Annotated in this window: 51 protein-coding genes, 1 tRNA gene and 3 rRNA genes (2 of these 55 only partly in view); 32 read left to right on the top strand and 23 right to left on the bottom strand. The window is 52.8% G+C overall.

Going from position 1 to position 57,671, the window contains the following annotated elements; all coding sequences use genetic code 11:
• The 3 genes from glnL to ACJ9Y9_RS23695 all read left to right on the top strand — a co-directional run.
• Positions 1-160, top strand: the final stretch of a protein-coding gene (gene glnL, locus ACJ9Y9_RS23685) for a nitrogen regulation protein NR(II) (protein ID WP_028018152.1). It extends 890 nt beyond the left edge of the window; 160 of the gene's 1,050 nt are visible here — the last part of the coding sequence; its start codon lies off the left edge, out of view; the stop codon is at positions 158-160.
• A gap of 11 nt (positions 161-171) precedes the next feature.
• The gene (gene glnG, locus ACJ9Y9_RS23690; protein ID WP_020883985.1) at positions 172-1,584 is read left to right on the top strand and encodes a nitrogen regulation protein NR(I); all 1,413 of its coding nucleotides are present in this window, start codon (positions 172-174) and stop codon (positions 1,582-1,584) included.
• A 109-nt stretch (positions 1,585-1,693) separates the two neighbouring features.
• Entirely contained in the window at positions 1,694-1,804 is a 111-nt protein-coding gene (locus ACJ9Y9_RS23695; protein ID WP_032666882.1) for a YshB family small membrane protein, read from the top strand.
• Positions 1,805-1,877: 73 nt separating this feature from the next.
• Here ACJ9Y9_RS23695 and hemN read toward each other — a convergent pair whose 3' ends face one another.
• Both hemN and yihI read right to left on the bottom strand, forming a co-directional pair.
• On the bottom strand, positions 1,878-3,251 hold the full coding sequence (hemN, locus tag ACJ9Y9_RS23700) for an oxygen-independent coproporphyrinogen III oxidase (protein WP_028018153.1): 1,374 nt from the start codon (positions 3,249-3,251) through the stop codon (positions 1,878-1,880).
• A gap of 188 nt (positions 3,252-3,439) precedes the next feature.
• The gene (gene yihI, locus ACJ9Y9_RS23705) at positions 3,440-3,952 is read right to left on the bottom strand and encodes a Der GTPase-activating protein YihI (RefSeq protein ID WP_028018154.1); all 513 of its coding nucleotides are present in this window, start codon (positions 3,950-3,952) and stop codon (positions 3,440-3,442) included.
• A 577-nt stretch (positions 3,953-4,529) separates the two neighbouring features.
• Here yihI and yihA point away from each other — a divergent pair.
• A complete protein-coding gene (gene yihA, locus ACJ9Y9_RS23710; RefSeq protein ID WP_028018155.1) occupies positions 4,530-5,159 on the top strand; it encodes a ribosome biogenesis GTP-binding protein YihA/YsxC in 630 nt (209 codons plus the stop codon).
• A gap of 309 nt (positions 5,160-5,468) precedes the next feature.
• On the opposite strand, the gene polA is transcribed toward yihA, so the two are convergent.
• Entirely contained in the window at positions 5,469-8,261 is a 2,793-nt protein-coding gene (gene polA / locus ACJ9Y9_RS23715) for a DNA polymerase I (protein ID WP_028018156.1), read from the bottom strand.
• Between the two features lie 440 nt (positions 8,262-8,701).
• Between polA and ACJ9Y9_RS23720 the strand changes: the two genes are divergently transcribed.
• Complete coding sequence (locus tag ACJ9Y9_RS23720) at positions 8,702-9,610, top strand: acyltransferase (RefSeq protein ID WP_028018157.1); 909 nt, start codon at positions 8,702-8,704, stop codon at positions 9,608-9,610.
• 23 nt (positions 9,611-9,633) lie between these two features.
• Here the strand turns inward: ACJ9Y9_RS23720 and dsbA are convergent, their stop codons facing one another.
• The 3 genes from dsbA to ACJ9Y9_RS23735 all read right to left on the bottom strand — a co-directional run bounded on the left by dsbA (position 9,634) and on the right by ACJ9Y9_RS23735 (position 11,616).
• Positions 9,634-10,257 (bottom strand): thiol:disulfide interchange protein DsbA, encoded by a 624-nt coding sequence (gene dsbA / locus ACJ9Y9_RS23725; RefSeq protein WP_028018158.1) that lies wholly within the window; start codon positions 10,255-10,257, stop codon positions 9,634-9,636.
• Between the two features lie 27 nt (positions 10,258-10,284).
• The gene (locus tag ACJ9Y9_RS23730) at positions 10,285-11,271 is read right to left on the bottom strand and encodes a serine/threonine protein kinase (protein ID WP_028018159.1); all 987 of its coding nucleotides are present in this window, start codon (positions 11,269-11,271) and stop codon (positions 10,285-10,287) included.
• 75 nt (positions 11,272-11,346) lie between these two features.
• Complete coding sequence (locus ACJ9Y9_RS23735) at positions 11,347-11,616, bottom strand: YihD family protein (RefSeq protein WP_003861904.1); 270 nt, start codon at positions 11,614-11,616, stop codon at positions 11,347-11,349.
• 68 nt (positions 11,617-11,684) lie between these two features.
• Here ACJ9Y9_RS23735 and mobA point away from each other — a divergent pair, with 68 nt between their 5' ends.
• The gene (mobA, locus tag ACJ9Y9_RS23740; RefSeq protein WP_028018160.1) at positions 11,685-12,266 is read left to right on the top strand and encodes a molybdenum cofactor guanylyltransferase MobA; all 582 of its coding nucleotides are present in this window, start codon (positions 11,685-11,687) and stop codon (positions 12,264-12,266) included.
• Positions 12,266-12,769: a molybdopterin-guanine dinucleotide biosynthesis protein MobB gene (gene mobB, locus ACJ9Y9_RS23745; RefSeq protein ID WP_028018161.1), complete on the top strand. Its 504-nt coding sequence runs from the start codon at positions 12,266-12,268 to the stop codon at positions 12,767-12,769. The genes mobA and mobB overlap by 1 nt, the downstream gene beginning before the upstream one ends.
• Positions 12,770-12,854: 85 nt before the next feature.
• On the opposite strand, the gene rrf is transcribed toward mobB, so the two are convergent.
• From rrf to ACJ9Y9_RS23765, 4 genes are all read right to left on the bottom strand, one after another.
• A 5S ribosomal RNA gene (gene rrf, locus ACJ9Y9_RS23750) occupies positions 12,855-12,970 on the bottom strand.
• Between the two features lie 73 nt (positions 12,971-13,043).
• Positions 13,044-15,943 (bottom strand): 23S ribosomal RNA (locus tag ACJ9Y9_RS23755).
• A gap of 192 nt (positions 15,944-16,135) precedes the next feature.
• Positions 16,136-16,212, bottom strand: a tRNA-Glu gene (locus ACJ9Y9_RS23760).
• An 85-nt stretch (positions 16,213-16,297) separates the two neighbouring features.
• Positions 16,298-17,834, bottom strand: a 16S ribosomal RNA gene (locus tag ACJ9Y9_RS23765).
• The 16S, 23S and 5S rRNA genes sit together here with 1 tRNA gene alongside, the layout of an rRNA operon.
• Positions 17,835-18,289: 455 nt before the next feature.
• On the opposite strand from ACJ9Y9_RS23765, the gene ACJ9Y9_RS23770 reads away from it, so the two are divergent.
• Positions 18,290-18,997 carry a FadR/GntR family transcriptional regulator gene (locus ACJ9Y9_RS23770; RefSeq protein ID WP_028017749.1) on the top strand — a complete coding sequence of 236 codons (708 nt, stop codon included), beginning with the start codon at positions 18,290-18,292 and terminating at the stop codon, positions 18,995-18,997.
• Positions 18,994-20,427 carry a multidrug transporter subunit MdtD gene (mdtD, locus tag ACJ9Y9_RS23775; protein ID WP_028017750.1) on the top strand — a complete coding sequence of 478 codons (1,434 nt, stop codon included), beginning with the start codon at positions 18,994-18,996 and terminating at the stop codon, positions 20,425-20,427. Before ACJ9Y9_RS23770 ends, mdtD begins: the two co-directional genes overlap by 4 nt.
• On the opposite strand, the gene rbsR is transcribed toward mdtD, so the two are convergent.
• The 7 genes from rbsR to kup form a co-directional block, all read right to left on the bottom strand.
• Positions 20,393-21,385, bottom strand: a complete 993-nt coding sequence (gene rbsR / locus ACJ9Y9_RS23780) for a ribose operon transcriptional repressor RbsR (protein ID WP_028017751.1) — start codon at positions 21,383-21,385, stop codon at positions 20,393-20,395. The two genes, mdtD and rbsR, sit on opposite strands and share 35 nt — an antisense overlap.
• A 3-nt stretch (positions 21,386-21,388) precedes the next feature.
• The gene (gene rbsK / locus ACJ9Y9_RS23785) at positions 21,389-22,318 is read right to left on the bottom strand and encodes a ribokinase (protein WP_028017752.1); all 930 of its coding nucleotides are present in this window, start codon (positions 22,316-22,318) and stop codon (positions 21,389-21,391) included.
• Between the two features lie 106 nt (positions 22,319-22,424).
• Entirely contained in the window at positions 22,425-23,315 is an 891-nt protein-coding gene (rbsB, locus tag ACJ9Y9_RS23790; RefSeq protein WP_028017753.1) for a ribose ABC transporter substrate-binding protein RbsB, read from the bottom strand.
• Between the two features lie 27 nt (positions 23,316-23,342).
• Positions 23,343-24,308, bottom strand: coding sequence for a ribose ABC transporter permease (gene rbsC / locus ACJ9Y9_RS23795; RefSeq protein WP_028017754.1), 966 nt, complete (start codon positions 24,306-24,308; stop codon positions 23,343-23,345).
• Positions 24,309-24,312: 4 nt separating this feature from the next.
• Positions 24,313-25,818, bottom strand: a complete 1,506-nt coding sequence (rbsA, locus tag ACJ9Y9_RS23800; RefSeq protein ID WP_028017755.1) for a ribose ABC transporter ATP-binding protein RbsA — start codon at positions 25,816-25,818, stop codon at positions 24,313-24,315.
• Between the two features lie 7 nt (positions 25,819-25,825).
• Positions 25,826-26,245 carry a D-ribose pyranase gene (gene rbsD / locus ACJ9Y9_RS23805; RefSeq protein WP_003862392.1) on the bottom strand — a complete coding sequence of 140 codons (420 nt, stop codon included), beginning with the start codon at positions 26,243-26,245 and terminating at the stop codon, positions 25,826-25,828.
• A gap of 196 nt (positions 26,246-26,441) precedes the next feature.
• The gene (gene kup / locus ACJ9Y9_RS23810; RefSeq protein WP_028017756.1) at positions 26,442-28,310 is read right to left on the bottom strand and encodes a low affinity potassium transporter Kup; all 1,869 of its coding nucleotides are present in this window, start codon (positions 28,308-28,310) and stop codon (positions 26,442-26,444) included.
• A 223-nt stretch (positions 28,311-28,533) separates the two neighbouring features.
• Here kup and ravA point away from each other — a divergent pair, with 223 nt between their 5' ends.
• Both ravA and viaA read left to right on the top strand, forming a co-directional pair.
• The gene (gene ravA / locus ACJ9Y9_RS23815) at positions 28,534-30,030 is read left to right on the top strand and encodes an ATPase RavA (protein WP_028017757.1); all 1,497 of its coding nucleotides are present in this window, start codon (positions 28,534-28,536) and stop codon (positions 30,028-30,030) included.
• On the top strand, positions 30,024-31,475 hold the full coding sequence (gene viaA, locus ACJ9Y9_RS23820) for an ATPase RavA stimulator ViaA (protein ID WP_407226227.1): 1,452 nt from the start codon (positions 30,024-30,026) through the stop codon (positions 31,473-31,475). Before ravA ends, viaA begins: the two co-directional genes overlap by 7 nt.
• On the opposite strand, the gene asnA is transcribed toward viaA, so the two are convergent.
• Positions 31,476-32,468: an aspartate--ammonia ligase gene (gene asnA / locus ACJ9Y9_RS23825; RefSeq protein WP_028017759.1), complete on the bottom strand. Its 993-nt coding sequence runs from the start codon at positions 32,466-32,468 to the stop codon at positions 31,476-31,478.
• 151 nt (positions 32,469-32,619) lie between these two features.
• On the opposite strand from asnA, the gene asnC reads away from it, so the two are divergent.
• From asnC to phoU, 20 genes are all read left to right on the top strand, one after another.
• A complete protein-coding gene (asnC, locus tag ACJ9Y9_RS23830; RefSeq protein WP_008500198.1) occupies positions 32,620-33,078 on the top strand; it encodes a transcriptional regulator AsnC in 459 nt (152 codons plus the stop codon).
• 90 nt (positions 33,079-33,168) lie between these two features.
• Positions 33,169-33,618, top strand: a complete 450-nt coding sequence (gene mioC, locus ACJ9Y9_RS23835; RefSeq protein WP_028017760.1) for an FMN-binding protein MioC — start codon at positions 33,169-33,171, stop codon at positions 33,616-33,618.
• Positions 33,619-33,992: 374 nt separating this feature from the next.
• Entirely contained in the window at positions 33,993-35,882 is a 1,890-nt protein-coding gene (gene mnmG / locus ACJ9Y9_RS23840; RefSeq protein WP_014072433.1) for a tRNA uridine-5-carboxymethylaminomethyl(34) synthesis enzyme MnmG, read from the top strand.
• Between the two features lie 108 nt (positions 35,883-35,990).
• On the top strand, positions 35,991-36,614 hold the full coding sequence (rsmG, locus tag ACJ9Y9_RS23845; RefSeq protein ID WP_028017761.1) for a 16S rRNA (guanine(527)-N(7))-methyltransferase RsmG: 624 nt from the start codon (positions 35,991-35,993) through the stop codon (positions 36,612-36,614).
• Positions 36,615-37,230: 616 nt separating this feature from the next.
• Complete coding sequence (atpI, locus tag ACJ9Y9_RS23850) at positions 37,231-37,611, top strand: F0F1 ATP synthase subunit I (protein ID WP_008500194.1); 381 nt, start codon at positions 37,231-37,233, stop codon at positions 37,609-37,611.
• An 8-nt stretch (positions 37,612-37,619) separates the two neighbouring features.
• Positions 37,620-38,435 carry a F0F1 ATP synthase subunit A gene (atpB, locus tag ACJ9Y9_RS23855; RefSeq protein ID WP_028017762.1) on the top strand — a complete coding sequence of 272 codons (816 nt, stop codon included), beginning with the start codon at positions 37,620-37,622 and terminating at the stop codon, positions 38,433-38,435.
• Between the two features lie 49 nt (positions 38,436-38,484).
• Positions 38,485-38,724, top strand: a complete 240-nt coding sequence (gene atpE, locus ACJ9Y9_RS23860) for a F0F1 ATP synthase subunit C (protein ID WP_000429386.1) — start codon at positions 38,485-38,487, stop codon at positions 38,722-38,724.
• Between the two features lie 48 nt (positions 38,725-38,772).
• Complete coding sequence (gene atpF / locus ACJ9Y9_RS23865; protein WP_003862370.1) at positions 38,773-39,243, top strand: F0F1 ATP synthase subunit B; 471 nt, start codon at positions 38,773-38,775, stop codon at positions 39,241-39,243.
• Positions 39,244-39,257: 14 nt separating this feature from the next.
• Complete coding sequence (atpH, locus tag ACJ9Y9_RS23870) at positions 39,258-39,791, top strand: F0F1 ATP synthase subunit delta (RefSeq protein ID WP_028017763.1); 534 nt, start codon at positions 39,258-39,260, stop codon at positions 39,789-39,791.
• Positions 39,792-39,803: 12 nt separating this feature from the next.
• Positions 39,804-41,345: a F0F1 ATP synthase subunit alpha gene (gene atpA, locus ACJ9Y9_RS23875; protein ID WP_028017764.1), complete on the top strand. Its 1,542-nt coding sequence runs from the start codon at positions 39,804-39,806 to the stop codon at positions 41,343-41,345.
• A gap of 51 nt (positions 41,346-41,396) precedes the next feature.
• The gene (gene atpG, locus ACJ9Y9_RS23880) at positions 41,397-42,260 is read left to right on the top strand and encodes a F0F1 ATP synthase subunit gamma (RefSeq protein ID WP_023333921.1); all 864 of its coding nucleotides are present in this window, start codon (positions 41,397-41,399) and stop codon (positions 42,258-42,260) included.
• 31 nt (positions 42,261-42,291) lie between these two features.
• The gene (atpD, locus tag ACJ9Y9_RS23885) at positions 42,292-43,674 is read left to right on the top strand and encodes a F0F1 ATP synthase subunit beta (RefSeq protein ID WP_003862362.1); all 1,383 of its coding nucleotides are present in this window, start codon (positions 42,292-42,294) and stop codon (positions 43,672-43,674) included.
• A gap of 20 nt (positions 43,675-43,694) precedes the next feature.
• Positions 43,695-44,114, top strand: a complete 420-nt coding sequence (locus ACJ9Y9_RS23890; RefSeq protein WP_006177560.1) for a F0F1 ATP synthase subunit epsilon — start codon at positions 43,695-43,697, stop codon at positions 44,112-44,114.
• 139 nt (positions 44,115-44,253) lie between these two features.
• A complete protein-coding gene (glmU, locus tag ACJ9Y9_RS23895) occupies positions 44,254-45,624 on the top strand; it encodes a bifunctional UDP-N-acetylglucosamine diphosphorylase/glucosamine-1-phosphate N-acetyltransferase GlmU (RefSeq protein WP_028017765.1) in 1,371 nt (456 codons plus the stop codon).
• A gap of 178 nt (positions 45,625-45,802) precedes the next feature.
• Positions 45,803-47,632 (top strand): glutamine--fructose-6-phosphate transaminase (isomerizing), encoded by a 1,830-nt coding sequence (gene glmS, locus ACJ9Y9_RS23900; protein ID WP_028017766.1) that lies wholly within the window; start codon positions 45,803-45,805, stop codon positions 47,630-47,632.
• 321 nt (positions 47,633-47,953) lie between these two features.
• Positions 47,954-48,994, top strand: a complete 1,041-nt coding sequence (pstS, locus tag ACJ9Y9_RS23905) for a phosphate ABC transporter substrate-binding protein PstS (protein WP_028017767.1) — start codon at positions 47,954-47,956, stop codon at positions 48,992-48,994.
• An 81-nt stretch (positions 48,995-49,075) separates the two neighbouring features.
• Positions 49,076-50,035, top strand: a complete 960-nt coding sequence (gene pstC, locus ACJ9Y9_RS23910) for a phosphate ABC transporter permease PstC (protein WP_028017768.1) — start codon at positions 49,076-49,078, stop codon at positions 50,033-50,035.
• Positions 50,035-50,925 carry a phosphate ABC transporter permease PstA gene (gene pstA, locus ACJ9Y9_RS23915; protein WP_028017769.1) on the top strand — a complete coding sequence of 297 codons (891 nt, stop codon included), beginning with the start codon at positions 50,035-50,037 and terminating at the stop codon, positions 50,923-50,925. The genes pstC and pstA overlap by 1 nt, the downstream gene beginning before the upstream one ends.
• Positions 50,926-50,972: 47 nt before the next feature.
• On the top strand, positions 50,973-51,746 hold the full coding sequence (gene pstB, locus ACJ9Y9_RS23920; RefSeq protein WP_028017770.1) for a phosphate ABC transporter ATP-binding protein PstB: 774 nt from the start codon (positions 50,973-50,975) through the stop codon (positions 51,744-51,746).
• A 13-nt stretch (positions 51,747-51,759) separates the two neighbouring features.
• Positions 51,760-52,485 carry a phosphate signaling complex protein PhoU gene (gene phoU / locus ACJ9Y9_RS23925; RefSeq protein ID WP_008500182.1) on the top strand — a complete coding sequence of 242 codons (726 nt, stop codon included), beginning with the start codon at positions 51,760-51,762 and terminating at the stop codon, positions 52,483-52,485.
• 44 nt (positions 52,486-52,529) lie between these two features.
• On the opposite strand, the gene yieH is transcribed toward phoU, so the two are convergent.
• A complete protein-coding gene (gene yieH, locus ACJ9Y9_RS23930) occupies positions 52,530-53,195 on the bottom strand; it encodes a 6-phosphogluconate phosphatase (RefSeq protein WP_028017771.1) in 666 nt (221 codons plus the stop codon).
• A gap of 166 nt (positions 53,196-53,361) precedes the next feature.
• Between yieH and adeP the strand changes: the two genes are divergently transcribed.
• Positions 53,362-54,699, top strand: a complete 1,338-nt coding sequence (gene adeP, locus ACJ9Y9_RS23935; protein WP_028017772.1) for an adenine permease AdeP — start codon at positions 53,362-53,364, stop codon at positions 54,697-54,699.
• Positions 54,700-54,761: 62 nt separating this feature from the next.
• Here adeP and ACJ9Y9_RS23940 read toward each other — a convergent pair whose 3' ends face one another.
• The 4 genes from ACJ9Y9_RS23940 to ACJ9Y9_RS23955 form a co-directional block, all read right to left on the bottom strand.
• Positions 54,762-55,328: an NADPH-dependent FMN reductase gene (locus ACJ9Y9_RS23940; RefSeq protein ID WP_407226228.1), complete on the bottom strand. Its 567-nt coding sequence runs from the start codon at positions 55,326-55,328 to the stop codon at positions 54,762-54,764.
• Between the two features lie 36 nt (positions 55,329-55,364).
• A complete protein-coding gene (locus ACJ9Y9_RS23945; RefSeq protein WP_028017774.1) occupies positions 55,365-56,111 on the bottom strand; it encodes a 4'-phosphopantetheinyl transferase superfamily protein in 747 nt (248 codons plus the stop codon).
• Positions 56,112-56,233: 122 nt separating this feature from the next.
• Positions 56,234-57,205, bottom strand: coding sequence for an HTH-type transcriptional regulator YidZ (gene yidZ, locus ACJ9Y9_RS23950; protein ID WP_028017775.1), 972 nt, complete (start codon positions 57,203-57,205; stop codon positions 56,234-56,236).
• Positions 57,174-57,671, bottom strand: the 3' end of a protein-coding gene (locus ACJ9Y9_RS23955; RefSeq protein WP_028017776.1) for an MFS transporter. The gene runs 678 nt beyond the window's last position; only the last 498 of its 1,176 coding nucleotides appear in the window; its start codon lies off the right edge, out of view — the gene reads right to left on this strand; its stop codon occupies positions 57,174-57,176. The genes yidZ and ACJ9Y9_RS23955 overlap by 32 nt, the downstream gene beginning before the upstream one ends.

The raw sequence follows: 57,671 nt of genomic DNA on the forward strand, positions 1-57,671 counted from the left end.
GGACACCCTGTTCTACCCGATGGTAAGTGGTCGCGAAGGCGGAACCGGCCTGGGCTTATCCATTGCACGCAGTTTGATCGATCAACACTCTGGAAAAATTGAATTTAACAGTTGGCCGGGACACACCGAGTTTTCGGTTTTCCTGCCGATTAAAAAATAAAGGTGACGTTTATGCAACGAGGGATAGTCTGGGTAGTCGATGACGATAGCTCCATCCGTTGGGTGCTTGAACGCGCGCTCACAGGGGCAGGATTAAGCTGCACGACGTTTGAGAGCGGCAGCGAAGTGCTCGACGCACTCACCACCAAAACGCCCGATGTTCTGCTCTCAGATATTCGCATGCCGGGAATGGACGGGCTGGCGCTTTTAAAACAGATCAAACAACGCCACCCTATGCTTCCGGTCATCATAATGACGGCGCACTCCGATCTTGATGCCGCAGTGAGCGCCTATCAGCAAGGGGCGTTCGATTACCTGCCAAAACCGTTTGATATCGACGAAGCGGTAGCGCTGGTTGAGCGTGCAATTAGCCACTATCAGGAACAGCAACAGCCTCGCCACACACCCGATTTTGGGCCAACAACTGACATTATCGGCGAAGCGCCGGCGATGCAGGATGTGTTTCGTATTATTGGCCGTTTGTCCCGCTCGTCCATCAGCGTATTAATTAACGGCGAATCGGGAACCGGTAAAGAGCTCGTGGCGCATGCATTACATCGCCACAGCCCGCGGGCAAAAGCCCCGTTTATCGCCCTGAATATGGCAGCAATCCCGAAGGATTTGATTGAATCCGAACTGTTCGGCCACGAAAAAGGGGCATTTACCGGTGCGAACACAATTCGTCAGGGGCGCTTTGAACAAGCTGACGGTGGAACACTGTTCCTGGATGAGATCGGCGATATGCCGCTGGATGTCCAGACCCGCCTGCTGCGCGTGCTGGCCGACGGGCAGTTTTATCGCGTGGGTGGCTATGCACCGGTGAAGGTGGACGTGCGCATTATTGCCGCGACTCACCAGAACCTGGAGCAACGCGTGCAGGAAGGAAAATTCCGTGAGGACTTATTCCATCGCCTGAACGTCATTCGCGTCCATTTGCCACCGCTGCGTGAACGCCGGGAAGATATTCCTCGCCTGGCACGTCACTTCCTGCAGGTTGCAGCTCGGGAACTGGGTGTGGAGGCGAAGCAGCTTCATCCAGAAACCGACGCAGCCCTCACGCGTCTCGCGTGGCCAGGTAACGTGCGCCAGCTGGAAAACACCTGCCGCTGGCTGACCGTGATGGCCGCCGGACAGGAAGTCCTGATTCAGGATTTACCGGCCGAGCTGTTTGAAGCAACCGCACCAGAGAGCAGTACCGGGCACGCGCTGCCGGACAGCTGGGCGACGCTGCTGGCGCAGTGGGCCGACCGCGCACTGCGTTCCGGTCATCAAAACTTACTCTCAGAGGCTCAACCAGAGATGGAACGTACGTTATTGACCACTGCGCTCCGCCATACACAAGGGCATAAGCAGGAAGCCGCTCGCCTGTTAGGATGGGGACGTAATACCCTGACGCGCAAGCTGAAAGAGCTGGGAATGGAGTAATATCCGCTCTTGTGTAAAGGTTATTAATTGAGCGCAAATTGCCGTTATTTTGCGCTTTACTGTTTCGATGAGTTTTGTATGATCGTGCCCGGAAATTGGGGGAACCATCATGCTGGAATCATTAGTGAATTTGCTCTCTAGCAGTGCAGCCGAAAGCCATACACCGCAAACAGCCGTTGCGGCTATGTTGTGTGCGGCGCTGGTTGGGCTGTTTAGCTAGCGGGATTGAACGTAAAAGCCGGGTGGCGGCTTCGCCTTACCCGGCATACGTTTCGTACTTTTGGCTATGCGCCTTAAATCACCCGCGAGAACTGCTGCATACGCGCTTTCTGACGCAGATACGCGTCAAAGCACATGCAAATATTACGGATCAACAGACGCCCTTTCGGCGTGACCTCAATCATACTCTCAGATACATCCACCAGCCCATCTTTCGCCAGCGGTGCAATCAGCTTCAGGTCTTCCGCAAAATAATCGCTGAAGTTCAGCTCCCACTGCGCTTCCACGTCGCTGAAATCGAGACGGAAGTTGCAGATAAGCGCCTTAATAACATCACGGCGAATACAGTCGTCGCGCGTTAACGCAATGCCACGCCACAGCGCGTTGCCGGTGTCATCAACCTGCTGGTAGTACGACTTCAGCTCTTTCTGGTTTTGTGCATAGCAGTCGCCAATCATGCTAATGGCAGAGACGCCCATCCCCAGCAAATCGGTATCGCCCTGGGTCGTGTAGCCCTGGAAATTGCGGTGCAGGACCCCTTCGCGCTGAGCAATCGCCAGTTCGTCATCCGGACGGGCAAAGTGATCCATGCCAATGAACTGATAACCGGTTTCGGTCAGCGAAGTAATAGTTTCCTGTAAAATATCCAGCTTCTGTTGGGCAGAAGGGAGATCGGCATCTTTAATTTTGCGCTGGGCAGCAAACAGCGTCGGCAGATGCGCATAGTTAAAGACGCTCAAACGGTCCGGGCTGAGTTCGGCCACACGTTTCAGCGTGAAGGCAAAACTTTCCGGCGTCTGCTTTGGCAGGCCGTAAATCAGATCAATGTTGGTCGAGGTGAAACCAATCTCACGCGCGTGATTGAGCAAGGCGAAGATAAACTCTTCGTCCTGCTCACGGTTCACCAGACGCTGTACTTCTTTATTGAAATCTTGCACGCCCATACTCAGGCGGTTAAAACCTTCAGCGCGTAAGTGATCCAGTACATCCAGCTCAATTTCACGCGGATCGACTTCGATCGAGATTTCAGCGTCGGCGTTAAAACTGAAATTGCCGCGCAGCAGGTTCATCAGGCGGCTAATTTGCGCTTTATTCAAATAAGTTGGCGTACCGCCGCCCCAGTGAAGCTGGCTGACGTGACGGTCTTTAAACAGCGGCGCGCGATGCACAATTTCTTGTTCGAGCGCGTCAAGATACTGATCAGCTTTATGCTGCTGGCGGGTCACAATTTTATTGCAGCCGCAGAAGTAACAAAGCTTGTGGCAGAACGGAATATGGACGTAGAGCGACAGCGGACGCTCAGGATAGCGCGCGACAGCCTGCTGGAAATCACGCTCTCCGAAGGCATCGGAGAACTCCAGCGCGGTGGGGTATGACGTATAACGCGGCCCGGAATAGTTATATTTCTGGATTAGGGCCAAATCCCAGTCGATAGTTGGTGCTGACATGCTCACTCCTTCCGTTGGTGTCGCGTTCGTATACGGCGGCCCGTTCTGGCCCCATTGCGGGCCATCACTCGGGTGCGCAACCACTTCTGTCGCCGCGACAACCGCCGTAGTTTAACGAATAACCACACCAGATAACATATAACCGGAAGGGTTATAAGCAGGACTATCGTGCCTGCCGGGTGCAAATGTTAGTTTCCACCCTTCAGAAGACGCATCATATCTTCCTGCTTCTCGTCTTCTTCATCTTCGTCATCGTCGTATGACAGGCCCAGCTTCTGCATCAGTTCATCAATGCGATCCAGTTTGGCATCCACCCATGACTGCTCTTCAGCAGTCAGGGTTTCACCCTCTTCAAGACGTTCCAGCAGCGCGTCCAGGCGCTCATCGTTCTCCAGCATATCCAGCTCAGCCTGCGGTGAAAGCATAGGTTTCTCGCTCTTTGGTTTGTGCTGCTTAGTGACCGGGGTGTCTGTCACGCCCAGTGGAATGGGAGTTTTACTGCCGATACGAGGATCTTTCTGCTGCTTACCTTTTGCAGAAGCGCCCGCAGTACCACCACCGTTTGCACGGCTACCCGCAGCATGACCGCGATGCTTTTTGTCGCGTTTACGGTCGCGCGCTTCCTGGTTCAGTTCTTCGCGCGTTTTGCGGCGTGCTTTTGCAGGGCGTTTAGCACCCGCAGCGGAGGTTGGTTTTTTCATGATGTTTTATCTTTAAGTCGTTTTCTTCAGTATAGAATTGCGGCGAAATCTAGCAGAAAGCAAGCAAAGAAAAAAGGCGACAGAGCAATCTGTCGCCTTTTTTCCTGACTCACAACCCTTAGCGGGTCAGACATTCCATGTTTGCCAACAACAAACCCTGTTTATCCCTTGGCTTATACCGTCCGTGATACGGTTCCATTTCCTGTTAAAACGCCTCCAGGCGCTGGTCATCCTGACAATCCTGCGTCTTCGCCTCCTGGCGCTCCTGACCCTAATCCTTAAGTCGATATCCTGTTGGCTTCCTCGCCCTGACGCACACTTTACCTTGTTCCGTTAAACTAACAAGCAACGAAACGGTACAAAAAGGGATTTTCAGATAATTACCTGGAAATAAGCTAATGATTTAAAACAGTTTGGCTTTTTTGACGCCTGCGATTTCTCTGAAATATCCCAAAGCATGATTAGCCGATCTCTCACAACGGCCGGGGCTTTCACCTACAGACCTATGCAATCAGAAAAGCCTTTTGCCTGCATTCGGGTATAATCCCCTTCAGATTACGATTTTGGAGACGACCACGTGACTACCTGGAACTACCAACAGACGCATTTTGTCACCAGTGCGCCCGATATTCGCCACCTTCCTTCTGATACCGGTATTGAAGTGGCATTTGCTGGCCGCTCCAATGCGGGGAAATCCAGCGCCCTGAACACGCTGACAAATCAGAAAAGCCTGGCGCGTACCTCAAAAACACCTGGCCGTACCCAGTTGATTAACCTGTTTGAAGTCGCAGAGGGCAAACGCCTGGTCGACTTACCGGGCTACGGTTACGCTCAGGTCCCCGAAGAGATGAAAATCAAGTGGCAGCGTGCGCTGGGTGAATACCTGGAAAAACGCATGTGCCTGAAAGGCCTGGTGGTGCTGATGGATATCCGTCACCCCCTGAAAGATCTGGATCAGCAGATGATCGACTGGGCTGTAGCAAGCGATATTGCCGTACTGGTACTGCTGACGAAAGCCGATAAGCTGGCAAGCGGTGCGCGTAAAGCGCAGGTGAATATGGTTCGCGAAGCGGTGCTGGCTTTCAACGGCGATGTGCAGGTTGAGCCGTTCTCCTCGCTGAAAAAGCAGGGCGTGGACAAACTGCGTCAGAAGCTCGACACCTGGTTTAGCGAGCTGGAACCCGCGACGGAAGCGGAAGAAGAGTAATACCGAGCGCGGCGATGTCCGCGTTTTTTTGCCTGATTTTTCTTTGCCGCAATAAAAAACGCCCCAGTCATTACTGACTGGGGCGGCTAAAATATTCAGCCAAATCCGATTACGTGAAGTAAAAGGTCTGAAAGATAGAACATCTTACCTCTGTACCCTACGCCGATAACTCTACCCCTTTTTGTGCTGCAGAAAAAGCACTTTTTGTAGTTTTTTTTCATTATTTACATAGGGAATTCTAATGATCGTCACAAAACGCACTTTGTTATGTTGCTAACTTACATAAAAAGCGCGTTATTCGCAGAGCCTTTAGTGAGCCTGATCCCAGTTTTCACCACTTCCGACTTCCACCAGCAACGGCACGTCAAGTGTCATGCTGCTTTCCATCAGTTCGTGGATCCTCTTCGATACGGCGTCGAGGTCGTCTTTGTGCACTTCGAATACCAGTTCATCGTGAACCTGCATGATCATTTTCACGCGGGGCTTCTCTTTTTCCAGCCAGTCATCAACGGCAATCATCGCACGCTTAATGATGTCCGCCGCGGTACCTTGCATAGGGGCATTGATCGCCGCACGTTCAGCACCCGCGCGGCGCGCGGCATTGCTGGATTTGATGTCCGGTAAGTAGAGACGGCGGCCATCCAGTGTTTCGACGTAACCTTTCTCTTTCGCCTGTGCGCGGGTACGCTCCATATATTCCAGCACGCCCGGATAACGCTCGAAGTAGAGATCCATATACTTCTGCGACTCTTTGCGTGGAATGTTGAGCTGGCGCGACAGACCAAATGCGCTCATACCGTAGATCAAACCAAAGTTGATCGCTTTGGCGCTGCGGCGCTGTTCGTTGGTTACGCTATCCAGCGGCAAACCGAAGACTTCCGCCGCGGTTGCACGGTGGATATCCTTCCCTTCGGCAAACGCGGTCAACAAACCTTTGTCGCGGGACAGATGCGCCATAATGCGCAGCTCAATTTGCGAGTAGTCTGCAGAGACGATCAGGTAGTCATCTGGAGCAATAAAAGCCTGACGGATTCGGCGGCCTTCTTCATTACGTACCGGAATGTTCTGCAGGTTTGGATCGGTTGAAGAGAGTCGACCCGTCGCCGCCACAGCCTGATGATACGACGTATGCACACGGCTCGTTTTCGGGTTGATCATCAGCGGGAGCTTATCAGTGTAAGTGGACTTCAGCTTCGCGAGACCCCGATACTCCAGAATCACTTTTGGCAGGGGGTAATCCAGTGCCAGCTCTTCAAGCACCTCTTCAGACGTCGACGGTGCACCACCAGGCGTTTTCTTCAGCGGCTTGATGCCCTGCTTTTCAAACAGGATGGTTTGTAGCTGTTTCGGCGACGAGAGGTTAAACGGTTCTCCAGCAAGCTCATGCGCTTTTTGCTCAAGCTCGGTCAGACGCTGCGCGAGCTCCCCGGAGTGGTTATGCAATACGGTTGGATCGATTTTAACGCCATTGCGCTCAATACGTGAAAGCACAGGCACCAATGGCATCTCAATATGCTGGAATACGTTCAGCGGCCCTGCTTCTTTCTGAAGTTTTGGCCACATCTTCAGGTGCAGCTGCAGAGTGACATCCGCATCTTCCGCCGCATAGCGACCCGCCTCTTCGAGTGCAATCTGGTTGAAGGTAAGTTGATTTTTCCCTTTACCGGCAATCTCTTCGAAAGTGATGGTTTTATGTTTCAGCCAACGGTCTGATAAGGAATCCATATCATGGCGACCTGCAACACTGTCCAGAATGTAGGATTCCAGCATGGTGTCGAATGCAATACCGCGCAGCTCAATATCGTAGTTTTGCAGAATACCGCGATCGTACTTCAGGTTTTGCCCGACTTTGAGCGTCTTGTCGTCTTCCAGAATCGGCTTCAGCAGCTCAAGCACGCGTTCACGGGAGATCTGCGCCGGCGCATCCAGGTAATCGTGTGCAACAGGGACATAAGCCGCCATCCCCGGTTCAGTGGCAAATGACAGGCCCACCATATTGGCAGAGATGTTGTCGAGGCTGTCGGTTTCCGTGTCAAAGGCAAAGACCGGCGCTTTTTTCAGTTTCTCAATCCAGGCGATCAGCTGCGACTCTTCAAGAATCGTTTCGTAGTTTTCGAAGGACAAGGTCACGGCTTCTTCTTCGGCTTGTTCTTCAGCATCAACCACTATCGTCTCTTTCGGTTTTGCTGCTGGCTTAGCCCCTTTTGCCTGTAACCACTTGCCGCTTTCGACGTCGGTGATCCAGCGCTTGAATTCGTATTGCTTAAACAAGTTCAGCAGATCGTCAGCAGAAGGCTGCTGCACTTCCAGTTGCTCACAACCCAGTTCCAGTTCGACATCGGTTTTAATCGTTGCCAGCTTATAAGAGAGGTAAGCCACCTCTTTGTTATCTTGAAGTTTTCCGGCCATGGTTTTTGCACCACGGAAGGAGAGCCCGGCGATTTTATCCGATTCCGCGTACAGCGTATCCAGCCCGCCCAGCCCCTGAAGCAGCGCCTGTGCCGTTTTTTCACCGACACCAGGGACTCCTGGGATGTTATCCGACGAGTCGCCCATCAACGCGAGGAAGTCGATAATCAGCTCAGGCGGTACGCCATATTTTGTGACAACCTCTTCAGGCCCCAGAATGGTGTTGGTCATGGTGTTAATCAGGGTGATACCTGGCGTTACCAGCTGCGCCATATCTTTATCTCCAGTGCTGATCAGCACCGGACGGCCCATTTTTTCAGCTTCACGCGCCAGCGTGCCGATGACGTCATCGGCTTCAACACCAGAGACCGCCAGCAGCGGCAGGCCCATCGCTTTCACCATGGCGTGCAGCGGCTCAATCTGCGCACGCAGATCGTCAGGCATTGGCGGACGGTGAGATTTGTAATGCTCAAACAACTCGTCGCGGAAGGTTTTGCCTTTGGCATCAAAGACCACCGCCGCATGGGTTGGCTGATACTGGAGTATCAGGCTGCGCAGCATGTTAAGCACGCCATACATCGCGCCGGTAGGTTCCCCTGCGCTATTGGTCAGAGGAGGAAACGCATGATACGCCCGATACAGGTAAGAAGAGCCGTCGACGAGAATAAGAGGGTTTTCTGGGATCTGAACCATAATGTCCGTGCCTTTAATCAATTTATGGCTAAAGGATGCCACAGAAGGATGAAAACATCAGTTATTAGCGCCAGATACAGGAAAAGATTTTACGATCGTGAAGATCTCTCGCAAAAAACAAACTGTGGATAAGTTTGTGTATATTTTCACTTCATATGAATAACAGACGCAAAAAATACATACGAGATATAATTTAGATCTTAATTATCATAATGTTACTTTGTTAGATCTCATCTGTATTACCCACTGATGACAATTTAGTCTATGTGGATATAAGCCCTGATTCGTGCAGAATCGTAGCGAAATCTTCTGCAGTAGGGAAAAAGCCACCAACTCTCCGTGTGAAAGCGCCATTACTTCGTCTGTTTTCTGGTAAAATCAGCGCCCAGCGCCGAATAGCCGGTCGCTCAATTACAGCTAACTATTTGAAAAAGCTAACCATGTCGAGATTGCTCGCTGCAATAACATTACTGTTAAGCATCATTTTAACGATTCTGGTGACTATCGCCTGTTCTGTGCCAATCATTGTCGCAGGAATGATTAAACTGTTGCTGCCTGTGCCTGTGGTGTGGCGAGCCGTGTCCACATTTTGTAATTTCATGATGTATTGCTGGTGTGAAGGGCTGGCGATCCTGTTGTACCTGAACCCGCAACTGAAGTGGGATGTTGAAGGGCTGGAGAGCCTCAACAAAAAGAACTGGTACCTGCTAATTTGCAATCACCACAGTTGGGCTGACATCGTGGTGTTATGTGTGCTTTTCCGTAAGCACATCCCGATGAACAAATACTTCCTGAAACAGCAGCTCGCCTGGGTTCCTTTCATCGGTCTGGCCTGCTGGGCGCTTGATATGCCGTTTATGAAACGCTACTCGCGCAGCTATTTGATCCGTCATCCGGAGCATCGCGGTAAGGACGTGGAGACCACGCGCCGTTCCTGTGAAAAGTTTCGCGCGCACCCAACAACCATCGTGAACTTTGTTGAAGGCTCCAGGTTTACTGAAGAGAAGCGTCAACAAACACGTTCTCCTTTTCAGAACCTGCTGCCGCCAAAAGCCGCAGGTATTGCGATGGCGCTTAACGTGCTGGGTGCTCAGTTCGATAAATTACTTAACGTCACCCTCTGCTACCCGGAAAACGATAAAACGCCGTTCTTCGATATGCTCAGCGGCAAGCTGACGCGCATTGTTGTGCGTGTTGATCTGGTACCGATCGAGGCCGAATTACACGGTGACTACGTTAACGATAAGAATTTTAAACGTCGTTTCCAGTTATGGCTTAATACTCTCTGGAAAGAGAAAGACGAACAGATAGACAACATTAAATCTTCATACAAAAACGCCGGTCAGTGACCGGCGTTTTTACATCAACAATCTTACTTCTTCTCAACCAGGTATTTCACAGTATCTGCGTACTGCTGTACGAAGATATCCATGCTGCTGGTGTCCATGCCCTGCATGTTCAGCTGATACTTGCCATTAACAAACATCGCCGGAACACCCTGAAGCTGCAGGTCGGCAGCAGCTTTTTCCTGCTGGGCCACCAGAGATTTCACGACAAAGCTGTTCCATGCCGCGTCATAGTCTTCACCTTTCACACCCGCATCAACGAATACTTTACGGATATCCGCAGTGGTCTGGACGGTCTGGGTTTTCTGTACGCCTTCAAACATTGGGGAAGTGATCTTATCTTCCACGCCCAGCGCGATAGCAACTGCCCACGCCTGAGTCAGGTCTTTACCCAATGGACCCAGGAACTCAACGTGGTACTTAGTCATTTTGGTGCCTTCTGGCAGCTTTTTCTTCACGTTATCGGAAACATGCAAGACCTGCTCGAACTGATAGCAGTGTGGGCAATAGAACGAGAAGAACTCCAGAACCTGTGGCTCGCCAGCAACAGGCTTGTCCAGCGTGATGTACTGTTTTCCGTCGGTAAACTGCGCAGCAGAAGCGCTAAATGCCAGAATCATACCTGCCAGCGCCAGCCAAATTTTTTTCATGATTAACTCTCTCCTGGGTGTGTCCAATTAATACATCGGCGTTAATTGCAGAGGGGGCTCCTGAAGAACCTTAACCTGCTCAGTAAATGTAGATATCTGGCTGCGCCAGTAATCCTCTCCGGTAAGCCACGGGAAATTTCTAGGAAACGCGGGATCATCCCAACGCCTGATTAACCATGCGAGATAATAAACAAAACGCATCGCGCGTAAAGGTTCAATCAAGACAATTTCATCTGAATTAAACGGGCTAAATTCTTCATAAGCTTCAATAATGGTTTCAAGCTGCATGCGTTGCTCGGCTTTGTCGCCATTGAGCAGCATCCACAGGTCCTGAACCGCAGGCCCCATACGCGCATCATCGAGATCGACAAACAGCGGGCCATCACGCCAGAGAATATTTCCTGCGTGACAATCACCATGCAAACGCAGGACGGAAATATCATCGCGCCAGCTGGCTTTAACTGCCCCAATAAGTTTATCGGTGGCGCTGAGGAAACTATCCTTTAACGCTGTGGGGATCAGCGCAGAGGTTTCGAATACTTCGCGAGGTTCAAGAAGGTATTCCTGAATGCCGATAATCGGACGAGCAATAAAAGATTTTTTACGTCCCGTCTGATGTATACGTCCCAGATAGCGGGCCACCCACTCCATTTGATCAATATTATCCGCTTCAAACTGGCGACCCCCCAGGCTTGGGAAGACAGCGTAGTAGAACCCTTCGTGCATAAGAAGCGTTTGGTTATTGAATTTTAGCGGGGCGGCAACAGGTACATCGTCATCCAGCAGATCATGAGCAAATTGATGCTCTTCCTGAATTTGTTCTGCTGACCAACGTTTAGGGCGATAGAACTTCACGACGAAGCGCTGACGCTCCTCATCCTGAAATTGATAAACGCGGTTTTCGTAGCTATTTAACGGCGTTAGCCCGGAATCCACCCGGATACCCTGTTCAAACAGGGCATCCATAATGGTATCCGGGTGTAATGTCTGGAAAGTAAAAGCCTGGTCGTTCATCCGATCATCCGGAAATTATACGAATGATTCAGGATATCATTTTGTGGCGATTTCGGTGCCGCCGCTTACAAGCTTTTACTCTTTAATTACGCCTCTGGCGCGCAGTAATGCGGTTTTAAAATCTTCCTCATAATCTTTCTGAATACCAGGAATAACAGCATCTTTAGCTGAGTCACGCATTTTAAGATGGTAGATCAGGATATCATCAGAAAGGTCTGCCAGTTCGCCGTCAAAACCTGACTCTTTCGCCAGTTTCTGTAAAAATTGCATCAGATTCAGCTCTGGCTCTTTTTGCCAGGCTGGCTGGAGGAGTTCAATGACTTCATTAAGACGTTTACATTTCATGGTGGTGCTCCTTTCATTTAGAGTGACACGTTAGCAGGGTCAATCCCACAATAAAAGAGGCGATATTCGTGAATCTTAACCAGGAAATCACTGGGGTCGTTCTGGCGGGTGGCAGAGCGACGCGAATGGGGGGAAAAGATAAGGGGCTTCAGCTTTTGAACGGTAAACCCTTGTGGCAATGTGTCGCTGATGCGCTTAAAGGCCAGGTGACGACAATGGTCATCAGTGCTAACAGGCATATTGAGACATACCAGCGCAGCGGCTACGCCGTTTATCAGGATAACCAGGCAAATTACCCAGGACCGCTGGCTGGTATGCTTTCGGTTATGCAGCAGTCGCCCGGAGAGTGGTTTATTTTCTGTCCTTGCGATACCCCGTTGATTCCGTCCTGTCTTGTCGAGCGTCTGGTGCGACTTCGTGGTGCAGCCCCCGTGGTCTGGGTACATAACGGTGAGCGTGATCATCCTGCTATCGCGTTGATGCACAGATCATTAGTACCTGCTCTTCAGGAGTACCTGATGGCGGGAGAGCGTAGGGTGATGGTCTTTATGCGTCAGTCTGGCGGCCATTCCATTGATTTCAGTGATATGAAGTCTGCGTTTGTGAACGTGAATACAACTGAAGATTTGCAGATGATGCAGGAGAAATGATGATACCTGTTCTGGCCATTTCCGCCTGGAGTGGGACCGGGAAAACCACGCTGTTGAAAAAACTCATACCTGCCCTTTGTGTCAGAGGTATACGCCCAGGATTGATCAAGCATACCCACCATAATGCGGATGTCGATAAACCAGGCAAAGACAGCTATGAGTTGCGTAAAGCGGGTGCAGCGCAAACGATGGTAGCAAGTAGTCAGCGCTGGGCGCTGATGACAGAAACACCAGATGAGGCACCGCTGGATCTCGCTTACCTCGTCAGTCGAATGGATCATTCCACGCTGGATCTGGTGCTGGTTGAGGGTTTTAAGCATGAGGCCGTGCCTAAGATCCTGCTGTTCCGAAGCGATGCCGGGCATGATGTCAGCGAGTTAACGCTTGATGAGCATGTGATTGCCGTAGCCAGTGATATTGTGTTGCCGCTTGAGGTTCCGGTGCTCGATTTAAATGACGTGGATGGGATTGCGGAGTTTATTGTGGAGTGGAGTGCGATCTGACGACTTGCCGGGCGGTACTTCGCCTGTTTTTTTGCATATAAACGCAAAAAGGCCATCCTTCCGGATGGCCTCTTCACTTAATTGATGCCGGCAGTTCCCTACTCTCACATGGGGAGACCCCACACTACCATCGGCGCTACGGCGTTTCACTTCTGAGTTCGGCATGGGGTCAGGTGGGACCACCGCGCTAAAGCCGCCAGGGCAAATTCTGTTAAATCTGTATCAGGCTGAAATTTGATTGTCTGTCTCTTCGCCGAAACAGCTTCGGCGTTGTAAGGTTAAGCCTCACGGTTCATTAGTATCGGTTAGCTCAACGCATCGCTGCGCTTACACACCCGACCTATCAACGTCGTAGTCTTCAACGTTCCTTCAGGACTCTCAAGGAGTCAGGAGAACTCATCTCGGGGCAAGTTTCGTGCTTAGATGCTTTCAGCACTTATCTCTTCCGCATTTAGCTACCGGGCAATGCCATTGGCATGACAACCCGAACACCAGTGATGCGTCCACTCCGGTCCTCTCGTACTAGGAGCAGCCCCCTCAATTCTCCAGCGCCCACGGCAGATAGGGGGACCGAACTGTCTCACGACGTTCTAAACCCAGCTCGCGTACCACTTTAAATGGCGAACAGCCATACCCTTGGGACCTACTTCAGCCCCGGATGTGATGAGCCGACATCGAGGTGCCAAACACCGCCGTCGATATGAACTCTTGGGCGGTATCAGCCTGTTATCCCCGGAGTACCTTTTATCCGTTGAGCGATGGCCCTTCCATTCAGAACCACCGGATCACTATGACCTGCTTTCGCACCTGCTCGAGCCGTCACTCTCGCAGTCAAGCTAGCTTATGCCATTGCACTAACCTCCTGATGTCCGACCGGATTAGCTAACCTTCGTGCTCCTCCGTTACTCTTTGGGAGGAGACCGCCCCAGTCAAACTACCCACCAGACACTGTCCGCAACCCGGATTACGGGTCTACGTTAGAACACCAGCCATTAAAGGGTGGTATTTCAAGGGCGGCTCCACGCAGACTGGCGTCCACGCTTCAAAGCCTCCCACCTATCCTACACATCAAGGACCAGTGTTCAGTGTCAAGCTATAGTAAAGGTTCACGGGGTCTTTCCGTCTTGCCGCGGGTACACTGCATCTTCACAGCGAGTTCAATTTCACTGAGTCTCGGGTGGAGACAGCCCGCCATCATTACGCCATTCGTGCAGGTCGGAACTTACCCGACAAGGAATTTCGCTACCTTAGGACCGTTATAGTTACGGCCGCCGTTTACCGGGGCTTCGATCAAGAGCTTCGCGTTGCCGCTAACCCCATCAATTAACCTTCCGGCACCGGGCAGGCGTCACACCGTATACGTCCACTTTCGTGTTTGCACAGTGCTGTGTTTTTTAATAAACAGTTGCAGCCAGCTGGTATCTTCGACTGATTTCAGCTCCACCCGCAGGGGCTTCACCTACATATCAGCGTGCCTTCTCCCGAAGTTACGGCACCATTTTGCCTAGTTCCTTCACCCGAGTTCTCTCAAGCGCCTTGGTATTCTCTACCTGACCACCTGTGTCGGTTTGGGGTACGATTTGATGTTACCTGATGCTTAGAGGCTTTCCCGAAGCAGGGCATTTGTTACTTCAGCACCGTAGTGCCTCGTCATCACACCTCAGCGTTAATAAGGTACCGGATTTACCTGGAACCTCCGCCTACATGCTTAAACCGGGACAACCGTCGCCCGGCTAACATAGCCTTCTCCGTCCCCCCTTCGCAGTAACACCAAGTACAGGAATATTAACCTGTTTCCCATCGACTACGCCTTTCGGCCTCGCCTTAGGGGTCGACTCACCCTGCCCCGATTAACGTTGGACAGGAACCCTTGGTCTTCCGGCGTGCGGGCTTTTCACCCGCATTATCGTTACTTATGTCAGCATTCGCACTTCTGATACCTCCAGCACCCCTCACAGGACACCTTCAACGGCTTACAGAACGCTCCCCTACCCAACAACACATAGTGTCGCTGCCGCAGCTTCGGTGCATGGTTTAGCCCCGTTACATCTTCCGCGCAGGCCGACTCGACCAGTGAGCTATTACGCTTTCTTTAAATGATGGCTGCTTCTAAGCCAACATCCTCGGCTGTCTGTGCCTTCCCACATCGTTTCCCACTTAACCATGACTTTGGGACCTTAGCTGGCGGTCTGGGTTGTTTCCCTCTTCACGACGGACGTTAGCACCCGCCGTGTGTCTCCCGTGATAACATTCTTCGGTATTCGTAGTTTGCATCGGGTTGGTAAGCCGGGATGGCCCCTAGCCGAAACAGTGCTCTACCCCCGAAGATGAGTTCACGAGGCGCTACCTAAATAGCTTTCGGGAGAACCAGCTATCTCCCGGTTTGATTGGCCTTTCACCCCCAGCCACAAGTCATCCGCTAATTTTTCAACATTAGTCGGTTCGGTCCTCCAGTTAGTGTTACCCAACCTTCAACCTGCCCATGGCTAGATCACCGGGTTTCGGGTCTATACCCTGCAACTTAACGCCCAGTTAAGACTCGGTTTCCCTTCGGCTCCCCTATACGGTTAACCTTGCTACAGAATATAAGTCGCTGACCCATTATACAAAAGGTACGCAGTCACACCACGAAGGTGCTCCCACTGCTTGTACGTACACGGTTTCAGGTTCTTTTTCACTCCCCTCGCCGGGGTTCTTTTCGCCTTTCCCTCACGGTACTGGTTCACTATCGGTCAGTCAGGAGTATTTAGCCTTGGAGGATGGTCCCCCATATTCAGACAGGATACCACGTGTCCCGCCCTACTCTTCGAGTTCACAGCCTGTGCATTTTCGTGTACGGGACTATCACCCTGTACCGTCGGACTTTCCAGACCGTTCCACTAACACACAAGCTGATTCAGACTCTGGGCTGCTCCCCGTTCGCTCGCCGCTACTGGGGGGAATCTCGGTTGATTTCTTTTCCTCGGGGTACTTAGATGTTTCAGTTCCCCCGGTTCGCCTCGTTAACCTATGTATTCAGTTAACGATAGTGCAACGAATTGCACTGGGTTTCCCCATTCGGACATCGCCGGGTCAAAGGTTCATATCACCTCGCCGGCGCTTTTCGCAGATTAGCACGTCCTTCATCGCCTCTGACTGCCAGGGCATCCACCGTGTACGCTTAGTCGCTTAACCTCACAACCCGAAGATGTTTCTTTCGATTCATCATCGACTTGCGAAAATTTGAGAGACTCGAACACACATAACATGTGTGTCGTTTCAATTTTCAGCTTGATCCAGATTTTTAAAGAGCAAATATCTCAAACATGACTCGCAAGTCAGTTTTGAGATATGACGGCAGGTGACTTTCACTCACGAACCAGCAAGTGGCGTCCCCTAGGGGGATTCGAACCCCTGTTACCGCCGTGAAAGGGCGGTGTCCTGGGCCTCTAGACGAAGGGGACGTATAAGTCTCAATCGCAAGACGCCTTGCTATTTACTTTTCATCAGACAATCTGTGTGAGCACTACAAAGGCAGGTTCTTTAAGGTAAGGAGGTGATCCAACCGCAGGTTCCCCTACGGTTACCTTGTTACGACTTCACCCCAGTCATGAATCACAAAGTGGTAAGCGCCCTCCCGAAGGTTAAGCTACCTACTTCTTTTGCAACCCACTCCCATGGTGTGACGGGCGGTGTGTACAAGGCCCGGGAACGTATTCACCGTAGCATTCTGATCTACGATTACTAGCGATTCCGACTTCATGGAGTCGAGTTGCAGACTCCAATCCGGACTACGACGCACTTTATGAGGTCCGCTTGCTCTCGCGAGGTCGCTTCTCTTTGTATGCGCCATTGTAGCACGTGTGTAGCCCTACTCGTAAGGGCCATGATGACTTGACGTCATCCCCACCTTCCTCCAGTTTATCACTGGCAGTCTCCTTTGAGTTCCCGGCCGGACCGCTGGCAACAAAGGATAAGGGTTGCGCTCGTTGCGGGACTTAACCCAACATTTCACAACACGAGCTGACGACAGCCATGCAGCACCTGTCTCAGAGTTCCCGAAGGCACCAATCCATCTCTGGAAAGTTCTCTGGATGTCAAGAGTAGGTAAGGTTCTTCGCGTTGCATCGAATTAAACCACATGCTCCACCGCTTGTGCGGGCCCCCGTCAATTCATTTGAGTTTTAACCTTGCGGCCGTACTCCCCAGGCGGTCGACTTAACGCGTTAGCTCCGGAAGCCACGCCTCAAGGGCACAACCTCCAAGTCGACATCGTTTACGGCGTGGACTACCAGGGTATCTAATCCTGTTTGCTCCCCACGCTTTCGCACCTGAGCGTCAGTCTTTGTCCAGGGGGCCGCCTTCGCCACCGGTATTCCTCCAGATCTCTACGCATTTCACCGCTACACTGAATTCTACCCCCTCTACAAGACTCTAGCCTGCCAGTTTCGAATGCAGTTCCGGGTTGAGCCCGGGGATTTCACATCCGACTTGACAGACCGCCTGCGTGCGCTTTACGCCCAGTAATTCCGATTAACGCTTGCACCCTCCGTATTACCGCGGCTGCTGGCACGGAGTTAGCCGGTGCTTCTTCTGCGGGTAACGTCAATTGCTGAGGTTATTAACCTCAGCACCTTCCTCCCCGCTGAAAGTACTTTACAACCCGAAGGCCTTCTTCATACACGCGGCATGGCTGCATCAGGCTTGCGCCCATTGTGCAATATTCCCCACTGCTGCCTCCCGTAGGAGTCTGGACCGTGTCTCAGTTCCAGTGTGGCTGGTCATCCTCTCAGACCAGCTAGGGATCGTCGCCTAGGTGAGCCGTTACCCCACCTACTAGCTAATCCCATCTGGGCACATCTGATGGCAAGAGGCCCGAAGGTCCCCCTCTTTTGGTCTTGCGACGTTATGCGGTATTAGCTACCGTTTCCAGTAGTTATCCCCCTCCATCAGGCAGTTTCCCAGACATTACTCACCCGTCCGCCGCTCGTCACCCGAGAGCAAGCTCTCTGTGCTACCGCTCGACTTGCATGTGTTAGGCCTGCCGCCAGCGTTCAATCTGAGCCATGATCAAACTCTTCAATTTAAAAGTTTGATGCTCAATGAATTAAACTTCGTAATGAATTACGTGTTCACTCGTTGAGACTTGGTATTCATTTTTCGTCCGAGGACGTTAAGAATCCATGTCACTTTGAGTGCCCACACAGATTGTCTGATAAATTGTTAAAGAGCAGTGCCGCTTCGTTTTCGCTGCGGCGCGGGGTGTGCATATTACGCTTTCCCGCTACAGAGTCAAGCGTTTATTTTGCTTTTCTCTGCTGACCCGGCGGCGTGTGTGCCGTTGTTCCGTGTCAGTGGAGGCGCATTATAGGGAGTTATTCCGACGTGACAAGAGGAAATTTAAAAAAAGTTTTCATCCGTGTCTTTTTTCACCAACAGCGATGAAATCAAGCTACAAATTGTTCTATTTGATGTATCTGCAACCACAATCACACTCGAGGTGGCATAATTATCAGCATGAATCTTTAAGGAATAAAAGCGATGCCATTAAGCGCACAACAGCTGGCCGCCCAAAAAAACCTGTCGTATGTGCTGGCAGAGAAGCTGGCTCAGCGGATTTTAGCGGGTAAATATGCCCCAGGCAGCATCCTGCCGGGTGAAATGGAGCTGGGTGAGCAGTTTGGAGTGAGTCGTACAGCAGTTCGTGAAGCGGTGAAAACCCTAACGGCAAAAGGTATGGTGCTTCCACGTCCCCGCATCGGCACACGTGTCATGCCACAGAGTAACTGGAATTTTCTCGATCAGGAGCTGCTCTCCTGGTGGATGACGGAAGATAACTTTCATCAGGTTGTCGATCACTTTCTGGTGATGCGCAGCAGTCTTGAACCACAGGCGTGCCTGCTTGCCGCAACGCTTGGAACAGCAGAACAGAAAGCACAGCTCAACGCGTTAATGGAAGAGATGGTGTTCCTGAAAAAGCACTTCAACCGGGAACGCTGGGTTGAGGTCGATATGGCCTGGCATGAACATATCTATATGATGAGTGCCAATCCGTTCCTCACCTCTTTTGCTTCTTTATTTCATTCGGTGTACCACACTTACTTTACCTCTATTACACAAGACGAAGTGGTTAAACTGGATTTGCATCAGGCGATAGTGGATGCCATTCAGGAAAGCGACGGGCAGCGAGCCCTGAGTGCGTGCCAGGCATTGCTGGCCGCGCCAACCCACCAGCAGGTAAATAAATGACAAAGAAAAAAGCGCGCAGCATGGCCGGATTGCCGTGGATTGCAGCCATGGCGTTTTTTATGCAGGCACTGGATGCCACCATCCTCAACACAGCGCTTCCCGCTATTGCGCAAAGCCTTAACCGCTCCCCGCTGGCGATGCAGTCCGCCATCATCAGCTACACCCTGACGGTCGCGATGTTAATTCCGGTCAGCGGCTGGCTGGCCGACCGCTTCGGCACCCGCAGAGTTTTCATGTTGGCCGTAACGCTCTTTACGCTCGGCTCGCTGGCTTGTGCGCTCTCCTCATCCTTAACGGAGCTGGTTATCTTCCGCGTATTACAAGGTATTGGCGGAGCGATGATGATGCCCGTGGCACGCCTTGCCTTGCTGCGAGCCTATCCTCGAAGCGAACTGCTTCCCGTGCTCAACTTCGTCACCATGCCAGGCCTGGTTGGCCCGATACTTGGCCCGGTACTTGGTGGTGTGTTTGTCACCTGGGCAAGCTGGCACTGGATCTTCCTGATTAATATTCCTATTGGCGTTGCCGGGCTGCTGTATGCGAGCAAATATATGCCGAACTTCACCACGCCAAGACGCAGCTTCGACATGGGAGGCTTTTTCCTGTTTGGACTGAGCCTGGTGCTCTTCTCAAGCGGGATGGAACTGTTTGGTGAGAAGATTGTAGCAACATGGATTGCGCTCTCCGTCATCCTCAGCGGTATTCTGCTGTTCCTTCTTTATATACGTCACGCGCGCCGTCACCCGACACCGTTAATCTCACTCGGGCTCTTTAACACCCGAACGTTTTCCGTAGGGATTGCAGGCAACATTGCGTCACGTCTGGGGACGGGTTGCGTACCGTTTCTGATGCCATTGATGCTGCAGGTCGGTTTCGGCTACCCGGCACTGATTGCTGGCTGCATGATGGCGCCCACGGCAATGGGCTCGATTCTGGCAAAATCAACGGTTACACAGGTGCTGCGCTGGTTTGGCTATCGTAAGACGCTGGTTGGCGTAACGGTCTTTATCGGTCTGATGATTGCGCAGTTCTCTTTGCAATCCGCCGCCCTTCCCGTATGGATGTTGATCCTGCCGTTATTTGTGCTGGGCATGGCGATGTCAACGCAGTTTACGTCGATGAATACCATCACGCTGGCAGATCTGACGGACGAGAACGCCAGCAGCGGCAACAGCGTGCTGGCGGTGACGCAACAGCTGTCGATCAGTCTTGGGGTGGCCGTGAGTGCGGCGGTACTGCGGTTTTATGAAGGTTTTGACAGCGCGAATACCGTTGAGCAGTTCCACTATACCTTTATCACCATGGGTGCGCTCACCGTGGTTTCGGCGCTGGTCTTTATGCTGTTAAAACCGAAAGATGGACGCAACCTGATCAAAGAACGCCATAAAGCAAAGTCTAAACCGAACCGCGTTCCATCAGAACAGGAGTAAGCTGCAGGCGTTGCTGTTGCAGCGTGGGCTGCGCCATACGGTGGATCAACACATCGATGGCCAGCTCGCCCAGTTCATCCTTCGGCTGATGAATCGTGGTCAGCGGTGGGGTCATGTAGCTAGCCAGTTCGATATCATCGTAACCAATTACCGCCATATCATCCGGAACGCGCAAGCCTGCCTGATATAACGCCTGATAGGCGCCAAATGCCATGGCATCGTTGCCGATAAAGACGGCCTGCGGACGCTGCGGCTGCGCCAGCAAGGTCTGCATCGCTTCAAAGCCACCGTGAAACTCAAAATCACCGGTAATACGGTAGCCTTCTGGCACAGAAAGCCCCGCCCGGGCCATAGCAGAGAGATACCCTTCCAGACGCAAACGCGCCGGGGTTTTATCCAGCGGACCGGTAATACAGGCAATGCGGGTGTAACCTTTATCGATCAGATACTGGGTGGCCATGTCGCCTCCCAGCAGGGAGTTATCCTGAATCAGATCGCTGGTACCGTCGAATGGTGCCCAGTCCATCATCACCGTGGGAATAGAGGGATAACGCTGGATAATCTCTTTCGAGGGCTGGTGTGTTTCGGTACAGAGCAGCAGTAGCCCGTCGACGCGTTTTTGCATCAGCGTCTCCAGGTTGCGGTTCATTCTCTGCTCGTCACCTTCGGTATTGCACAGCACCAGGCTGTAGCCACGCTCGAAGCAACTACGCTCTACACCTCGCACAAGCTCAGAATAGAAAGGGTTGGTACTGGCCGTAATCAGCATACCAATAGTGCGCGTCTGGTTGAGCTTAAGACTACGCGCCAGCGCAGATGGCGCATAGTTGAGTTCTTTTACCGCAGCTTCGACTTTCTCCCGAATCGCCTCGCTGACGAAGCGATCGTTGTTTATAACGTGAGAGACCGTCGAGGTAGAAACACCCGCCATACGGGCGACATCTTTCATTGTTGCCAAGCGTTACCCCTGCTGACTTAAGAATTCATCGATCTCTTTACGCCACGGAACGGAAGGCTGAGCCCCTTTGCGCGTCACGGCAATCGCGGCAGCAGCATGTGCAAAACGGATCGCATCATCCATTCGCTTGCCTTCCAGTAGCGCGGTCACCAGCGCACCATTGAAGGTGTCTCCCGCAGCGATGGTGTCAATCGCTTTCACCTTAAAGCCCGGAACTCGACGGCCTTCGCCATTGACGCTTGCCCACACCCCACGGCTACCAAGGGTGATAATCACGGTACCGATGCCTTTATCATGCAATGCACGCGCAGCTCGCGCGGCATCGTCATCATTTTCGACACGAATGCCCGTCAGCTTTTCCGCTTCGGTTTCGTTTGGCGTAATGATGTCCACCAGCGCCAGCAGCTCGTCTGATAATACACGGGCAGGAGCGGGATTAAGTACGACAGTGGTATGATTTTCATGCGCAATTTTGGCGGCGGCCAGCACGCTTTCAACCGGTGACTCCAGTTGCATCAGCAACGCTTCGGCATTCGCAATGATCTCACGTTGCGCTTCTACGCGCTCCGTTGTCAGAGCAGCGTTGGCACCAGCATGAATACCGATGACATTCTCACCTTCTGCGTTGACGAAAATCAGCGCCACGCCGGTAGATTCCCCTGCAACCACGCTGACCGGTGCGATATCGATATTATCGCTCGCCAGCTGTTTGCGTACGCGCTCACCGGTATCGTCATCACCCGTGCAGGCGATAAACGCAATATTCGCCCCACTGCGACCGGCGGCGACGGCCTGGTTTGCACCTTTACCGCCAAATGCCACCTGATACTGGTTACCCGTGACCGTTTCGCCCGGTGTAGGGAATGATTCAAGGTTAAGAATGTGATCGGCATTGATACTGCCAAGGACGACGAGGTTGCCTGCGGTTTTCATGGTTGGGTTGTCCATCTGAGAGCGCCACCGGTGTTACCCGGTGGCGTATGCCACACTTTTCTTTATTGGTGTCCCTCAGGCAGCCGCTGGCTGCCTGATTCGCCTTTTACTGCTTGATGACCAGTTTCAGGTCAACAGGGTATTTGGCCTGAACTTTTTCGCCCTTCAGCACTTTGTCGGCAGTTTCAACGCCAGTCGCGCCAATCTGCTCCGGCAACTGAGCGATGGTCGCAGCCAGTTTGCCATCGTTTACTGCTTTTTCACCATCCGGCGTACCGTCAAATCCGACAACCATCACATCAGATTTACCTGCAGTCTGCAGGGCACGCAGCGCACCCAGTGCCATTTCGTCGTTCTGCGCGAATACTGCCTGCACGTCAGGATGTGCGGTCAGCAGGTTCTGCATCACGTTCAGACCTTTAGTACGGTCGAAATCGGCAGGCTGGCTGGCCAGGACGTTAAATTTGTGTGCAGCAACGGCCTGCTGGAAGCCTTCGCCACGTTCACGGGCAGCAGAGGTACCCGCGATACCCTGTAATTCGATAACTTTCGCGCCTTCACCGGCTTTCTTCGCGATGTAATCACCCGCGATTTTACCGCCCAGCACGTTATCAGACGCAATGTGGCTGACCACGTCACCTTTAGAGGCCTGACGGTCCAGGGTGATCACCGGGATCTTCGCCTGGTTTGCCATTTTAACGGCATTACCTACGGCATCAGAATCAGTTGGGTTGATCAGCAGAATTTTGGTACCACGAACGGTTAAGTCCTGAACGTTAGCCAGCTCTTTCGCCGGGTTGTTCTGGGAATCCAGCACCACCAGGTTGTAGCCCAGTTTGTCCGCTTCTTTCTGCGCGCCATCCTTCAGAGAGACGAAGAACGGGTTGTTCAGCGTGGAGATAACCAGCGCGATGGTGTCTTTCGCCATGGCGTTTGCACTTACGGTTGCGCTCAGCGCGACAGCAGAAACCAGGGTAGCCAGTTTTTTCATGTTCATATCTAAGATGTCCTGTAGTGTCGTCAGTTACTGTTTTTTGTTGTCTACCAGTACCGCCAGCAAAATCACCACTGCCTTAACGATCATCTGGTAATAGGAGGAAACACCTAACAAATTCAAACCATTATTCAGGAAACCGAGAATCAGTGCGCCGATCAATGTCCCAACAATGCGACCTTTACCACCCGCAAGACTCGTACCGCCCAGAACCACTGCCGCAATGGCATCCAGCTCATAACCCGTGCCCGCCGTTGGCTGCGCGGAGGAGAGGCGCGCCACTTCGATGATGCCTGCCAGAGAAGCCAGCAAGCCGCACAGGGAATAAACGATAATTTTAACTTTATTGACGCTAATCCCGGACAAACGCGTTGCCGCTTCGTTACCGCCCAGCGCATAGATATAACGACCCAGACGGGTGTGATGCAGCATGTACCACGCCGCCAGGAAGACGATAGCCATGATCCAGACCGGGGTCGGAATACCCAGCGGGCGGCCGATACCGAACCAGCCAAACAGATCGGCGTTATCGGTAAAGCCGGTGTTCACCGGGCTGCCGTTGGTGTAAACCATGGTCACACCGCGCAGCAACAGCATCATCACCAGCGTCGCGATGAACGCCTGAACACGCCCTTTCGCCACAATCACGCCGGTCACGGCACCGATTGCCGCCCCAGCAGCCAGCGCTGCAGCCACGGCCACCAGCGCGTTAACCTCAACACCGACAAGAGAAGCGGCGATCGCACCGGTGAGCGCCAGCAGGGAACCAACGGACAGATCGATCCCTGAGGTCAAAATCACCAGCGTCATCCCGACCGCCATAATGGCGTTTACAGAAGTCTGCTGAAGGATATTGAACAGGTTATTAACGGTGAAAAAGTTCGGACTCATGGTCGACACAATCGCGATCAGCACCAGCAGGGCAATCAGCGATTTTTGTTCCATCAGCCATGCCTTTGTGAAATAACGGCGACCAGAAACAGCCTGGGTAGTCATCTTCTTACTCCTGATTCACGCGATTAAGCTTGCCCACAGCGGCAGCCATCAGAACTTCCTGGGTGGCCTGCTCGCGAGTGAATTCACCGCCGAGATGCCCTTCATGCATGACGATAATACGATCGCTCATGCCTAATACTTCTGGCATCTCGGAAGAGACCAGAATGATGCTCAGACCGTCGGCCTTGAACTGGTTAATCAGCTGATAGATCTCTTTCTTCGCGCCGACATCCACACCGCGGGTGGGTTCATCGAGGATTAGCACTTTCGGGCGCGTCATCAGACCACGCGCAATCGCCACCTTCTGCTGATTACCACCGGACAACAGGCCAATTGCCTGCTCCATCGACGGTGTTTTGACGTTAAACAGACGGATAAAATCGCTGACCGCCTGCTGTTCGTCTTTGTGTTTCAGCGTACCGCCGCTGTGACTGAAATAGCGCAGTGCGGTAAGCGACATGTTCTCTTTAACCGACATGCCCAGCACTAAGCCATCGCGCTTACGGTCTTCAGAAATATAGACAATGCCATTCGCCAGACCATCTTGCGGAGAGCGGGTGACCACTTCATGACCGTCGAGGGTGACATAACCGCTGGTGCGCGGCAGTGCGCCGTAGAGCACTTTCATCAGCTCGGTACGCCCAGCGCCCATCAGGCCCGCCACACCGAGGATTTCCCCCTGACGCAGGGTAAAGGTCACATCGTTCACACCTGGACCGCAGAGGTTGTCCACCTTCAGGCGGATCTCGCCCGGCGCTTTATCCAGATGCGGGTATTGATCTTCGAGCTTACGTCCCACCATCATTTCGATGAGCGAATCTTCGGTCAGCGTGGCGACTTCGCGCTCGGCAATAAACTGTCCGTCGCGGAAGACGGTGACGTCATCGCAGATTTCGAAGATCTCTTTCATGCGGTGAGAGATATAGACAATCCCGCGCCCCTGCGATTTCAGCTCGCGGATAACGCGGAACAGGGATTCGGTTTCGGTATCGGTCAGGGCGTCAGTCGGTTCATCCATAATGATGACCTTCGACTCAAAACTCAGCACTTTCGCGATTTCCACCATCTGCTGATCGCCAATGGAAAGTTCACCCACCAGTCGGTCGCTCTTAAAGCGCAGGTTCAGCTTCGCCAGCAGTTTATCCGCTTCGGCATACATGGTTTTCCAGTCGATTTTACCGAACCGGTTTACGAACTCGCGACCCAGGAAGATATTCTCCGCAATGGTAAGCTGCGGGATCAGGTTCAGCTCCTGGTGAATAATACCGATACCCGCTTCCTGAGAGGATTTCGGGCCATTGAAGGTGGTCTCTTTACCCAGCCAGACGAGTGAACCGGCATCACGTTGGTAGATCCCGGTCAGCACTTTCATCATGGTGGATTTGCCAGCGCCGTTTTCGCCCACCAGCGCCATCACGCGCCCGGGGTAGACGTTCAGCGCCGCACCGGAGAGGGCTTTTACGCCCGGGAACGACTTATCGATCCCTTTGAGTTGCAGTAATGCGTCCATGATGGCCTCAGAAGGTGACGCCAGCACAGAGAATGATATTCGCATACGGGGAACACTCCCCGCTGCGAATCACCGCCTGACTGTCTGCGGTTTGTTGTTTGAACTGCTCGTGCGTTGTGTAACGAATTTCTATGGTGTTTCCCTGGTGTTGTTGCAGTTGCTCAATATGGCTGAGCAACGTTTCGTGGAGTTGCGGATTATGTTGTTTGATTTCCGCCGCGAGAATGGCCGCCTCAACCTGCATCTCCGCCGTCACGACTTCCAGTACCTGCATAAACGAAGGAACACCCTGCGTTAACGCCATATCAATACGGGTTGTGCTACGCGGAACCGGTAAGCCTGCATCGCAAACCACCAGCGTATCGGTATGCCCAAGACGGGAAATAACCGACGAGATTTCTGAGTTGAGTACAGTGCCTTTCTTCATTTTCTTGCTCCACTAGCGAAACGTTTCGCTAAAATCAGTTTAGTCTCAACGGTGTTCAGAAAACCACCATGACGTAACAGATTTGTGATCGACGTCGAAACGTTTCGCTAAGTGAAATGTAGAGACAATTATGGTGGGTAGGCAGGGGGGGTTGTAAGCCGGGTAAGCGCAACGCCACCCGGCATTTAATGCAGGCTTAAATCTCGACCTGTGTACCCAGCTCAATCACTCGGTTAGGCGGGATCTCAAACTGGTCAGGCGCACGCAGGGCGTTACGTTGCAGGATAAGGTACAACTTGCCGCGCAGGCGCAGATACCACGGACGCTTGCCAATAATCAGTGACTCGTGTGACATGAAGAATGACGTCTCCATCATCCGGCAGCTCAGCCCTTCCAGGCCGCAGCGGTGGAAGACCTCTTCCACGTTTGGCGTTTCACGCCAGCCGTAGCTTGCCACCACGCGCCAGAAGGTAGGCGACAATTGCTCAATCTGAACACGACGCACATTGTGAACATACGGTGCATCTTCGGTGCGCAACGTCAGCAGAATCACACGCTCGTGCAATACCTTGTTGTGCTTAAGATTATGCATCAACGCAAACGGGATCACGTTCAAGGCACGAGACATGTACACCGCAGTTCCCGGTACACGCACTGGCGGGGATTTCTCCAGCGACGCAATCATCGCCTCCAGAGAATTCCCGTGTTCGTGCATACGACGCAGCAGACGGAAGCGCTCGCTTTTCCATGTGGTCATGACAATAAACATCACCAGACCCAGCGTCAGCGGTAGCCAGCCACCGGAAACAATCTTGTCGAGGTTCGCGGAGAACAGCGGCACGTCGATACACAGGAAGCCCACCAGAATCATCGCCACGAGGAATTTATTCCAGTGCCAGTTTCGGTACGCGACCGTTGTGGAGAGGATCGACGTCAGCACCATGGTACCGGTGACCGCAATACCGTACGCCGCCGCCAGGTTGCTGGAATGCTCGAAGCTGACGATGACGATCACCACAGCGAAATAGAGCAGCCAGTTGACGAACGGAATGTAGATCTGGCCCGACTCCATCTCTGAGGTATGGATGATGCGCATAGGTGAGAGATACCCCAGACGCACGGCCTGGCGCGTCAGAGAAAACACGCCTGAAATCACCGCCTGAGAGGCAATGACGGTCGCCAGCGTCGCCAGAATCAGCATCGGTACCAGTGCCCAGTCAGGGGCCAGCAGGAAGAATGGGTTCTTTATCGCTTCCGGATTTTTGAGCAACAGCGCGCCCTGGCCGAAGTAGTTCAGCACCAGAGACGGCAGTACCACAATAAACCAGGCCACGCGGATAGGCAGTTTCCCGAAGTGTCCCATGTCAGCATACAGCGCTTCAACGCCGGTGATGGAGAGCACAACCGCCCCCAGCGCCACGAAGGAAACCACTTTGTATTCGAGGAAGAAATTCACGGCCCAGTAGGGGTTTAGCGCTTGCAGCACTTCCGGGTTAGCAATAATGCTGCGTAAACCAAGCGCCGCCAGGATCAGGAACCAGGCCAGCATAATCGGCGCGAACAGTTTCCCCACCAGCCCGGTACCGTGCTTCTGGATCATAAACAGCAGCGTCAGGACAATAATGGCCAGAGGAACAACCCAGGAATCAAGCTGCGGGGCAATAATCTCCAGCCCCTCTATCGCCGAAAGCACTGAGATAGCAGGCGTGATGACGACTTCCCCATAGAAGAAACTGCCGCCAATCAGGCCGATGATGACCAGCACCGACGTCATTCTGGCTGACGTGTTACGCCCGGCAAGGGACATCAGGGTCAGGATACCGCCTTCGCCTGCGTTATCAGCGCGCATAACAAAGGAGAGATATTTAACAGAAACCACCAGGATCAGCAGCCAGAAGATGAGGGACAGGAAGCCAAATACGGCATCGCGTTCAACACCAAAGCCAAACTGGCCGGACAGACATTCACGAAGCGTATAAAGCGGGCTGGTGCCGATATCACCGTAGACAACCCCGATCGCCGCAAGCGTAATTGCGGGTAATGATTGCTTATTATCAGTGCTCATAGACTAGTCTTTTCGTTTAAATAACAAATGTGTTCCTGGTCCCTTGGTCCACAAAAAGCGCACAGTATGCCTGATTCGTTGCAAAATCGTACCCCTAAATGCAACCGCATTAATGTAGCGCAAAGAAAATTGCGCCGCACTTCAGTCTATTACCAGCCCTGGCTGAAACGTCTATACTCGCTTCAATTGGCCGCCACGACGGCGAAAGGATGCAAAAACTATTATGGCTCACTCACATTTATTAGCAGAAAGAATTTCCCGCCTCAGCAGCGCGCTGGAAAAAGGCCTTTTCGAGCGTAGCCACGCCATCCGCCTCTGTTTACTGGCGGCGTTGAGCGGCGAAAGCGTATTTCTGCTGGGTCCACCGGGTATCGCCAAAAGCCTGATTGCCCGCCGACTGAAATTTGCCTTTCAGAACGCCCGCGCCTTCGAATACCTGATGACCCGCTTTTCCACCCCTGAAGAAGTTTTCGGCCCGCTGTCCATTCAGGCGCTGAAAGATGAGGGGCGTTACCAGCGTCTGACGGAGGGGTATCTACCTGAAGCGGAGATTGTTTTTCTCGATGAAATCTGGAAAGCGGGACCGGCCATTCTGAACACCCTGCTCACGGCGATAAACGAACGTCGGTTCCGCAACGGTGCCAGTGAAGAGAAAATCCCGATGCGTCTGCTGGTGGCCGCCTCCAACGAACTCCCCGAGGCCGACAGCAGTCTGGAAGCGCTGTATGACCGCATGCTGATCCGCCTGTGGCTGGACAAAGTGCAGGATAAATCCAACTTCCGCTCTATGCTGGTGAGCCAGCAGGATGAGAATGAAAACCCGGTCTCCGCTTCGCTTCAGGTTACCGATGAGGAATATCAGCTGTGGCAGCAGGAGATCGGCAAAATCAAACTGCCAGATGCCGTCTTCGAGCTGATCTTCATGTTGCGCCAGCAGCTCGATTTACTCCCTTCAGCACCCTATGTCTCCGATCGTCGCTGGAAAAAAGCAATCCGCCTGCTGCAGGCCAGCGCCCTGTTCAGCGGCCGTGATGCCGTTGCGCCAATCGATCTGATCCTGCTGAAAGATTGCCTCTGGCACGACGCAGAAGGCATGAACCTGATGCAGCAACAGCTTGAAATATTGATGACCGGACACGCCTGGGGACAGCAGGCGATGCTCAACCAGCTTGGTGCTATTGCCCAACGACGCATCCAGTTACAGCAGCAACAAAGTGATAAAACAGCGCTGAAAGTGAACCGACTGGGTGGAATGTTCGCCCGCAAACCTCACTACGAATTACCCGCCGAGCTGACCAGCTCGACGCTTACCCTGCTGCTCCAGCAACCGCTAAAGCTCCATGATATGCAGGTTGTACACGTTACGATTGAGCGCGAGCCGCTATCGCAATGGCTGGATAAAGGTGGAGAAATCCGCGGAAAACTCAACGGCATCGGTTTCGCGCAGCCGCTAAATATGGAAGTGGACAGTAGCCAGCATCTGGTGATCCGCGATGTGAGCCTGCAGGGATCGCGTCTTGCACTGCCTGGCACCGCCTCTGACAGCGTTCCTGAAGAGATTAAGCAGCAGCTGGAAGCGCTGGATACCGAATGGCACCAGCAACACACCCGCTTTAGCGAGCAGCAAAAATGCCTCTTTATACATAGCGACTGGTTAGGTCGCATTGAAGCCAGCCTGCAGGATGTGAGCACACAGATTAAACAGGCGCGTCAATGCTAACGCTGGATACACTTAACATCATGCTGGCCGTCAGCGAAGAAGGGTTGATCGAAGAAGTGGTCATTACCCTTCTGGCGTCGCCGCAGCTGGCCGCATTCTTTGAAAAATTTCCGAAGCTTAAAAAAGCGATGACGGACGATCTCCCACGCTGGCGTGAAAACTTGCGTCAGCGGTTCAAAGAGACCGAGGTCCCCCCTGAGTTAACGGAAGAGGTGGCCTGTTATCAGCAGTGCCAGCGGCTCTCAACGCCACAGTTTATCGTTCAGCTTCCGCAAACCCTGACATTGCTCGACAACGTCCACTCCCCGTTTGCCAGCCAGGCCCGGGCGCTGGTCACGGATAACGCCACCTTCACGCCCGCGTTGCACACTCTCTTTTTACAGCGCTGGCGCCTCAGCCTTGTCGTTCAGGCCACAACATTGAACCAGCAACTGCTGGATGAGGAGCGTGAGCAACTGCTCAGTGAAGTTCAGGAACGCATGACCTTAAGCGGTCAGCTCGAGCAGGTACTGGTGGAAAATGAAAACGCCGCCGGGCGTCTCTGGGATATGAGCGCCGGTCAGCTTCGGCGCGGGGATTATCAGCTGATCGTCAAGTACGGCGATTTTCTGGCACAGCAGCCCGAGCTGATGAAACTCGCAGAACAGCTGGGCCGTTCAAGGGAGGCAAAGTCAGTCCCAAAGAAAGATGCCCCGATGGAAACCTTCCGCACCCTGGTACGCGAACCGGCAACCGTTCCCGAGCAGGTCGACGGGCTTCAGCAAAGCGATGATATTTTGCGCCTGCTGCCCACCGAACTCAGCACGCTGGGAATGACTGAACTAGAGTATGAGTTTTACCGTCGGCTGGTGGAAAAGCAGCTTCTTACTTACCGGCTGCACGGTGAAGCCTGGCGCGAGAAGCTCAGCCAGCGGCCAGTCGTCCACCAGGATTTTGATGAACAGCCGCGCGGACCTTTTATTGTTTGCGTGGATACGTCCGGATCGATGGGCGGGTTTAATGAGCAATGTGCAAAGGCGTTCTGTCTGGCCTTGATGCGCGTGGCGCTTGCCGATCGCCGTCGCTGCTTCATCATGCTCTTCTCCAGCGAGGTGGTGGGTTATGAGCTGACGAACCAGCAGGGTATCGAACAGGCGATCTGCTTTTTAAGCCAGCGTTTTCGCGGCGGCACGGATTTAGCCAGCTGTTTTCGTAGCATTGTGGAGAGAATGCAGGGCGGCGACTGGTACGACGCTGACGCGGTGGTAATTTCCGATTTTATTGCCCAGCGTCTGCCGGATGATGTGGTGAATAAAGTGAAGGAGTTACAGCGGGTGCATCAGCACCGTTTCCACGCGGTGGCGATGTCCGCCCATGGAAAACCCGGCATCATGCGCATCTTCGATCATATCTGGCGCTTCGATACCGGGTTGCGTAGCCGCCTGCTCAGACGCTGGCGGCGTTAATCACAGAAGGGAGCCAACGCTTTCGCGTACTTGCTGCGGCCAGACGCCACACTGAACCTGACCGATATGTGGCAACTGAAGCAGTAACATGGTCAGACGGGACTGGCCGATACCGCCACCGATGGTCTGCGGCATTTCCCCGCGTAGCAGCGACTGGTGCCACTCTAATTTGAGACGCTCTTCGTCGCCAGTAACGGCCAGCTGACGCTTCAGCGCATCAGCATCCACGCGGATCCCCATAGAAGAAAGCTCAAATGCATCTTCCAGCACCGGGTTCCAGACCAGGATATCGCCATTCAGACCCGCGTATTCGCTCTCACCGCGTGTGCTCCAGTCATCATAATCCGGCGCACGAACGTCGTGGCGTTTGCCGTCAGACAGTTTGCCGCCGATCCCCATCAGAAACACAGCACCTAATTCTTTGGCGATTGCGCGTTCACGGCCTTTAGCATCCAGATCCGGGAAACGGCTCAGCAGCTCCTGGCTGTGCACAAAGTGGATCGTATCCGGCAGGAACGGTGCCAGACCAAACTCTTTGCTTACAGCCGCTTCGGTCGCTTTGATCCCAGCGTAGATCGCCTCAACGGTGGATTTCAGCGTACCGACATGGCGCTCGCCATCACCCATTACGCGCTCCCAGTCCCACTGATCAACGTAGACGGAGTGAATTGGAGTAAGGCGGTCTTCATCGGGGCGAAGGGCTTTCATGTGCGTGTAGAGCCCTTCGCCCGCGCTGAAGTCGTGTTGTCCCAGGGTTTGACGCTTCCATTTAGCAAGGGAGTGAACCACTTCGAACTGGGCATCTGGCAGTGTTTTCACTTTCACCTGCACCGCTTTTTCGCTTCCAGATAAGTTATCCTGCGTCCCGTCACCCACGCGGCTCAGAATGGGAGCCTGGACTTCAATCAGTCCAAGTTTATCTTCCAGCTGGCGTGAAAAATGGGATTTTACGAAACTGATCTGGCGTTGTTTTGCGATATAAGCGGTTTTCATTATTTATACTCCTGCGTCCTGTTGCTATTGATTAAGCAACAGAAATGGCACCTTATTCAATAACCAATCAACAAAAAGCCTCCTTCACTTTTGATTCGATAAAATAAACCGCTAGAATAGAGTGATTCATTAATCTTCATAAGAAAAAGCTATGGAAAATTATCAGATCGACAATCTCGACCGCGGCATCCTGGAGGCCTTAATGGCTAATGCCCGTACCGCCTACGCCGAGCTGGCAAAACAGTTTGGTGTCAGCCCGGGAACAATCCATGTTCGCGTAGAGAAGATGAAACAGGCGGGGATCATTACCGGCGCACGCATTGACGTCAGCCCCAAGCAGCTGGGTTATGACGTTTGCTGCTTTATCGGCATCATTCTTAAAAGCGCAAAAGACTACCCTTCTGCCCTGGCAAAGCTGAACGCACTCGATGAAGTCACAGAAGCCTATTACACCACCGGGCATTACAGCATCTTTATAAAAGTTATGTGTCGATCCATAGATGCCCTCCAGCAGGTACTTATCAACAAGATCCAAACAATCGATGAAATTCAGTCCACTGAGACCCTGATCTCCCTGCAAAACCCGATCATGCGTACCATCCGTCCGTGATCGGGCAAATTCATTCCCACATTTTCCACAGGTAGATCCCAGCTCGTTCACAGCGTACAATGGCCGCCTCTTTATCTGAGCGAGCGATCAATGGCTGACATTACTCTTATCAGTGGCAGCACCCTGGGCGGTGCGGAATACGTTGCGGAACATCTGGCTGAGAAGCTGGAAGAAGCAGGTTTTTCCACAGAGACACTGCACGGACCGCTGCTTGAAGATCTCCCGACTGATGGGATCTGGCTGCTGATCACCTCTACACATGGCGCAGGCGACCTGCCGGATAACCTGCAACCTTTATATGACGAACTGCAGGAACAACAACCAGACCTGTCCAACGTCCGTTTTGGTGCGGTAGGTATCGGAAGTCGTGAATATGACACCTTCTGTGGCGCAATAGAGAAAGTTGAGGCCGCTGTTACCGCCTGTGGTGCAAAACAGCTGGGTGAAACGCTGAAGATCAACATCCTCGATCATGATATTCCGGAAGATCCAGCCGAGATCTGGCTGGCAGGATGGAAAAATTTACTCAAAAACGATTAAAGATCGCGCGAACAGATGTGGATAACTTTGGTTAAAAGCTCGTATTAAGCCGTAGTTATCCAAATAACAACTCTGGTATGGTTTTTGACCTGTGCATAAAGTGGCGATCTGATCCCAGCTTATACGGTCCAGGATCACCGATCATTCACAGCAAACGATCCTTCCTAACCGCATGATCTTATTTGCCGGATCGGACTTATCCACAGAGGTCGGCGATCCTAATAAGAGATCACAATAGAACAGATCTCTAAATAAAAAGATCTTCTTTTTAATAGCCCAGGATCCCAATGCTTTCTCGAAAGACTAAAGTTGAGTAGAATCCACGGCCCGGGCTTCAATCCATTTTCATACCGCTTTACGCGAGGCAGACCACCATGTTTTATCAGGATCCTTTTGACGTCATTATCATTGGCGGGGGTCATGCAGGCACTGAGGCCGCAATGGCCGCAGCGCGAATGGGTCAGCAGACCCTGCTTTTGACACACAATATCGACACGCTTGGACAGATGTCCTGTAACCCGGCGATTGGCGGCATTGGGAAAGGACACCTGGTAAAAGAAGTGGATGCACTTGGCGGCCTGATGGCGAAAGCGATCGATCATGCTGGCATTCAGTTTAGGATACTAAACGCGAGTAAAGGCCCTGCGGTACGAGCAACCCGTGCCCAGGCTGACCGCGTGCTTTACCGTCAGGCGGTACGTACTGCACTGGAGAATCAGCCAAACCTGATGATCTTCCAGCAGGCAGTTGAAGATCTTATCGTTGAGAACGATCGTGTTGTGGGTGCCGTAACCCAGATGGGCCTCAAGTTCCGCGCGAAAGCCGTGGTGCTGACCGTGGGCACATTCCTCGACGGTAAAATTCATATTGGTCTGGATAACTACAGCGGTGGACGTGCTGGCGATCCGCCGTCGATTCCACTGTCTCGCCGTCTGCGTGAACTGCCGTTGCGCGTCAGCCGCCTGAAAACGGGCACACCTCCACGTATTGATGCGCGCACCATTGATTTCAGCGTGCTGGCGCAACAGCACGGTGATAACCCAATGCCCGTGTTTTCGTTCATGGGCAATGCGGCGCAACATCCGCAGCAGGTACCGTGCTACATCACGCATACCAACGAGAAAACCCATGACGTGATCCGCAATAACCTCGATCGCAGCCCAATGTACGCAGGTGTGATTGAAGGGATCGGCCCACGCTACTGCCCGTCGATCGAAGACAAAGTGATGCGTTTTGCCGATCGCAACCAGCACCAGATCTTCCTGGAGCCGGAAGGACTGACCTCAAACGAAATTTACCCGAATGGCATCTCCACCAGCCTGCCGTTCGATGTGCAGATGCAAATTGTTCGCTCAATGCAGGGGATGGAGAATGCGAAAATCGTTCGTCCTGGCTACGCTATTGAGTACGATTTCTTCGATCCTCGTGACCTGAAGCCAACCCTGGAAAGCAAATTCATCCACGGTCTGTTCTTCGCGGGGCAGATTAACGGCACCACCGGCTACGAAGAAGCGGCTGCACAGGGTCTGCTTGCCGGTCTGAACGCTGCGCGCTTCTCTGCTGAGAAAGAAGGCTGGGCACCAGGCCGTTCTCAGGCGTATCTGGGTGTGCTGGTCGACGATCTCTGCACGCTGGGCACAAAAGAACCGTACCGTATGTTTACCTCGCGCGCGGAATACCGCCTGATGTTGCGCGAAGACAACGCCGACCTGCGTCTGACCGAAATGGGTCGCGAGCTGGGTCTGGTCGATGACGAACGCTGGGCGCGTTTCAACGAGAAGCTGGAGCGTATTGAACAGGAACGTCAGCGGCTGAAAACCACCTGGGTGAATCCGCAGGCGGAAACTGCAGCCGAAGTGAACGCTCACTTGACTGCACCGCTGTCGCGCGAAGCCAGCGGCGAAGATTTGCTGCGTCGCCCTGAAGTCACCTATGAGAACCTGGTCAAACTGACCGCGTTCGCACCAGGCCTGGAAGACGCTGAAGCGGCAGAGCAGGTTGAGATCCAGGTTAAATACGAAGGTTATATCGCGCGCCAGCAGGATGAGATTGAAAAACAGCAGCGCAACGAAAACACGCTGCTGCCAGAGATGCTGGACTATCGTCAGGTCACTGGCCTTTCCAACGAAGTGATCGCCAAGCTGAACGATCATAAACCTGTGTCGATTGGCCAGGCATCCCGCATATCGGGCGTTACTCCGGCCGCGATTTCGATTCTGCTGGTGTGGTTAAAAAAACAGGGCATGCTGCGCCGCAGCGCGTAATGCTCTGAACATTGCCCGGTGGCGCTGCGCTTACCGGGCCTACAGAATTCCATAGGGCGGGTAAGCGAAGCGCCACCCGCCACTTAAGTTTCTCAACAGGTATTCACCGTGCTCAACAAACTCTCTCGTCTGCTGGATCAGGCAGGTATTTCGCTCACCGATCACCAGAAAAAACAGCTGGTGGCCTACGTCGATATGCTGAACAAATGGAACAAAGCGTACAACCTAACCTCAGTACGAGACCCCAACGAGATGCTGGTACGCCATATTCTCGATAGCATTGTGGTTGCGCCTTATCTGAAAGGTGAACGCTTTATTGATGTGGGCACAGGCCCTGGTCTACCGGGCGTTCCGCTGTCGATTGTTCGTCCTGAGAGCCAGTTCACGTTGCTGGACAGCCTTGGCAAGCGCGTACGCTTTTTACGTCAGGTACAGCATGAGCTGAAGCTTGAGAACATCACGCCCGTGCAGAGCAGGGTAGAGGAGTTCCCGGCGGAGCCACCGTTTGATGGTGTTATCAGCCGCGCGTTTGCTTCGCTCAATGATATGGTGAGCTGGTGTAAGCACTTGCCTGCAGATAATGGCCGTTTTTATGCGCTGAAAGGGCAGTTGCCTGGTGATGAGATTGAACAGCTTCCGGATGGTTTTGCTGTTGAATGCATCGAGAAATTAAATGTTCCTCAACTCGATGGGGAACGTCACCTGGTGATAATTAAGCCAAACAATTTTTAAAAAATTAATAAAAAATGTGGAATTTGTGCTGTTCTTACCATGTTAAAAAACAGCACAACTACTTGGGTTTTACCAGACAGCTTTTAACCTCTTTTTCACTAAGGTTTTTCTTACGTTTAACCTGACAGTTATTCTTCACTATGAAGATAGTCAATGGCGAAAATATAAGTCTGCTAAAAATGGAAGGCAGAAACCAGAACGCAATGTTAATTATTTATTAAGAATGTCAATGAAAGGTTTTTATTGTGTACGGGGCTGTTTTGAAAATAGTTACGACATTTTGTGTTTGATTTCATAAAGATATATTTAAGCGATTTGCGCCTTTGATTAATACAACCTTATCGCAAATGTGTGTTTTGTGATCTCGTGCACGCTTTGTTGTCAACGTTTTCGCGCTGTTTGCACTTTTGGTCGAAGGTCGGTGCTTTCTGAGAAAGTTAAAAAATAGCGGTGGGGAAAAATATTTAAACATTTATTCACCTTTTCGCTACTTAATGTTTGAAATCACGGGTGCGCACCGTATAATTTGACCGCTTTTTGATGCTTGACTCTGAGCCTTAAAGGACGTTTTATACGACACGCGGCATACCTCGAAGGGAGCAGGAGTAAAAACGTGATGTCTGTGTCGCTCTTGAGTAGAAACGTTGCTCGTAAGCTTCTGTTCATTCAGTTTCTGGCTGTGATAGCAAGTGGACTGCTGTTTAGCCTCAAAGACCCCTTCTGGGGCATCTCCGCCGTGTGCGGGGGTTTGGCGGTTGTTCTGCCAAACGTGTTGTTTATGATTTTTGCCTGGCGTCATCAGGCGCATACACCCGCCAAAGGCCGCGTGGCCTGGTCCTTCGCTCTGGGCGAAGTGTGTAAGGTGTTGCTGACCTTTGCTCTACTGGTGATGGCGCTGGCGGTTTTGAAAGTGGTCTTCATGCCGCTGATAGCTACGTGGGTTTTGGTGCTGGTGGTACAAGTTCTGGCTCCAGCTGTAATCAATAACAAAGGGTAAAAGGCATCATGGCTTCAGAAAATATGACGCCGCAGGATTACATAAGTCATCATCTGAGCAACCTTCAGATGGACTTGCGTACATTCTCGCTGGTGGATCCACATAACCCCCCGGCCACCTTCTGGACGATCAACATCGACTCCATGTTCTTCTCGGTGGTTTTGGGTCTTCTGTTCCTGGCCATGTTCCGCGGTGTTGCTAAAAGAGCGACCAGCGGTGTTCCAGGGAAATTCCAGACGTTCATCGAAATGATCATCGGCTTCGTCCATGGCAGCGTCAAAGACATGTACCATGGCAAGAGCAAGCTGATTGCTCCGCTGGCCCTGACCGTGTTCGTTTGGGTCTTCCTGATGAACCTGATGGACCTTCTGCCTATCGATTTCATTCCGTGGATTGGCGAACACGTCCTCGGTCTGCCTGCACTGCGCGTGGTTCCGTCCGCAGACGTGAACATCACCCTGTCGATGGCGCTGGGCGTGTTTATCCTGATTCTTTTCTACAGCATCAAAATGAAAGGCGTAAGCGGCTTTGTGAAAGAGCTTACCTTGCAGCCGTTCAACCACTGGGCGTTTATTCCGGTCAACCTGATCCTGGAAGGCGTTAGCCTGCTGTCCAAACCTGTATCACTGGGTCTGCGACTGTTCGGCAACATGTATGCGGGTGAGCTGATTTTCATTCTGATCGCGGGTCTTCTGCCGTGGTGGTCACAGTGGATTCTTAATGTGCCATGGGCCATTTTCCACATCCTGATCATTACGCTGCAAGCCTTTATCTTCATGGTTCTGACGATCGTCTATCTGTCGATGGCGTCTGAAGAGCACTGATTTTTTACCAACACTACTACGTTTTAATTGAAACAAACTGGAGACTGTCATGGAAAACCTGAATATGGATCTGCTGTACATGGCTGCCGCTGTGATGATGGGTCTGGCGGCTATCGGTGCTGCGATCGGTATCGGCATCCTCGGGGGCAAATTCCTGGAAGGCGCTGCGCGTCAACCTGATCTGATTCCTCTGCTGCGTACTCAGTTCTTTATCGTTATGGGTCTGGTGGATGCTATCCCAATGATCGCTGTAGGTCTGGGTCTGTACGTGATGTTTGCTGTCGCGTAGTAGTAGTTTTAAAACCCTAAGCCACAGAAATTAAAGAGGTATTGTGCTGTGAACATGAACGCAACAATCCTCGGCCAGGCCATCGCGTTTATTCTCTTTGTCTGGTTCTGCATGAAGTATGTATGGCCGCCATTAATGGCTGCCATCGAAAAACGTCAGAAAGAAATTGCTGACGGTCTGGCTTCTGCAGAACGCGCTAAGAAAGATTTGGACCTTGCACAGGCCAACGCGACAGACCAGCTGAAAAAAGCGAAAGCGGAAGCTCAGGTTATCATCGAACAGGCTAACAAACGCCGTTCGCAGATCCTGGACGAAGCCAAAGCTGAAGCAGAACAGGAACGTACTAAGATCGTGACACAGGCTCAGGCTGAAATTGAAGCTGAGCGTAAACGTGCTCGTGAAGAACTGCGTAAGCAGGTTGCGATTCTGGCTGTTGCTGGCGCCGAGAAGATCATCGAACGTTCCGTGGATGAAGCTGCTAACAGCGACATCGTGGACAAACTTGTCGCTGAACTGTAAGGAGGGAGGGGCTGATGTCTGAATTTGTTACGGTAGCTCGCCCCTACGCCAAAGCAGCTTTTGACTTTGCTATCGAACACCAAAATGTCGATCGCTGGCAGAATATGCTGGCGTTTGCCGCTGAGGTGACGAAAAACGAACAAATGGCCGAGTTGCTTTCCGGTGCGTTAGCACCTGAAACTCTCGCCGCGTCGTTTATCGCCGTGTGCGGAGAGCAACTGGATGCCAACGGCCAGAACCTGATTAAGGTAATGGCAGAAAATGGTCGTCTCCGTGTGCTCCCGGATGTTCTCGAGCAGTTTGAGCACTTACGTGCCCTTAGTGAAGCTACTGCTGAAGTTGAAGTAACTTCTGCGACTGAACTGAGTAATGAACAGCTTGCGAAAATTACCGCCGCGATGGAAAAACGTCTGTCACGCAAAGTTAAGCTGAATTGCAAAATCGATAAGTCTGTAATGGCAGGCGTAATCATCCGTTCGGGTGATATGGTCATTGATGGCAGCGTACGCGGCCGTCTTGAGCGCCTTGCAGACGTCTTGCAGTCTTAAGGGGACTGGAGCATGCAACTGAATTCCACCGAAATCAGCGAACTGATCAAGCAGCGCATTGCTCAGTTCAATGTTGTGAGCGAAGCTCACAATGAAGGTACTATTGTTTCTGTAAGTGACGGTGTTATCCGCATTCACGGCCTGGCCGATTGTATGCAGGGTGAGATGATTTCCCTGCCGGGTAACCGTTACGCTATCGCACTGAACCTGGAGCGCGACTCCGTAGGTGCAGTTGTGATGGGTCCATACGCTGACCTCGCCGAAGGCATGAAGGTTAAGTGTACTGGCCGTATTCTGGAAGTGCCGGTTGGCCGTGGCCTGCTGGGTCGCGTAGTTAACACCCTGGGTGCACCAATCGACGGTAAAGGTCCGGTTGAGCACGATGGCTTCTCCCCAATCGAAGTTATCGCACCAGGCGTTATCGATCGTCAATCCGTAGATCAGCCTGTTCAGACAGGTTATAAGTCCGTTGATGCCATGATCCCAATCGGTCGTGGTCAGCGTGAACTGATCATCGGTGACCGTCAGACCGGTAAAACCGCGATGGCTATCGACGCCATCATCAACCAGCGTGATTCCGGCATCAAATGCGTGTACGTGGCTATCGGCCAGAAAGCGTCCACCATTTCTAACGTGGTTCGTAAACTGGAAGAGCACGGCGCACTGGCTAACACCATTGTTGTTGTTGCTACCGCTTCTGAATCTGCTGCACTGCAATACCTGGCGCCATACGCGGGTTGTGCAATGGGCGAATACTTCCGTGACCGCGGTGAAGATGCACTGATCGTATACGATGACCTGTCTAAACAGGCTGTTGCTTATCGTCAGGTTTCCCTGCTGCTCCGTCGTCCACCTGGACGTGAAGCGTTCCCTGGCGACGTATTCTACCTCCACTCTCGTCTGCTGGAGCGTGCTTCCCGCGTTAACGCGGAATACGTCGAGAACTTCACCAAAGGTGAAGTGAAGGGTAAAACGGGCTCTCTGACCGCACTGCCGATCATTGAAACCCAGGCGGGTGACGTTTCTGCGTTCGTTCCGACCAACGTAATTTCCATTACCGATGGTCAGATCTTCCTGGAAACCAACCTGTTTAACTCCGGTATTCGTCCGGCGGTTAACCCGGGTATCTCCGTATCCCGTGTTGGTGGTGCTGCTCAGACCAAGATCATCAAGAAACTGTCCGGTGGTATCCGTACCGCACTGGCACAGTATCGTGAACTGGCTGCGTTCTCTCAGTTCGCATCCGATCTGGACGAAGCAACCCGTAAACAGCTGAGCCACGGTCAGAAAGTGACCGAGCTGCTGAAGCAGAAACAGTACGCACCAATGTCTGTTGCTCAGCAGGGCCTGGTACTGTTCGCGGCTGAACGCGGTTACCTCGAAGATGTGGAACTGGCGAAAATCGGTAGCTTCGAAGCCGCTCTGCTGGCTTACGTCGACCGTGATCACGCTCCGCTGATGCAAGAGATCAACCAGACCGGTGGCTATAACGACGAAATCGAAGGCAAGCTGAAAGCTATCCTCGATTCCTTCAAAGCAACCCAATCCTGGTAATCGTCCGGCGGCTTGTCTCAGGACAAGCCGCCTGGCATTGAGGAGAAGCTCATGGCCGGCGCAAAAGAGATACGTAGTAAGATCGCAAGCGTCCAGAACACGCAAAAGATCACTAAAGCGATGGAGATGGTCGCCGCTTCCAAAATGCGTAAATCGCAGGATCGCATGGCGGCCAGCCGTCCTTATGCAGAAACCATGCGCAAAGTGATTGGTCACCTTGCAAACGGTAATCTGGAATATAAGCACCCTTACCTGGAAGAACGCGACGTTAAGCGCGTGGGCTACCTGGTGGTGTCGACCGACCGTGGTCTGTGTGGCGGCTTGAACATTAACCTGTTCAAAAAACTGCTGGCGGATATGAAAGCATGGTCTGAAAAAGGCGTTCAGTGCGATATCGCAATGATCGGCTCTAAAGGCGTCTCTTTCTTTAACTCCGTTGGTGGCAACATTGTCGCTCAGGTGACCGGTATGGGTGATAACCCGTCCCTGTCCGAACTGATCGGCCCGGTTAAAGTGATGTTGCAGGCCTACGATGAAGGCCGTCTGGACAGACTGTACGTTGTCAGCAACAAATTCATTAACACCATGTCTCAGGTTCCAACGCTCACTCAGATGCTGCCTTTACCGGCATCAGAAGATGATGAGCTGAAGCACAAAGCCTGGGATTACCTGTATGAACCCGATCCGAAACCGCTGCTGGATACCCTGCTGCGTCGTTACGTTGAATCTCAGGTTTATCAGGGCGTTGTAGAAAACCTGGCCAGCGAGCAGGCCGCACGAATGGTGGCGATGAAAGCCGCGACCGATAATGGCGGCAGCCTGATTAAAGAGCTGCAGTTGGTTTACAACAAAGCTCGTCAGGCCAGCATTACTCAGGAACTCACCGAGATCGTCTCGGGGGCCGCCGCGGTTTAACCAGGTTTACGAATTACGTAGAGGATTCAAGATGGCTACTGGAAAGATTGTCCAGGTAATCGGCGCCGTGGTGGACGTCGAGTTCCCTCAGGACGCCGTACCACGCGTGTACGACGCGCTTGAGGTACAGAATGGTAACGAGAGCCTGGTGCTGGAAGTTCAGCAGCAGCTCGGCGGCGGTATCGTGCGTACCATCGCGATGGGTTCTTCCGACGGTCTGCGTCGTGGTCTGGAAGTTAAAGACCTTGAGCATCCGATCGAAGTCCCGGTAGGTAAAGCAACGCTGGGTCGTATCATGAACGTATTGGGTCAACCAATCGACATGAAAGGCGACATCGGTGAAGAAGAGCGTTGGGCTATCCACCGCGCGGCACCTTCCTACGAAGAGCTGTCCAGCTCTCAGGAACTGCTGGAAACCGGCATCAAAGTTATCGACCTGATGTGTCCATTTGCGAAGGGCGGTAAAGTTGGTCTGTTCGGTGGTGCGGGTGTAGGTAAAACCGTAAACATGATGGAGCTGATCCGTAACATCGCGATCGAGCACTCCGGTTACTCCGTATTTGCGGGCGTAGGTGAACGTACTCGTGAGGGTAACGACTTCTACCACGAAATGACCGACTCCAACGTTCTGGACAAAGTATCCCTGGTTTACGGCCAGATGAACGAGCCACCAGGAAACCGTCTGCGCGTTGCGCTGACCGGTCTGACGATGGCTGAAAAATTCCGTGACGAAGGCCGTGACGTTCTGCTGTTCGTTGATAACATCTACCGTTACACCCTGGCCGGTACGGAAGTATCTGCACTGCTGGGTCGTATGCCTTCAGCGGTAGGTTATCAGCCGACTCTGGCGGAAGAAATGGGTGTTCTTCAGGAACGTATCACCTCTACCAAAACCGGTTCTATCACCTCCGTTCAGGCGGTATACGTACCTGCGGATGACTTGACTGACCCATCACCAGCAACCACCTTTGCGCACCTTGATGCAACCGTGGTACTGAGCCGTCAGATCGCGTCTCTGGGTATCTACCCAGCCGTTGACCCGCTGGACTCCACCAGTCGTCAGCTGGATCCACTGGTTGTTGGTCAGGAACACTACGACACCGCGCGTGGCGTACAGTCCCTGCTGCAACGTTACCAGGAACTGAAAGACATCATCGCCATCCTGGGTATGGATGAACTGTCTGAAGAAGACAAACTGGTGGTAGCACGTGCGCGTAAGATCCAGCGCTTCCTGTCCCAGCCATTCTTCGTTGCGGAAGTATTCACCGGTTCTCCGGGTAAATACGTTTCCCTGAAAGACACCATCCGTGGCTTTAAAGGCATCATGGAAGGCGAATACGATCACCTGCCAGAGCAGGCGTTCTACATGGTTGGTTCCATCGAAGAAGCAGTGGAAAAAGCCAAAAAACTTTAACGCCTTAATCGGAGGGTGATATGGCAATGACTTACCACCTGGACGTCGTCAGCGCAGAGCAACAAATGTTCTCTGGTCTGGTCGAGAAAATCCAGGTAACGGGTAGTGAAGGTGAACTGGGTATTTTCCCGGGTCACGCACCGCTGCTCACCGCCATTAAGCCTGGTATGATCCGCATCGTTAAACAGTTCGGTCACGAAGAGTTTATCTATCTGTCCGGCGGCATTCTCGAAGTGCAGCCAGGCAGTGTGACCGTTCTGGCCGATACCGCTATTCGTGGCCAGGATCTCGACGAAGCGCGAGCCCTGGAATCGAAGCGTAAGGCTGAAGAGCACATTAGCAGCTCTCATGGTGACGTGGATTACGCTCAGGCGTCTGCGGAGCTGGCCAAAGCGATCGCGAAACTGCGCGTTATCGAGTTGACCAAAAAAGCGATGTAACACCGGCTTGAAAAGCACAAAAGCCAGTCTGGGTTCCAGGCTGGCTTTTTTTTTTCGGCCTTAATTCATGATGAAAAAGATGTAGAATTTTAGGCATCAAACGTTTTTACTTCTCACTCAAACTACCGTCAGGATGCGTATGTCAAACAGTGCGATGAGCGTGGTGATCCTTGCCGCTGGCAAAGGTACCCGCATGTATTCCGATCTGCCTAAAGTGCTTCACACGCTGGCAGGAAAGCCGATGGTGCAGCATGTCATTGATGCAGCAAATGAACTGGGTGCCCGTCAGGTTCATCTGGTCTACGGCCACGGTGGCGATCTGCTTAAAAAGACGCTGAGCGATGACAAGCTCAACTGGGTGCTTCAGGCTGAGCAGCTGGGTACAGGTCACGCGATGCAGCAGGCAGCACCGTTCTTTGCCGATGACGAAGATATTCTGATGCTCTACGGCGATGTTCCGCTGATCTCCGTTGAAACACTAACTCGCCTGCGTGAAGCCAAACCGCAGGGCGGCATCGGTTTGTTAACCGTCGTGCTGGACGATCCAACCGGTTATGGCCGCATCACCCGTGAAAACGGCAACGTAACGGGGATTGTTGAACATAAAGACGCCAGCGACGAACAGCGCCAGATTCAGGAGATCAACACCGGTATCCTGATTGCCAATGGCGCGGATATGAAGCGCTGGTTGTCGAAGCTCAACAACAACAATGCGCAGGGTGAATACTACATCACCGACATCATTGCGATGGCATATCAGGAAGGACGTGAGATTGCGGCGGTACATCCGGCACGCATTAGCGAAACCGAAGGTGTGAATAACCGCCTTCAGCTTTCCCGTCTGGAGCGCGTTTATCAGTCCGAACAGGCCGAAAAACTGCTGCTGGCAGGCGTGATGCTGCGTGACCCGGCGCGTTTCGATCTACGTGGCACTCTATCTCACGGTCGTGACGTTGAAATTGATACTAACGTTATCTTTGAAGGCAAAGTCACTCTGGGCAATCGTGTCAAAATTGGCGCTGGCTGCGTTATCAAAAACAGCGTCATCGGTGACGATTGCGAAATCAGCCCTTACAGCGTGGTGGAAGATGCGTATCTTGAAGCGGCGTGCACCATTGGACCGTTTGCGCGTCTGCGCCCGGGCGCTGAGCTGCTGGAAGGTGCCCATGTTGGCAACTTCGTTGAGATGAAAAAAGCGCGTCTGGGTAAAGGCTCTAAAGCCGGTCATTTGACCTATCTGGGCGATGCGGAAATTGGCGATAACGTCAATATTGGTGCAGGCACAATCACCTGCAACTATGACGGTGCTAACAAGTTTAAAACCATTATCGGTGATGATGTGTTTGTCGGTTCCGATACACAGCTGGTGGCACCGGTTACCGTGGGCAACGGGGTAACGATTGCCGCCGGGACAACCGTTACGCGCGATATCGCCGATAACGAGCTGGTATTAAGCCGTGTGCCACAGGTGCACAAGCAGGGCTGGAAACGCCCGGTGAAGAAAAAGTAACGGATTTACCCTCGCCCCTTTGGGGAGAGGGTCGGGGTGAGGGGATAACATAATCCTCCCCCCACAAGCAGTACCCATAAAAATAACCCCACTCTCTACAAGGCTCGGGGCGCCCGGAAAGGGCAAATACAGGTCAGCGACAACGCAGGCGTTATGCCTAAATTCGGAATCTAAAACTATGTGTGGAATTGTTGGCGCAGTTGCGCAGCGTGATATTGCTGAAATCCTTCTCGAAGGTTTACGTCGTCTGGAATACCGTGGCTATGACTCTGCTGGTCTGGCCGTGGTCGATGCAGAAGGTCATATGACCCGTCTGCGTCGTCTCGGTAAAGTGCAGATGCTGGCCCAGGCTGCGGAAGAACATCCGCTGCATGGTGGTACCGGTATTGCGCACACCCGCTGGGCGACGCACGGCGAACCGTCTGAAGGCAACGCGCACCCGCATGTGTCTGAACACATCGTGGTCGTGCACAACGGCATTATCGAAAACCACGAACCGCTGCGCGAAGAACTGAAAGCGCGCGGCTATACCTTCGTCTCTGAAACTGACACCGAAGTGATTGCTCACCTGGTGCACTGGGAGCTGGAGCAGGGCGGTACACTGCGTGACGCAGTCCTGCGTGCTATCCCTCAGCTGCGCGGTGCATACGGCACGGTGATCATGGACTCACGCGATCCGTCCACGCTGCTGGCCGCACGTTCCGGTAGCCCGATGGTTATCGGTATGGGCATGGGTGAAAACTTTATCGCCTCTGACCAGCTTGCGCTCCTGCCAGTTACCCGTCGCTTTATCTTCCTGGAAGAGGGTGATATTGCGGAAGTGACTCGTCGCAGCGTGGCCGTATTCGATACCAAAGGCGAGCAGGTGAAACGCCAGGAGATCGAATCTAACCTGCAGTACGACGCGGGCGACAAAGGCGCTTACCGTCACTACATGCAGAAAGAGATTTACGAGCAGCCAAACGCCATCAAAAACACCCTTACCGGGCGTATTAGCCACGGCGAGGTGGATCTGAGCGAGTTGGGTGCAAACGCGAACGAACTGCTCAGCAAGGTTGAGCATATTCAGATCGTGGCCTGCGGTACCTCCTACAACTCCGGTATGGTTTCTCGTTACTGGTTTGAATCCCTGGCGGGCGTGCCGTGTGATGTGGAAATCGCGTCTGAATTCCGCTATCGCAAATCCGCTGTGCGTCGTAACAGCCTGATGATCACCCTTTCCCAGTCTGGTGAAACGGCGGATACGCTGGCGGCGCTGCGTTTGTCTAAAGAGCTGGGCTACCTTGGCTCTCTGGCCATCTGTAACGTCCCTGGCTCATCGCTGGTGCGTGAATCCGATCTGGCGCTGATGACCAAAGCGGGTACCGAAATTGGCGTGGCTTCCACTAAAGCGTTTACCACTCAGCTGACCGTTCTGTTGATGCTGGTGGCGAAACTGGCACGTCTGAAAGGCGAGGATGCCTCTGTTGAGCATGACATCGTTCATGGCCTGCAGGCACTGCCGAGCCGTATTGAGCAGATGCTGTCCCAGGACAAACGCATTGAAGCACTGGCAGAAGATTTCTCCGACAAGCATCACGCCCTGTTCCTGGGTCGTGGCGATCAGTATCCGATTGCGCTGGAAGGCGCGCTGAAGCTGAAAGAGATCTCCTACATTCACGCGGAAGCCTATGCGGCAGGCGAGCTGAAACACGGCCCACTGGCGCTGATTGACGCCGATATGCCGGTCATCGTTGTGGCTCCTAACAACGAACTGCTGGAAAAACTGAAATCTAACATTGAAGAAGTGCGCGCCCGCGGTGGTGTTCTGTACGTCTTCGCCGACAAAGATGCCGGTTTTGTCAGCAATGACAACATGCACATCATCGAGATGCCGCATGTGGAAGAGGTGATTGCGCCGATCTTCTACACCGTTCCGCTGCAGTTGCTGGCTTATCACGTTGCGCTGATCAAAGGCACCGACGTTGACCAGCCGCGTAACCTGGCGAAGTCTGTCACCGTAGAATAATCCCTTCAGGCTCCACCTTCGGGTGGAGCTTTTCTATCCCGCCTGGCTTGTTTTTAATCAACTCTTTTGCGTTTTTATTTATGACAATCTGTCATCTTCAGCTACTTTTTTCAGTGTCACATAAAGAAAATATTTCTGAAAACGTCTTGTCATAAAAGTGGCTAACACGATGAAAATTAAGCTTTCTTCTGCTGGTTTTTAAGTGAAATTTCCATTGTCATAAAACTGTCATAATTCGTACATTTATCTGTCACCTGTTTGTCCTATTTTGCTCATCGTAGCCACTAAACAACGATTTACGAAAATCTTGCAGGAGACATTATGAAAGTTATGCGTACCACTGTCGCAACTGTTGTCGCCGCGACCTTATCTCTGAGCGCGTTCTCTGTATTTGCAGAAGCAAGCCTGACTGGCGCTGGTGCAACCTTCCCTGCGCCGGTGTATGCCAAATGGGCGGATACCTACCAGAAAGAAACCGGTAACAAGGTTAACTATCAGGGTATCGGCTCCTCCGGTGGCGTTAAACAAATTACCGCTAATACCGTTGATTTCGGCGCATCAGACGCTCCGCTGTCTGATGACAAACTGGCACAGGAAGGTCTGTTCCAGTTCCCGACCGTGATCGGCGGTGTGGTTCTGGCCATCAACCTGCCGGGCGTGAAGTCTGGTGAACTGGTGCTGGACGGCAAAACCCTGGGTGACATCTACCTGGGTAAAATCAAAAAATGGGATGACGAGGCGATTGCCAAACTCAACCCAGGCCTGAAACTGCCTTCTCAGAACATCGCTGTGGTTCGCCGCGCTGATGGTTCTGGTACCTCTTTCGTGTTCACCAGCTATCTGGCGAAAGTGAACGAAGAGTGGAAATCTAAAGTCGGTTCTGGCTCTACCGTTAACTGGCCAACTGGTTTGGGTGGTAAAGGCAACGACGGCATCGCCGCGTTCGTACAGCGTCTGCCAGGCTCTATCGGTTACGTAGAATACGCCTACGCTAAACAGAACAACCTGTCCTACACCAAACTGGTTTCTGCTGATGGTAAACCTGTCAGCCCGACCGAAGAGAACTTTGCCAACGCGGCAAAAGGCGCTGACTGGAGCAAATCTTTCGCTCAGGATCTGACTAACCAGAAAGGCGAAGGTGCATGGCCAATCACCTCTACCACCTTCATCCTGGTTCACAAAGAGCAGAAGAAACCTGAGCAGGGTGCCGAAGTGCTGAAGTTCTTCGACTGGGCGTACAAAAACGGCGGCAAACAGGCTAATGCCCTGGATTACGCTACCCTGCCAGAAAACGTGGTTGAGCAAATTCGCGCTGCGTGGAAAACCAACGTGAAAGATAGCAGCGGTAAGGCATTGTATTAATTTAGCATTCTGACGAAAATGGCGGGTGGCGCTTGCGCTTACCCGCCGATTTCGTAAACGCGTTTAACAGAAGAGTGATTTATGGCTGCAACCAAGCCTGCATTTAACCCTCCGGGTAAAAAAGGTGACATGATTTTCAGCGCGCTGGTAAAACTGGCTGCGCTGATTGTGCTATTGCTGCTGGGCGGCATTATCGTGTCTCTGATTTTCTCCTCCTGGCCGAGCATCCAGAAATTCGGTTTCTCCTTCCTGTGGACCAAAGAGTGGGACGCGCCGAACGATATCTACGGTGCGCTGGTGCCGATTTACGGCACGCTGGTGACCTCGTTCATCGCCCTGCTAATCGCGGTTCCCGTCAGTTTTGGTATTGCCCTGTTCCTGACGGAACTGGCACCGGGCTGGCTGCGTCGCCCACTGGGTATTGCCATCGAGCTGCTGGCGGCCATTCCGAGTATCGTTTACGGCATGTGGGGCCTGTTTATCTTTGCGCCGCTGTTCGCAACGTACTTCCAGGAACCCGTGGGTAATGTACTTTCTGCCATCCCGTTTGTGGGTGCCCTGTTCTCTGGCCCTGCTTTCGGTATCGGTATTCTGGCGGCTGGTGTGATCCTCGCCATCATGATTATTCCGTACATTGCGGCGGTCATGCGCGATGTCTTCGAACAAACGCCGGTGATGATGAAAGAGTCGGCCTACGGTATCGGCTGTACCACTTGGGAAGTTATCTGGCGCATTGTCCTTCCGTTCACCAAAAATGGGGTGATTGGCGGCGTGATGCTGGGTCTGGGACGTGCGCTGGGTGAGACAATGGCGGTGACCTTTATCATCGGTAACACCTACCAGCTCGACAGCGCATCACTCTTCATGCCGGGTAACAGTATTACCTCTGCACTGGCGAATGAATTTGCTGAGGCGGAATCCGGGCTGCACGTCGCGGCGTTGATGGAGCTGGGTCTGATTCTGTTCGTGATCACCTTCATTGTTCTGGCGATCTCCAAGCTGATGATTATGCGCCTCGCTAAAAATGAGGGGGCACGCTAATGGCAACTCTCGAAATGCAAGCTACCGCTGAACTGGCGGAATCCCGCCGCAAAATGCAGGCCCGACGCCGTTTTAAAAACCGTATCGCGCTGACGCTCTCAATGGGAACCATGGCATTTGGCCTGTTCTGGCTGGTCTGGATCCTCTTCTCGACGGTTGTGCGCGGGATTGACGGGATGTCGCTGGCGCTGTTTACCGAAATGACGCCACCGCCAAATACGGCGGGTGGTGGTCTGGCGAATGCCCTGGCGGGCAGCGGGTTGCTGATCCTGTGGGCAACGGTATTTGGTACGCCGCTGGGCATCATGGCAGGCATCTATCTTGCGGAGTACGGTCGTAAATCCTGGCTGGCGGAAGTCATTCGTTTCATCAATGACATCCTGCTTTCAGCCCCGTCTATCGTGGTGGGTCTGTTTGTTTACACCGTCGTGGTGGCACAGATGGAACACTTCTCCGGCTGGGCGGGTGTGATTGCGCTGGCGCTGTTGCAGGTGCCTATCGTCATTCGTACTACCGAGAACATGCTGAAACTGGTGCCGGACAGCCTGCGTGAAGCGGCTTACGCACTGGGAACGCCGAAATGGAAAATGATCTCTGCGATTACGCTGAAAGCGTCAGTCTCCGGGATCATGACCGGTATTTTGCTGGCAGTTGCGCGTATCGCGGGTGAAACAGCCCCGTTGCTGTTTACCTCCCTCTCCAACCAGTTCTGGAGCACGGACATGATGCAGCCTATCGCCAACCTGCCGGTGACGATCTTTAAATTTGCGATGAGCCCATTCGCGGAATGGCAGCAGCTGGCCTGGGCCGGGGTGCTGATCATTACCCTTTGCGTACTGTTGCTGAACATTCTGGCGCGCGTCATTTTCGCGAAGAAGAAACACGGTTAATTTTTTACGGCGCGGCAGCTCGCGGCGCCGAATGAGGAAATGAGTCAATGAGTATGGTTGATACTGCCCCGGGTAAGATTCAGGTTCGTGATTTGAACTTCTACTACGGCAAATTCCATGCCCTGAAGAATATCAACCTGGATATCGCGAAGAACCAGGTTACGGCATTCATCGGTCCGTCTGGCTGTGGTAAATCCACGCTGCTGCGTACCTTTAATAAAATGTATTCGCTCTATCCGGAGCAGCGCGCTGAAGGTGAAATCATCCTGGACGGCGAAAACATTCTGACCCAGGCTCAGGATATTGCTCTGCTGCGCGCAAAAGTGGGGATGGTGTTCCAGAAACCCACGCCGTTCCCGATGTCCATTTATGACAACATTGCGTTTGGTGTTCGCCTGTTTGAAAAACTCTCCCGTACCGATATGGACGAGCGTGTGCAATGGGCTTTGACCAAGGCCGCATTATGGAACGAAACCAAAGATAAGTTGCACCAGAGCGGGTACTCTCTCTCCGGTGGTCAGCAGCAGCGTCTGTGCATTGCGCGTGGTATCGCCATTCGCCCGGAAGTGTTGCTGCTGGATGAACCGTGTTCAGCGCTGGACCCGATCTCAACCGGTCGTATTGAAGAGTTGATCACCGAGCTGAAGCAGGATTACACCGTGGTTATCGTGACCCACAACATGCAGCAGGCTGCACGTTGTTCCGATTACACGGCGTTTATGTACCTGGGCGAGTTGATTGAGTTCAGCGATACGGATGCGCTGTTCACCAGACCCGCTAAAAAGCAAACTGAAGATTATATTACTGGCCGCTACGGTTGATTTGGAGTGAACCATGGACAACCTTAATCTTAATAAACACATTTCAGGCCAGTTCAACGCAGAGCTGGAAAGCATTCGCACGCAGGTCATGACCATGGGTGGCATGGTTGAGCAGCAGCTTTCCGATGCGATCACGGCAATGCACAACCAGGACAGCGAGCTGGCGAAGCGCGTCATTGAAGGCGACAAAAACGTCAACATGATGGAAGTCGCTATCGACGAGGCCTGCGTTCGTATTATCGCCAAGCGTCAGCCAACAGCGAGCGACCTGCGCCTGGTGATGGCGATTATCAAAACCATCGCCGAGCTGGAACGTATTGGAGACGTGGCGGATAAAATCTGCCGCACCGCGCTGGAGAAATTCTCTCAGCAGCACCAGCCACTGCTGGTGAGCCTGGAGTCGCTGGGTCGTCACACCGTGCAGATGCTGCATGACGTGCTGGATGCCTTTGCGCGTATGGATCTGGACGAAGCGGTACGTATCTACCGTGAAGACAAGAAAGTCGACCAGGAATACGAAGGCATCGTGCGTCAGCTGATGACCTACATGATGGAAGATTCACGTACGATCCCAAGCGTACTGACTGCCCTGTTCTGCGCGCGCTCCATTGAGCGTATCGGTGACCGTTGCCAGAACATTTGCGAATACATCTTCTACTTCGTGAAGGGTCAGGACTTCCGTCACGTGGGCGGCGATGAGCTGGATAAGCTGCTGGCGGGTAAAGATCCGAAAGAGTAATACCTGAGGCGGGTGGCGCTAGCGCTTACCCGCCCTACGTTAACTTAACGCGTAATATCCCACCCACGCGCCTTCCACAGTGCTAGCAACTGCGCCAGATCGGTAAAGGTCGTCACTTTTGGATGATCGATCGGTTTGTTGTGCGGATCGGCGCAGAAGTAAAACACTTCCATTCCCGCATCAATCCCTGACTGCGCGCCCGCAGACGAGTCATCCACCAGAATGCAGTTTTCTACGTTAACGTTCATCGCGTTGGCCGCATGGAACATCAGCGCCGGATCGGGCTTCCAGCGTTGAATATCGTAGCCGCTGAACAGTTTTTCCGGGAAATGATGCAACATCTCCAGTTTCCCCAGCGAGTGCTGCATTTTGCTGACCGGGCCATTGGATACCACACAGATTGGCACCGTCATCGCATCCAGAAGCGCATTCGCCCCGGCGATGACCTCCAGTTCGGAATCAAACAGGCGTGCGACCTCGGCGCGGTAAACCGGCTCGAGATCCCCTTTTGCCAGATCCACACCGTGCTCGTCGTTAATGATGTCGATAATCTCGTACAGTTTTACGCCTTTAAAGCGTTTGAACACCTCTTCGAGATCGAGCGTAATACCAAATTCCTGGAACATGGCGACATACGCACGGGAACAAATGACCTCACTGTCGACAAGCGTACCGTCGCAGTCGAAAAATACCGCCTCAATTCCGGACATGTCTTTCCCTTTTAACAAGTTTAACGTTTACGTGGTGTGGTTTTACGACACGCAATCGTTGCCGTATAAGCAAATTCAATGAAAAAAAGTACCCTATAACCGCCCTTATTGTCGCATTTTGGTATAGGATAGCGACGAATTTTCCCTCCTTGTTCGGAAATTGATGATGAGTCAACAACACACTACCCAGGCATCTGGTCAGGGTCTGCTTGAGCGCGTGTTTAAACTGCGCGAGCACGGCACAACGGCACGCACCGAAGTGATCGCCGGTTTCACCACCTTCCTGACGATGGTCTATATCGTTTTTGTTAACCCACAAATTCTGGGCGTTGCTGGCATGGATACCAGCGCCGTCTTCGTGACCACCTGTCTGATCGCGGCTCTTGGCAGCATCCTGATGGGCGTGTTCGCTAACCTGCCGGTTGCACTGGCACCGGCGATGGGCCTGAACGCGTTCTTCGCGTTCGTGGTTGTTCAGGCGATGGGCCTGCCGTGGCAAGTGGGCATGGGCGCTATCTTCTGGGGCGCTATTGGTCTGCTGTTGCTGACTATTTTCCGCGTACGTTACTGGATGATTGCCAACATTCCTGTGAGCCTGCGCGTGGGCATTACCAGCGGTATTGGTCTGTTCATCGGTATGATGGGGCTGAAAAACGCCGGCGTTATCGTGGCTAACCCGGATACGCTGGTAAGCATCGGTCACCTGACCTCTCACAACGTGCTGCTGGGCGTGCTGGGCTTCTTTATCATCGCGATCCTGGCTTCCCGCAATATTCATGCGGCGGTGCTGGTATCCATCGTGGTGACCACGCTGCTGGGCTGGCTGCTGGGTGACGTTCACTACAACGGTATCGTTTCTGCGCCACCGAGTGTTTCCACCGTTATTGGTCATGTTGATTTGGCGGGTTCCCTGAACCTGGGTCTGGCGGGCGTAATTTTCTCCTTTATGCTGGTCAACCTGTTCGACTCCTCCGGTACCCTGATTGGCGTGACCGACAAAGCAGGTCTGGCCGATGAGAAAGGGAAGTTCCCACGCATGAAGCAGGCGCTGTTCGTTGACAGCATCTCGTCTGTTGCGGGCTCATTTATCGGTACCTCTTCTGTTACCGCTTATATTGAATCCTCTTCCGGTGTTTCTGTGGGAGGCCGTACTGGTCTGACGGCGGTCGTGGTGGGTATCCTGTTCCTGCTGGTGATCTTCCTTTCGCCGCTGGCGGGAATGGTTCCACCGTATGCGGCAGCCGGCGCGCTGATCTACGTAGGTGTGCTGATGACCTCCAGCCTGTCACGCGTGAAGTGGGATGACTTAACCGAAGCGGTGCCAGCGTTTATTACCGCCGTGATGATGCCGTTCAGCTTCTCGATTACCGAAGGTATCGCGCTGGGCTTTATCTCTTACTGCGTAATGAAGATCGGTACGGGTCGCTTCCGCGACCTCAGCCCATGCGTCATCGTTGTCGCGCTGCTGTTTGTGCTGAAGATTGTGTTTATTGACGCCAAATAAACATGTTTGTTCCCTCTCCCTGCGGGAGAGGGCTAGGGTGAGGGCATCAGGCCGCAATAAGCTTAAGCCTTCACCCGCTTAATATAATCGCCAAACGCAGTCAGCTGACCAGACAGATGGTCACGCGTGCTCTGATCCACCACTTCACCCGTCTGCGGGTCGACCTTGTTCTGAATCACTCCGCCCATAAACTCCGGCTTGTTCATCACCATCGCATCCAGGAACACCAGAATCTGGCGCAGGTGATACTGGCAGCGCGCGCCGCCAATAGCACCCATAGAACTGGTCTGGATCAGCACGGGTTTACCTGAAAGAGGCTGCTCAGGGAGGCGGGATAACCAGTCAATGGCGTTTTTCAGACCGCCAGGAACGGAGTAGTTATACTCTGGTGTGACAATAACCACACCATCGGCCTGACGGATTTGCGCCGCCAGCGCCTCAGCGCTCTGCGGGAACCCTTCTTCCTGCTGGACATCTGCATCATAGAGCGGGATGTCACCAATAGATGGAAGGGCACTAATCTCCATACCTGCCGGTGCCAGCTGTGGCAGCGTGCGGGCAACCATCCCATTAAATGAACCTTTGCGCAGGCTTCCCAGTAACGTAACGACTTTTAACGTATCAGACATGATTACTCCTGTTTCATCATGATGACCCTGAATGGATCAGCTAAGGGTGTATGCTTTTTCTGCCGGTAAACTGGTTAAACGCATCAGGCGTGCGGCGGGCTCGTTGGCGCGTTCTGGCACATCAGGAAGGCTACGCCATCCCTGTTGACTGTCAAATTCCCAGATTTTCATGCGTTCGATAGCGGGGGTAACCGCAATGGACCAAATGAGGACATCCTCTGCGTCACTGAGCGCTTCTACCAGCGTAGCTTGGGTGGCTCGAAGACGTCCGGAACCTGGCAGCAGCTGCAGCATACTGGCGTCGTCTGAGGCGCATCCACAGAGCTTTCGAATGCTCTGGCGTAGGGTGATGAGCTGAGCTCTGGCCTCGTTGGGATCGTTCTGGTTACGCACCCACAGCTTTTCATTGCTGGAGAGCGGGTAATCATCGTGTGGGTTCGCGCCGTGGATGCCCCGGGTTGCGCGCTGAAGTTCCATATCCAGCCCACAATTCCCTTCGGTGGTGAGTGCTACCCCAATGATATTGCCCGTATAGGCAATGGAAAAACGGGGGAGATCCGGGTTAGCAAAAACCGGGCGGCCTTCAGGTTGGGTGATGATATCCGGCAGTTCACTGGTGCCGTACAACATAAACAACAGCTCTGCGAGAAGCGCTCTGGACGCTAAAAAACGCGTCCTGCGGTGTTCCGGGAGTTTGCGTGCTTCACTGTGACAGGCTGAAGAAATTCGTGCCGATACGAGGCGTCCTTCTGTAAGTATCCCTCTTGCAAAGTGCGTTGCCATTTTTCGCTCCTTGATAATGGTCGTAATCGGTTAAACGGTTACATGATTATCGCTTAACTTCACTCCTGTTTTAATCAGTAAATGGGAGTAAGAGAAGCCTGAGGACCGAACTTTACATTTTCTTAGGTAAAAATTGGATCGCTGCCACCGTACAACGCCTTGATAGTCTCTCTCAACCAGAGAATTTTCGGATTATGGCTGTTCCGTTTATGCCAGATCAGGGTGAAGGGGACGGTCAACTTTTCAGCCTGCGCTTCGTCAATCGGAATAGGAAGCGCGATCAGCTTCCGCTGGTGGAGTTCATTGTAGTGGTGGCAGTAGTGGGGAGCCGTAGCGATATAATTATGGCCAGGCTGCGCCGCCATAAACATCGCCTGTTCGAAACCCGGCAGGCACATGGCGATATTGCGCTCACGTCCCATTTCCTTTAGCACCTCATCAAGCGCCCAGGTGTCGCTGCGCTCCCAGAAGATACTGATATGTGGGTAGCGCAGGAAGGTCTCCAGGTTCCACTCTTCCTGAAGTGCCGGGTGATCCTCACGCAGATAAACACACGGACGGTCACTAAACAGGATTTCGTAGTCGATAAACCACGGCAACAGCTTCAGCAGTTCGCGGGAACGTGGATGTGTTTCGCGACCGGTGAAGCCAAGATCCACTTCCCCACGCGTAATGGCGTCCAGAGAGTCGTAATCCCAGTGACGCATCTTCACCGTAGCCTGCGGATAGCGCTGGTTCACCTGCTCCAGCAGGGCGTTAAAGCGGATCAACATCAACGGCGTTTCGGCGGCCAGCACGAACGTCAGCCCGCCTGGCGCGTCATGGTGGAATTTATCGAGGATCTGGTTGCCTATTTGCATCCAGTCTGCCAGATCCTGCTCCAGGCTTACCGTCAGAGGCGTCGGCAGTAACCCTAACGGTGTTTTGACAAACAGCGGGTCGTCGAACCAGTCGCGCAGCTTGGCCAGTGATTTACTCACCGCGGACGGCGTCACGTTCATCCGCTTCGCCGCTTTGGTGACGCTGCGCTCCTGCAGCAACAGCTGCAGGCACAGCAACAGGTTAAGATCGAGACTGCTGATGGGCTTCTTCATAATTTGCCGCGGGCTGGATGAGCATAAGTAAGGTAATACAGACCATGCTACAGCCAATCAGAATCCCGATCAGCATATTGAGCGCATTAAGTCCGATTACCGCTGCCAGCCAAATCCACAGGGACGAGCCACAGACCTGAGCGATACCCAGCGCGGAGCTTGCCACGCCAGCCCGTAGTGAGAACGGGCCGAGCGCCTGGCTCATCGCCACGCCAAAGCCAACCGAGAATCCGGCGCAAATGAGGGTAATGCCTACCAGCATCACCACATGTGAGCTGGTGGTTGCCAGAATCACGCCTGCTGCGAGAAATAACACCTGTGAGGTCAGCATCAACGTGCGCTGGCTGAAAATATTTAGCGCAAAGGGGGTGGAAAACGAGACGGCCATACTGACCATCGCGGTTAATGCCATCACTGTTGAATACTCACCCCGATCGAAGCCCATAGTCTCCATCAGTAAAACCGG

Source organism: Enterobacter sp. CPE_E1241, assembly GCF_045618265.1.
Classification (GTDB): Bacteria; Pseudomonadota; Gammaproteobacteria; order Enterobacterales; family Enterobacteriaceae; genus Enterobacter; species Enterobacter adelaidei.

Excerpts from the sequence above, each read along its gene's own strand:
- glnG (WP_020883985.1), top strand. The coding sequence starts at position 172 with ATGCAACGAGGGATAGTCTGGGTAGTCGATGACGATAGCTCCATCCGT.
- ACJ9Y9_RS23695 (WP_032666882.1), top strand. The coding sequence starts at position 1,694 with ATGCTGGAATCATTAGTGAATTTGCTCTCTAGCAGTGCAGCCGAAAGC.
- hemN (WP_028018153.1), bottom strand. The coding sequence starts at position 3,251 with ATGTCAGCACCAACTATCGACTGGGATTTGGCCCTAATCCAGAAATAT.
- yihI (WP_028018154.1), bottom strand. The coding sequence starts at position 3,952 with ATGAAAAAACCAACCTCCGCTGCGGGTGCTAAACGCCCTGCAAAAGCA.
- polA (WP_028018156.1), bottom strand. The coding sequence starts at position 8,261 with ATGGTTCAGATCCCAGAAAACCCTCTTATTCTCGTCGACGGCTCTTCT.
- ACJ9Y9_RS23720 (WP_028018157.1), top strand. The coding sequence starts at position 8,702 with ATGTCGAGATTGCTCGCTGCAATAACATTACTGTTAAGCATCATTTTA.
- dsbA (WP_028018158.1), bottom strand. The coding sequence starts at position 10,257 with ATGAAAAAAATTTGGCTGGCGCTGGCAGGTATGATTCTGGCATTTAGC.
- ACJ9Y9_RS23730 (WP_028018159.1), bottom strand. The coding sequence starts at position 11,271 with ATGAACGACCAGGCTTTTACTTTCCAGACATTACACCCGGATACCATT.
- ACJ9Y9_RS23735 (WP_003861904.1), bottom strand. The coding sequence starts at position 11,616 with ATGAAATGTAAACGTCTTAATGAAGTCATTGAACTCCTCCAGCCAGCC.
- mobB (WP_028018161.1), top strand. The coding sequence starts at position 12,266 with ATGATACCTGTTCTGGCCATTTCCGCCTGGAGTGGGACCGGGAAAACC.
- ACJ9Y9_RS23770 (WP_028017749.1), top strand. The coding sequence starts at position 18,290 with ATGCCATTAAGCGCACAACAGCTGGCCGCCCAAAAAAACCTGTCGTAT.
- mdtD (WP_028017750.1), top strand. The coding sequence starts at position 18,994 with ATGACAAAGAAAAAAGCGCGCAGCATGGCCGGATTGCCGTGGATTGCA.
- rbsK (WP_028017752.1), bottom strand. The coding sequence starts at position 22,318 with ATGAAAACCGCAGGCAACCTCGTCGTCCTTGGCAGTATCAATGCCGAT.
- rbsB (WP_028017753.1), bottom strand. The coding sequence starts at position 23,315 with ATGAACATGAAAAAACTGGCTACCCTGGTTTCTGCTGTCGCGCTGAGC.
- rbsC (WP_028017754.1), bottom strand. The coding sequence starts at position 24,308 with ATGACTACCCAGGCTGTTTCTGGTCGCCGTTATTTCACAAAGGCATGG.
- rbsA (WP_028017755.1), bottom strand. The coding sequence starts at position 25,818 with ATGGACGCATTACTGCAACTCAAAGGGATCGATAAGTCGTTCCCGGGC.
- rbsD (WP_003862392.1), bottom strand. The coding sequence starts at position 26,245 with ATGAAGAAAGGCACTGTACTCAACTCAGAAATCTCGTCGGTTATTTCC.
- kup (WP_028017756.1), bottom strand. The coding sequence starts at position 28,310 with ATGAGCACTGATAATAAGCAATCATTACCCGCAATTACGCTTGCGGCG.
- ravA (WP_028017757.1), top strand. The coding sequence starts at position 28,534 with ATGGCTCACTCACATTTATTAGCAGAAAGAATTTCCCGCCTCAGCAGC.
- viaA (WP_407226227.1), top strand. The coding sequence starts at position 30,024 with ATGCTAACGCTGGATACACTTAACATCATGCTGGCCGTCAGCGAAGAA.
- asnA (WP_028017759.1), bottom strand. The coding sequence starts at position 32,468 with ATGAAAACCGCTTATATCGCAAAACAACGCCAGATCAGTTTCGTAAAA.
- asnC (WP_008500198.1), top strand. The coding sequence starts at position 32,620 with ATGGAAAATTATCAGATCGACAATCTCGACCGCGGCATCCTGGAGGCC.
- mioC (WP_028017760.1), top strand. The coding sequence starts at position 33,169 with ATGGCTGACATTACTCTTATCAGTGGCAGCACCCTGGGCGGTGCGGAA.
- mnmG (WP_014072433.1), top strand. The coding sequence starts at position 33,993 with ATGTTTTATCAGGATCCTTTTGACGTCATTATCATTGGCGGGGGTCAT.
- atpI (WP_008500194.1), top strand. The coding sequence starts at position 37,231 with ATGTCTGTGTCGCTCTTGAGTAGAAACGTTGCTCGTAAGCTTCTGTTC.
- atpB (WP_028017762.1), top strand. The coding sequence starts at position 37,620 with ATGGCTTCAGAAAATATGACGCCGCAGGATTACATAAGTCATCATCTG.
- atpE (WP_000429386.1), top strand. The coding sequence starts at position 38,485 with ATGGAAAACCTGAATATGGATCTGCTGTACATGGCTGCCGCTGTGATG.
- atpH (WP_028017763.1), top strand. The coding sequence starts at position 39,258 with ATGTCTGAATTTGTTACGGTAGCTCGCCCCTACGCCAAAGCAGCTTTT.
- atpA (WP_028017764.1), top strand. The coding sequence starts at position 39,804 with ATGCAACTGAATTCCACCGAAATCAGCGAACTGATCAAGCAGCGCATT.
- atpG (WP_023333921.1), top strand. The coding sequence starts at position 41,397 with ATGGCCGGCGCAAAAGAGATACGTAGTAAGATCGCAAGCGTCCAGAAC.
- atpD (WP_003862362.1), top strand. The coding sequence starts at position 42,292 with ATGGCTACTGGAAAGATTGTCCAGGTAATCGGCGCCGTGGTGGACGTC.
- ACJ9Y9_RS23890 (WP_006177560.1), top strand. The coding sequence starts at position 43,695 with ATGGCAATGACTTACCACCTGGACGTCGTCAGCGCAGAGCAACAAATG.
- glmU (WP_028017765.1), top strand. The coding sequence starts at position 44,254 with ATGTCAAACAGTGCGATGAGCGTGGTGATCCTTGCCGCTGGCAAAGGT.
- glmS (WP_028017766.1), top strand. The coding sequence starts at position 45,803 with ATGTGTGGAATTGTTGGCGCAGTTGCGCAGCGTGATATTGCTGAAATC.
- pstS (WP_028017767.1), top strand. The coding sequence starts at position 47,954 with ATGAAAGTTATGCGTACCACTGTCGCAACTGTTGTCGCCGCGACCTTA.
- pstC (WP_028017768.1), top strand. The coding sequence starts at position 49,076 with ATGGCTGCAACCAAGCCTGCATTTAACCCTCCGGGTAAAAAAGGTGAC.
- pstA (WP_028017769.1), top strand. The coding sequence starts at position 50,035 with ATGGCAACTCTCGAAATGCAAGCTACCGCTGAACTGGCGGAATCCCGC.
- pstB (WP_028017770.1), top strand. The coding sequence starts at position 50,973 with ATGAGTATGGTTGATACTGCCCCGGGTAAGATTCAGGTTCGTGATTTG.
- phoU (WP_008500182.1), top strand. The coding sequence starts at position 51,760 with ATGGACAACCTTAATCTTAATAAACACATTTCAGGCCAGTTCAACGCA.
- yieH (WP_028017771.1), bottom strand. The coding sequence starts at position 53,195 with ATGTCCGGAATTGAGGCGGTATTTTTCGACTGCGACGGTACGCTTGTC.
- adeP (WP_028017772.1), top strand. The coding sequence starts at position 53,362 with ATGAGTCAACAACACACTACCCAGGCATCTGGTCAGGGTCTGCTTGAG.
- ACJ9Y9_RS23940 (WP_407226228.1), bottom strand. The coding sequence starts at position 55,328 with ATGTCTGATACGTTAAAAGTCGTTACGTTACTGGGAAGCCTGCGCAAA.
- ACJ9Y9_RS23945 (WP_028017774.1), bottom strand. The coding sequence starts at position 56,111 with ATGGCAACGCACTTTGCAAGAGGGATACTTACAGAAGGACGCCTCGTA.
- yidZ (WP_028017775.1), bottom strand. The coding sequence starts at position 57,205 with ATGAAGAAGCCCATCAGCAGTCTCGATCTTAACCTGTTGCTGTGCCTG.